Source organism: Streptomyces sp. C1-1 (assembly GCF_050214755.1).
In the GTDB taxonomy this organism is placed as follows: Bacteria; Actinomycetota; Actinomycetes; order Streptomycetales; family Streptomycetaceae; genus Streptomyces.
Genome location: NZ_CP189826.1, coordinates 5156991 through 5212867 on the forward strand (window position 1 = coordinate 5156991; position 55877 = coordinate 5212867).

Genomic DNA, 55877 nt, shown 5'->3' on the forward strand with positions numbered 1-55877 from the left:
GCGATCATCGCTGTCTGCGTGGCCCGTACGCAGGCCCGCCGGCCCTGGGACGGTCTGCTGGTCGCCCTGGCGCCCGCCTTCGCGCTGACAGCCACCATCAACTGGGACCTGCTGGCGGTCGCTCTGACGGCCGCGGCGATGCTGATGTGGTCCCGGGGCCGCTCCGTCGCCTTCGGCGTCCTCCTGGGCCTTGCCACGGCCGCCAAGCTGTATCCCGTGTTCCTGCTGGGCCCGCTGTTCCTGCTGTGCTGGCGGGCGGGCAAGTGGCGGGACTTCGGCGGAGCGTTCGCCGGCGCGGTCGTCTCCTGGCTCGTGGTGAACCTGCCGGTGATGCTCTTCGCCTGGGACGGCTGGGTGCAGTTCTACAAGTTCAGCCACGACCGGGGCGTTGACTTCGGGTCCTTCTGGCTGATCCTGGCCCAGCACTCCACCGACCCGCTGTCCACCGACACGGTCAACAACATCGCCACGTCGCTGGTGGTGCTCGGCAGCGTCGGTATCGCGGTGCTCACCATGACGGCTCCCCGCCGCCCGCGCTTCGCCCAACTCGCGTTCCTGATCGTCGCGGTGTTCATCGTCACCAACAAGGTCTACTCGCCCCAGTACGTCCTGTGGCTCGTACCGCTGGCAGTCCTGGCCCGCCCCAAGTGGCGGGACTTCCTGATCTGGCAGGCGTGCGAGGTCGTGTACTACCTCGGGATCTGGATGTACCTCGCGTACACGACCAGCGGGGACGCCCACAAGGGCCTGCCCGAGGTCGGCTACCAGTGGGCGATCGGCGTACACCTGCTGGGGACGCTCTACCTGTGCGCTGTCGTCGTACGCGACATCCTCATGCCGGAGCGGGACCCCGTGCGCAGGGCGGGTGACGACGATCCTTCAGGGGGCGTGCTGGACGGTGCGGAGGACGTCTTCGTGGTCGGTGCGGCGGCCCATCCCCCGCGGCACGCGGCCCACTTCGAGGGGCAGCAGGTCGAGTGGGGCGGCCAGGGGCCGGCGTCCCCGACGGACGGTTCGCTCTGAGCGAACAGGCAGTGGAAGGCCCACGCGAAAGGCCGTACACGAAGTGCTCGTGTACGGCCTTTCGGCTGATCAGGGACCGTTGCTCAGCGGTCGACGATCCGGTCGAACTGCGTGGTGGTGTGCCGCAGATGGGCCACCAGCTCTTCCCCGACCTTCGGCTCGGGCGCGTCCGACGGCACGAACAGGATGGAGACCTGCATGTGCGGCGGCTCGGCGAACCAGCGCTGCTTGCCCGCCCAGACGAACGGAGAAAGGTTCCGGTTCACCGTGGCCAGGCCGGCCCTGGCGACGCCCTTGGCGCGCGGCATGACGCCGTGCAGCGCCTTGGGGGCCTCCAGGCCCACCCCGTGCGACGTACCGCCCGCCACGACCACCAGGAAGCCGTCGGAGGCCGCCTTCTGCTGGCGGTAGCCGAAGCGGTCTCCCTTGGCGACCCGCGTGACGTCCAGGACCGCCCCGCGGTACTCGGTGGCCTCGTGGTCCCCCAGCCACAGCCGGGTGCCGATCCGGGCGCGGAAACGGGTCTGCGGGAACTGCTGCTGCAGCCGGTGCAGTTCGTCGGCCTTGAGGTGGCTGACGAACATCGTGTGCAACGGCAGCCGGGCCGCGCGCAGATGGTCCATCCAGCCGATGACCTCCTCGACGGCGTCCGAGCCGTCCGTGCGGTCCAGCGGCAGGTGGATGGCGAAGCCTTCGAGGCGCACGTTCTCTATGGCGGAGTGCAACTGCGGGAGGTCCTGGGCGCTGATGCCGTGGCGCTTCATCGAGGACATCACCTCGATGACCACACGGGCGCCCACGAGGCCGTACACGCCGTCGATGGACGACACCGAGCGGATGACCCGGTCCGGCAGCGGGACGGGCTCCTCGCCACGCCGGTAGGGCGTCAGCACCAGCAGGTCCCCGCCGAAGAAGTCCTTGATGCGCGCGGCCTCGTACGTCGTGCCGACGGCGAGGACGTCCGAGCCCAGCCGCGTGGCCTCCTCCGCCAGCCGCTCGTGCCCGAAGCCGTAGCCGTTGCCCTTGCAGACCGGGACGAGGCCCGGGAACTGCTCCTGCACCTGCTTGTGGTGCGCCCGCCAGCGCGCGGTGTCGACGTAGAGCGTGAGCGCCATGGCCGGACCTGGAACCTTTCTCGTGGCTGCGGTGTAGCAGAGGTATGAGAGCTATTGAAGCGAAGGACGCGGCCTCAGCGGCGCGACTCGGGGATTCAGCGGCGTGACATGTAGATGTCGAGCGCCTTGTGGAGCAGCTTGTTGAGCGGGAAGTCCCACTCGCCGAGGTACTCGGCGGCCTGGCCGCCCGTGCCCACCTTGAACTGGATCAGGCCGAAGAGGTGGTCGGTCTCGTCCAGCGAGTCGGAGATGCCGCGCAGGTCGTACACCGTCGCGCCGAGCGCGTAGGCGTCGCGCAGCATCCGCCACTGCATCGCGTTGGAGGGCCGGACCTCGCGGCCGATGTTGTCGGAGGCGCCGTAGGAGTACCAGACGTGCCCGCCGACGATCAGCATGGTCGCCGCCGAAAGGTTCACGCCGTTGTGCCGGGCGAAGTACAGCCGCATGCGGTTGGGGTCCTCGGTGTTGAGGGCCGTCCACATGCGCTGGAAGTACGACAGCGGGCGCGGCCGGAAATGGTCGCGCACGGCCGTGATCTCGTACAGCCGCTGCCATTCCTCGAGGTCCTGGTAGCCGCCCTGGACGACCTCGACACCGGCCTTCTCGGCCTTCTTGATGTTGCGGCGCCACAGCTGGTTGAAGTTCTTGTGGACCTCTTCCAGGGAGCGGTTGGCCAGCGGCACCTGGAAGACGTAACGGGGCTGGACGTCACCGAAGCCGGCGCCGCCGTCCTCGCCCTGCTGCCAGCCCATGCGGCGCAGCTTGTCGGCCACCTCGAAGGCCCGCGGCTCGATGAAGTCGGCCTCGATGTCCCGCAGCCGCTTCACGTCCGGACTCTGGATGCCCTGCTTGATGGAGTTGGCGTCCCAGCGCCGGATGATCACCGGCGGGCCCATCTTCACCGAGAAGGCGCCCTGGTGCTTGAGGTGGGCGAGCATCGGTTCCAGCCACTCGGTCAGATTCGGCGCGAACCAGTTGATGACCGGGCCCTCGGGCAGGTAGGCGAGGTAGCGCTTGATCTTCGGCAGCTGACGGTAGAGGACGAGACCCGCGCCGACCATCTCACCGGTCCGCTCGTCGAACCAGCCCAGGCTCTCGGACCGCCACTCGGCCTTGACGTCGGCCCAGGCCGGGACCTGCATGTGGCTCGCCGCCGGCAGGCTCTGGATGTACGCCAGATGCTGCTCGCGGCTGATCGTCCTCAGGGTCAGGCTCATGTCGGGGCGCTCCTCGGGCTGGTGTGTCCCCATGGGTACAGGGGCTCCGGCTCTGGGGCCGAAGCCTACTGCGCCTTGCGCGCGCCCCGGCTGGGCGTACGGAACCCACGCCCTGGCTCATGGGCCGCCGGGGCGTTGCGTGGTGCTTTGTGTCGAGTTAGGGAGAGGGTGTCCCTGGCGTCAGCCGCCGATGAGTCCGCCGAAGAGGCCACCGTGCGCCATGCCGAGGAAGAAGCCCACGCCGGAGGCGCCGAGACCCAGGATCAGTCCGAAGCGCTCGCGTGTCGTCTCCGAGATCCACTGGCCGTACGCACCGGTGAGGATGCCCACCAGGCCGGCCCAGGAGGCCAGCAGGTGCAGGTGGTCGAAGAAGCCCGTCACGAACGCCGTCACACCGAGCACCAGGGCGACCGCCGTCAGCGTGTCCTGGATGGGGTGGGGCTTTCCGTCCGTGGCGAAGAGGCCACCGGCGGTGTTGGGTCGCAATGCCTGTGCCATGGGGCACCTCCTGCGAAAGGCGGCGCATCGTAGCGCCATACACACCCGATGTGTACAGACTGACGGCCCCCCGGGCCGGATTTCAACCGGAAGCCGGTGTACGGGTAGTCTGTACCGTCTGCATTGGTGTCTGCCCAGCCCCGATCGGGTAAACCGCGAGGTCACCCCGATTGTCAGTGGCGGCCGATACCGTTGCGTACGCATCACGACCCTCCTGCCACGGAACGACCGTGGCCGCTGAGTCCAAAGGAGGTGGGTTCCACATGCGTCACTACGAGGTGATGGTCATCCTCGACCCCGATCTGGAGGAGCGCGCTGTCGCCCCCCTGATCGAGAACTTCCTCTCCGTCGTCCGTGAGGGCAACGGCAAGGTCGAGAAGGTCGACACCTGGGGCCGTCGTCGTCTCTCGTACGAGATCAAGAAGAAGCCTGAGGGCATCTACTCGGTCATCGACCTGCAGGCCGAGCCTGCGGTCGTCAAGGAGCTCGACCGCCAGATGAACCTGAACGAGTCGGTCCTCCGGACCAAGGTCCTCCGCCCCGAGACCCACTGAGCTTCCGCTCAGCCGATCTCGGGATTCGAGTAGCAGCACAAGCAGCCAGCAGCAAACCCGCCGAGAGGTTCCCCCATGGCAGGCGAGACCGTCATCACGGTCGTCGGCAATCTTGTCGATGACCCCGAGCTGCGCTTCACCCCTTCCGGTGCGGCGGTCGCGAAGTTCCGTGTCGCGTCCACCCCCCGCACCTTCGACCGTCAGACGAACGAGTGGAAGGACGGCGAGAGCCTCTTTCTGACCTGCTCGGTCTGGCGTCAGGCGGCGGAGAACGTCGCGGAATCGCTCCAGCGAGGCATGCGCGTCATCGTGCAGGGCCGGCTGAAGCAGCGGTCCTACGAGGACCGTGAGGGTGTCAAGCGCACGGTCTACGAGCTGGACGTCGAGGAAGTCGGCGCCAGCCTGCGCAACGCCACGGCCAAGGTCACCAAGACCGCCGGCCGCGGTGGGCAGGGCCAGGGCGGTTACAGCGGCGGTGGCGGCCAGGGTGGCGGCGGCTGGGGCGGCGGCTCCGGTGGCGGCCAGCAGGGCGGCGGCGCTCCCGCCGACGACCCGTGGGCGACCGGCGCTCCCGCCGGTGGCAACCAGGGCGGCGGCGGTGGCTGGGGTGGAAACTCCGGCGGCGGTGGCGGCGGCTACTCGGACGAGCCCCCCTTCTAGCCCTTCGGGTCCGGATCTCCGGGCCCGGCGGGTCGAGGGCGGGTCGTTACCCAAACTTCTTGATCACACAGGAGATACACCATGGCGAAGCCGCCTGTGCGCAAGCCGAAGAAGAAGGTCTGCGCTTTCTGCAAGGACAAGGTCACGTACGTGGACTACAAGGACACGAACATGCTGCGGAAGTTCATTTCCGACCGCGGCAAGATCCGTGCCCGCCGCGTGACCGGCAACTGCACGCAGCACCAGCGTGACGTCGCCACGGCCGTCAAGAACAGCCGTGAGATGGCGCTGCTGCCCTACACGTCCACCGCGCGCTAAGGAAAGGGTGACCTACACATGAAGATCATCCTGACCCACGAGGTCTCCGGCCTCGGTGCCGCGGGCGACGTCGTCGACGTCAAGGACGGTTACGCTCGCAACTACCTGATCCCGCGGAAGTTCGCTATCCGCTGGACCAAGGGTGGCGAGAAGGACGTCGAGCAGATCCGTCGTGCTCGCAAGATCCACGAGATCCAGACCATCGAGCAGGCCAACCAGGTCAAGGGCCAGCTCGAGGCCGTCAAGGTCCGTCTGGCCGTCCGCTCCGGCGACGCCGGTCGTCTCTTCGGTTCCGTCACCCCGGCCGACATCGCTTCCGCGATCAAGGCTTCCGGTGGCCCCGAGGTCGACAAGCGCCGCATCGAGCTGACCGCTCCCATCAAGACCCTGGGCGCCCACGAGACGTCCGTGCGTCTGCACCCCGAGGTTGCCGCCAAGGTCAACATCGAGGTCGTCGCGGCCTGACGCTGCGCTCGGCTTGAGCAGCTTCGGCTGTAGAGCTGGGAAGGGGCCGTACCCGTGGGGTACGGCCCCTTCTGTATGGGCGTGATGTTTCACGTGAAACGGTCAGTGGGGCAGACCCCGCGATGTTTCACGTGAAACCGTCAGCGAGTCGCCCCGGTCACCAGCCAGCGTCCGGAGCGGGCTCGCAGCCACAAGGTCAGCATCCGCACCGTCATCATCAGCGTCATGGCGGCCCACAGAGCGGTCAGTCCACCGCCCAATACGGGGACGAGCAGGGCAGCCGGAGCGAAGACCGCCAGCGTGACCAGCATGGCCTTCGCCAAATACGGTCCGTCTCCCGCGCCCATCAGAACGCCGTCGAGGACGAAAACGACCCCGCAGATGGGCTGCGAGAGCGCCACGATCACCAGAGCGGGCAGCGCCACATCCTTCACGGTGGAGTCGCTGGTGAACAGCGGCAGGAACACCGGCCTGGCCAGCACGACCAGCACTCCGAGGACGACGCCGACCGCAACGCCCCACTCCACCATGCGACGGCACGCCTGACGGGCGCCCACGGCATCGTCCGCGCCGAGATAGCGTCCGATGATCGCCTGGCCGGCGATGGCGATGGCGTCCAGAGCGAAGGCGAGCAGGTTCCACAGGGACAGCACGATCTGATGCGCCGCGATGTCGGCGTCCCCGAGACGAGCGGCGACGGCGGTGGCGATCATCAGGATCGCCCGGAGGGAAAGCGTGCGGACCAGGAGAGGTGCGCCGGCCTGAGCCGAAGCTCTGATGCCGGACGAGTCTGGTCGCAAGGAGGCTCCGTGCCTGCGGGCTCCGTGGACGACCACCACCAAATAGACGGCCGCCATGCCGCACTGTGCTATCACCGTGCCCCAGGCGGAGCCGGCGATACCGAGGCCGGCGCCGTAGACGAGGCCCGCGTTGAGGACGGCGTTGGCGACGAAGCCCGCGACGGCGACGTAGAGCGGGGTCTTCGTGTCCTGCAGTCCACGCAGGACACCGGTCGAGGCGAGGACGACGAGCATGGCCGGGATGCCGAGGGCCGAGATCCTCAGGTATGTCGTCGCGTAGGGAGCCGCCGTGTGGGAGGCGCCGAAGAGGTCCACGATGGCCGGTGCGGTGGGAAGGATGACGGCGATCACGAGGGCACCGAGAAGGATCGCCAGCCAGATTCCGTCCATGCCCTGGCGGATGGCCGCCGGGAGATCGCCGGCGCCGACGCGTCGGGCGACCGCGGCCGTGGTGGCGTAGGCGAGGAAGACGAAGACGCTGACCGCGGTGGTGAGGAGGGCCGAGGCGACGCCGAGACCGGCGAGCTGTGCCGTGCCGAGATGGCCGACGATCGCGCTGTCGGCCATGACGAAGAGAGGCTCGGCGACGAGTGCGCCGAAGGCCGGGACTGCCAAGGCGACGATCTCTCGGTCCTGCTGTCGCCGGGTGCCCCTGGAGGTCGCGGGAGCCTGTGTCATGTGCACCAATGTAATCGTCCACAGGTAAGAGATGCAAAGCCTCTGTGACCATTACCTCCCGTCTCTTCGTGCGCTCATTCGCGCGCCGTTCGACACGATCTTGGTCCGACTGGGGAAGTTTTTCTTCTGCACAGCCGGTGGACGGTAAATAGGCAGGTCAGAAGGGTTTCTCTGCGTGAGGGGCGAGCTTGTTCACAGGGCTGTCCACCGTGTCGTGCACAGGTTTCGCGGAGTTCTCCACAGCATCCGGGCCGTCGTCCACATGGGCTGTGGATAACCAGATTGGCTGACGGTGCCGACGGGCCTACCGTGGTCCGGCGCCCACTCCGTGCGTCGGCCGGGAAAGCAGCACAAAACCGACGCGCCACAACCGGAGTTGGGCCTCTCATTTGTCAGTGCCGTGCCGTAGAACTATGGGCACGGCTAGGTCCGCTCGGCGGACGGGAGGAGGTGGCTCGGTGAGCATTTCCGAGCCCTTGGACGACCCGTGGGCCGACAGCGGTCCCAGCGATCGTCTGCCCGCCTCCCGCCGACGCGGTGACGGCGGCCGGAGTCGCGGCGAACAGCACGACCACGGCAGGGACGAGAGCGGCTGGGACGGCGGGGGCACGGCCTTCGAGCGCGTGCCGCCGCAGGATCTCGACGCCGAACAGTCCGTGCTCGGCGGCATGCTCCTGTCCAAGGACGCCATCGCCGACGTCGTCGAGATCATCAAGGGCCACGACTTCTACAAGCCCGCCCACGAGACGATCTTCCAGGCGATCCTCGACGTCTACGCCAAGGGCGAGCCCGCCGACCCCATCACCATCGCCGCCGAGCTCACCAAGCGCGGCGAGATCAACAAGGTCGGCGGCGCATCGTATCTGCACACCCTCGTCCAGACGGTGCCGACGGCGGCCAACGCCGAGTACTACGCGGAGATCGTGCACGAGCGCGCGGTGCTGCGCCGGCTGGTGGAGGCCGGTACGCGCATCACGCAGATGGGGTACGCGGCCGACGACGACGTCGACGAGATCGTCAACCGCGCCCAGGCCGAGATCTACGCGGTCACCGAGCAGCGCACCAGCGAGGACTATCTGCCGCTCGGCGACATCATGGAGGGCGCACTCGACGAGATCGAGGCGATCGGTTCCCGCAGCGGCGAGATGACCGGCGTGCCCACCGGCTTCACCGACCTCGACTCGCTCACCAACGGTCTACACCCCGGCCAGATGATCGTCATCGCGGCCCGTCCCGCGATGGGAAAGTCCACGCTCGCGCTGGACTTCGCGCGCGCGGCCTCGATCAAGCACAACCTGGCCAGCGTCATCTTCTCCCTCGAAATGGGGCGCAACGAGATCGCGATGCGTCTGCTGTCGGCCGAGGCGCGCGTGGCCCTGCACCACATGCGCTCCGGCACCATGACGGACGAGGACTGGACGCGCCTGGCCCGCCGGATGCCGGAGGTGTCCTCCGCGCCGCTCTACATCGACGACTCCCCGAACCTGTCGATGATGGAGATCCGCGCCAAGTGCCGCCGGCTGAAGCAGCGCAACGACATCAAGCTCGTGATCATCGACTACCTGCAGCTGATGCAGTCCGGCGGTTCCAAGCGCTCGGAGAGCCGTCAGCAGGAGGTCTCGGACATGTCCCGTAACCTCAAGCTCCTCGCCAAGGAGCTTGAGGTCCCGGTGATCGCGCTCTCGCAGCTCAACCGTGGCCCCGAGCAGCGCACCGACAAGAAGCCGATGGTCTCCGACCTGCGTGAGTCCGGTTCCATCGAGCAGGACGCCGACATGGTGATCCTGCTGCACCGCGAGGACGCCTACGAGAAGGAGTCGCCGCGCGCGGGCGAGGCGGACATCATCGTGGGCAAGCACCGTAACGGTCCCACGGCGACGATCACCGTCGCCTTCCAGGGGCACTACTCGCGGTTCGTGGACATGGCGCAGACCTGACCGGCCCCGTCGGCCGCGCGCAAATGAACTCGACTACCAGGCGTCCCGCGGGATGGACTGGGGTCATGACGACACCCCAGGAAGAGCTGCTCCCCAGTACGCGCAGGGCGCTGCTGCACCGTATCTCCGTGGCCCAGGCCGAGGGACGCGCGCCGTCGCTCGTGGCGACGGTGGTGCGGAGCGGGCGGGCGGTGTGGCACGGTGCGCGGACGTCGGTGGACGGGCACGGGCCGGACGAGAACGTGCAGTACCGCATCGGCTCGATCACCAAGACCTTCACCGCCGTTCTGGTGCTGCGCCTGCGCGACGAGGGGCTTCTCGACCTCGGTGATCGGCTGGAGAAGCATCTGCCCGGTACCGGCGCGGGGGAGGCGACCGTCGCCGATCTCCTGGCCCACACGGGCGGGCTGGCGGCCGAGTCGCCCGGGCCCTGGTGGGAGCGCACACCGGGGTCCCTGCGGCCGGAACTCGCCGACGTCCTGGGCGAAGGCCCGCCGCCGCATCCGGTGGGCCGCCGCTTCCACTACTCCAACCCCGGCTACACCCTGCTCGGGGCACTGGTCGAGAAGCTGCGCGGGGCACCTTGGGACGACGTGCTCCGGCGCGAAGTGCTGGAACCCCTGGGTCTGGACCGCACGAGCGCCGACCCCCGGGCACCCCACGCGGGCGGCTGGGCGGTGCACCCCTGGGCCGACGTCATGTTGCCCGAGCCCAGCGAGGACCTGGGACGCATGGCGGCGGCCGGCCAACTGTGGTCCACCACGGGTGACTTGGCGAAGTTCGCGGTGTTCCTTACACAGGGGGACGACCGGGTGCTGAGCGCCGAGAGCGTGCGGGAGATGCGGACGCCCGCGGCTCCGGCGGAGGCCGCGGACGTCATGGACGGGACGTCGTACGGCCTCGGGATGCAGATCCAGCGGCGGCACGGCCGGCTGCTCGTGGGTCACTCCGGCTCGCTGCCGGGCTTCCTGGCGAATCTCACCATCGCCGTCGAGGACGACGTCGCGGCCGTCGTGCTGGCCAACTGCACGTCCGGTCCGCCGCTGTCCACCGTGGGGGCCGATCTCGTGCGCATCGTCGCCGAGGCGGAACCGCGCATCCCCGAGCCGTGGCGACCGTTGCGCGAAGTCGACCCGGGCGTACTGGAGTTGGCGGGCCAGTGGTACTGGGGCACGTACGGTTTCGCCCTGCGGGTGACCTCCGACGGACTGGTCTCACTGGAGCCGCTGTCCGGCGCGGGCCGCAGCTCTCGCTTCCGGCCGAACGGCGACGGCACCTGGACCGGACTGGAGGGCTACTACGCCGGAGAGCCCCTGAAGGCCGTACGACGGCCGGACGGGACCGTGAGCCATCTGGACCTCGGCTCCTTCGTGTTCACCCGTCAGCCGTACGACGAGGAGGCTTCCGTGCCGGGTGGAGTGGACCCGGACGGATGGCGGGGGATCGGTTAGCGCGCCGACGCGGTGCAGGTGCCCTGTTCCACGTGGAACAGGGTGGTGCGGGTGCCCTGTTTCACGTGGAACAGGGCCTTCTCCAGGGCCTCCTCCCGGCGCGTGCCGTCTCTTCGCCGCTCGGCCTCACAGGGGGAGCTTGAAGCCCACGTGTGAGGCCGTGAAGCCGAGCCGCTCGTAGAACCGGTGGGCGTCGGCCCGGGTGTTGTCGGAGGTCAGCTGCACCAACTGGCAGCCCTCCCGACGGGATGCGTCGATCGCCCACTCGATGAGCTGCGTGCCCAGACCGCTGCCCCGCTCGTCCGCGTGGATGCGGACGGCTTCGATGATCGACCGGGTCGCGCCGCGCCGGGAGAGGCCGGGGACGATCGTCAGCTGAAGCGTGCCGACGACACGGCGCTCGCGGACGGCGACGACCAGATGCTGGTTCGGATCCGCCGTGAGCCGTTCCAGCGCCGCGAGGTAGGGAGCGAGATCGTCCGGTGACTCGCGCTGGGCACCGAGCGGGTCGTCGGCGAGCATCGCGACGATCTCGGGGACGTCGTCGGCCGTGGCGGGCCGTATCTCAAGATCTCCCATGGCAGGCACCCTATGCCGGCGCGGGAGACCTCAGCCCGCCGCGACCGTCAGCGGCGCGAAGCGCCTGGTCCAGTCACCGGGGAGTTCCGGGATCCGGTGGGTCATGACCGAGTTGAAGGCGACGGAGGCCAGCCCTCGTTCCTTCGCCCAGGCCAGCAGCTCTTCGTGCCGTACGTCGATGTCGGTCCGCAGGGGGCGGTCGGTGAGAGCCGCGAGAGAGGTGATGAGTGCCTTCGCCGTCGCCGTGTCGCGGGCGATCAGCGGACCGACGACATGGGTGTCCATGTTGGGCCACACGGCCGCGTATCCGATGAGCCGGCCGTTCTCCTCGGCGACCCGCAGATGGTCGGCGAAGGCGGGGAGTCGGGCGATGACGTGGGTGCGGTCGCTGCCGAAGACCTCCTCGTCCAGCCGGAGAACGGCCGTGAGGTCCTCCGCGGTCGCGGCGCGGGTGACGGTGTCGGGTTCGGTCCCGTCGGGAACGAACCGTCCACGCAGCATTTCGGCGCGGCCCGTCACCTTGAAGCCGAGCTCCTCGTACAGCGGACGGCCGTTCGGCGTCGCGTGCAGGGTGAGCGGGGTGGTGCCCGTCGTCGAGACGATGTGCCGCATCAGATGCCGTCCGACCCCCTGGCGGGCGTGCCGTTCGGCGACCAGCACCATGCCGATGGCCGCGAGGTCGGGGCGGTCCGGACGTCCGTAGTCGGTGACGACGCAGGCAGTGACGAGGCCGCCGTCGGGGTCGTCGATGCCGTACCCCTTCCCGGCCGTGAGGAGGAGGCCCCACTTGTGCTCCTCGCGTGGCCACCCCCGGTCCTCGGACAGGTCGGCGCAGGCGGTGAGATCGCGGAGCGTCAGACGGCGGATGGGCAGGGCGGTGAGGGAAGACGTCGGCACGCAGGTCAGGCTGTCCGACCGCCACCCTCGCCGTCCACCTCTTTCCGGTGGGACGAGCGAGCTTTTGGCCATGTCGTGGTCAACTGCACAGGACGCCGACAGCTGCTGTTCGTTTCACGTGAAACCCTGGATCGGCGGATCGGCGCTCGGGGCTCGGCGGCTCGGCGGAATCGGGGTTCGGTCATCGGCGATGCGCCACCCGGCGATTAGCCTCCTGCCTCATGGCGAGACTTCATCTCTTCGACCTGGACGGCACGTTGCTGCACGGCACGACGTCGCCTGTGGAGATCTCACGGCAGCTGGGACTGGAAGCCGAGGCCTTGGCGCTCGACGAGGCGATCTCGGCGGGGCTGATAGGGCCACCGGAGTACGCGGCCCAGGTCCACGCTCTCTGGTCCGGACTGACCGAGGCCCATGTGACGGCGGCTTTCGACGGGGCCCCGTGGCTGGAGCGGATCCGGGAGGTCTGGGCGGAGATCCGACAGCAGGGCGGGTACTGCGCCGTCGTGTCGCTTTCACCCTCGTTCTTCGTGGAGAAGCTCCTCGGCTGGGGTGCCCATGCCGCATACGGGTCGCGCTTTCCCGCTGTGCCGTTCACCGAACCGGTGGACCCGACCGGGGTACTCAGCGCGGCGGCCAAGGTCGAGATCGCCGACCGGCTGTGCGCGGAGTTCGGAGTGACGCGAGCCGACTGCGTCGCCTATGGGGATTCCCTGTCCGACAGGGACCTGTTCGGAGCGGTGCCGGTCTCCGTGGCCGTCAACGCGGACAGCCATCTGTCGGGTCTCGCGACCCACTCCTACCTGGGCGGCGATCTGTGGGAGGCGTATGAACTGGTGCGCCATGACCGGTAGCCGGCCGGTCGGCGCCCGCTCAGCCCAGGTCCGGTGCGTGCATGGCGCGCACGCCCTCGATGTTGCCGTCCAGATAGTGCCGCAGCGACAGCGGTACGAGATGGACGGAGGCGATGCCGACCCGGGTGAACGGCACGCGGACGATCTCGTACTCGCCGGCGGGCTCGTCGACCTCGGGGCCGTGCCGCAGGTTCGGGTCCATGGACTCCAGACGGCAGACGAAGAAGTGCTGCACCTTCACACCGGTCGCGCCGCCGTCCTCGCCGATGTGCTCGACGGTGTCGACGAAACAGGGCACCACGTCGGTGATCTTCGCGCCGAGCTCCTCGTACACCTCGCGGTGCAGGGCGTCGACGACGGTCGTGTCTGAGGGCTCGACGCCGCCACCGGGAGTGACCCAGTAGGGATCTACGCCGGGCTTCGTGCGCTTGATGAGGATCAGGGCGTCGCCGTCCAGCAGAACGGCACGGGCGGTGCGCTTGACCACGGGTCGGACGGTCATGGGGGGAATGTGGCCCGGATGGTTCCACGTGAAACATCGCATGTCGTCACCGGCCGAGCTCGCCGGGTGACCGTCGCCCCGACCGGTGAACATCGCAGGTCAGCACCAGTCATTCGCTGCCCCCAGCAGCCATTCGTGAGCGCGTGCGATGTGTGGCATCGCGAGCGTGCCGGTACGGACCACGAGGAAGTACGTCCGCAGTGGCGGCACGGCCGGATCGTGCAGGGCCACGACCTGTCCTCGCTCCAGAGCGTTCGCGCAGAGATAGCGGGGCAGTACCGCGAGACCGGCGCCCGCGACGGCACACGCGAGGACGGCCCGCAGGTCGGGGACGATGACGGTCCCCGGTGCGGCCGGGCGCGCGTCGAAGACGGAGGCCCAGTAGCGCGAGACGAAGGGCAGCGACTCGTGCACCTCGATCACGGGGACGTCTTCCAGGGTGGGTGCGCCTTTGTGGTGGGGCTTCCAGCGGCCGATCTTCTCGGCCCGCGCCGCGGACGCGACCAGGACGTGCTCCTCGTCGCAGAGCGGAGTCGCCGTGAGGAGGGCGCCGCGCGGACGGGCCGTACTGATGGCCAGATCGTGATGCCCGGCGGCTAGCCCTTCCAGGGTCTCCTCGGCGTTCCCGAAGGAGGCACGCAGTGCGAAACCCTGGCCGTCCTCGCCGGTCAGCTCGGTGAGGGCGGGCAGCGCGCGCTCGGCGGTGAACTCGGGGGGACCGGCGAGATGCAGGGTCCGTAAGGAGGACTCGTCGTCGAGGCCCGTCTCCGCGATCTCCACGAGGGCGTCGAGGTGCGGGGCGGCCTTGTGCGCGAGCTCGTCCCCGATGGTCGTCGGGGTCACTCCGCGGGCCTGTCGCAGGAACAAGGGGCGGCCCAACTGCCGTTCCAGTGTGCGTATCTGGGAGGTCACGGCCGGCTGTGACAGGCCGAGCAGGGCGGCGGCGCGGGTGAAGGAGCCGGCCCGGTGCACCGTGACGAACGTGCGCAGCAAGGCCAGATCCATGGTCCGCCCTCCCCTTTCCCTGCCCTTTGTCCGGCCCCCGGGCAGGGCCCAACTATAAATAAGTCGATAGGTCTCTGTCGCTACTGTGATTGGACACTGACAGAGAGTCAACTAGCCTTGTTCGCGCGGTTCTTCGCGCGCGGAACCGAGGGCGGTCCGAGCCACGAGGGGGGAGGCTCGGACCGCCCGTCATGCGTGGTGGGCGGGCGCCTGTGCGGCGCCCGTGAGGCGATCGTCCGGCCGGTCCGTAAGGCGGTCACCCGGCGGACTCCTCCAGGGCCCGCAGCACATCCGCCACCAGGTCCTCGGGGTCTTCGGCGCCGACCGAGAAGCGGATGAAGCCCTCCGGCACCGGGTCGCCGCCCCAGCGCCGGCGCCGTTCGGCCGTCGATCGCACGCCGCCGAAGCTCGTCGCGTCGTCCACGAGTCGCAGCGCCTCCAGGAAACGCTCGGCACGCGCGCGTGTGGGCAGAGTGAAGGAGATGACGCACCCATAGCGGCGCATCTGCTCGGCGGCGACCTTGTGCGAGGGGTCGTCGGGCAGCCCCGGATAGCGGAGCCCGCTGATCTCGGGCCGCTCCCGCAGCACCTCGGCGAGCGTCAGGGCTGTCGCGCACTGCCGGTCGACCCGCAGCTGGAGCGTGGCGATCGAACGATGGGCGAGCCACGCCTCCATCGGCCCCGGGATCGCGCCGACGATCTTGCGCCAGCGGCGTACGGCCGCCATGGCCTCGGCGTCGCGTCCGACGACGTACCCGAGCAGGACGTCCCCGTGCCCCGTGAGCTGCTTGGTGCCGCTGGCCACGGCGAAGTCGGCGCCCAGCTCCAGCGGACGCTGCCCCAGGGGCGTCGCGAGGGTGTTGTCGACGGCTACGAGCGCGCCACGCGCGTGTGCCGCCTCGGTGAGGCGCCGGATGTCGCACACGTCGAGTCCGGGGTTGGACGGCGTCTCGATCCACAGCAGCTTCGCGCCGTCGAGGACGTCGAGCTGGGCGTCGTTCGCCGTCGGGGCGGTACGCACCTCGACGCCGTACGCCTCCAGCTGGGCGCGGACCATGGGCAGCACCTGGTAGCCGTCGGTGGGCAGTACGACGGTGTCCCCGGCGCTCACCTGGGAGAACAGCACCGCCGAGATGGCGGCCATGCCCGAGGCGAAGGTGAGCGTCTCCACGTCCGCCCGGCCGGGTGCCTCCAGTTCGCCGATGGCGCGCTCCAGCAGCGTCCAGGTGGGGTTGTCGTCGCGGCCGTAGGTGTACGGGCCGCTGACGTCGCCCGGCAGGTGGAAGTGGGCGGCGAACACCGGCCCGGGCAGGGTCGGCTCGTTCTTGACGGTCTCGGGAAGTCCCGCCCGCACCGCGCGCGTGCCGTCACCGTCGCCCGAAGGCCTGCCCGTTGCGGAACCACTCATGCCGCTCGTCCCTCCACCTGCTCACGTACCGCGGCGAGGAGACCCTCGCTCGCCGCCTCCACCATCCCAAGGCACTCCTCGAAGCCTTCCATGCCCCCGTAGTACGGGTCGGGCACGTCCAGGTCGTCGCCTGCGGTGGGATCGTACGAACGCAGCAGCCGCACCTTCGCCGCGTCCTCCGGAGTCGGCGCGAGACGGCGCAGGGCCCTGAGATGGCCGGCGTCGAGGGCGATGACAAGGTCCAGGCGGGAGAACCACGAGGGCTGGAACTGCCGGGCGACGTGGGCGCCGTCGTAGCCGTTCTCCCGCAGGACGGAGACGGTGCGCGGGTCGGCTCCGTCGCCCTCGTGCCAGCCGCCGGTGCCCGCGCTGTCCACCTCGACCAGAGCGTCCAACCCGGCCTCCTGCACGCGGGCGCGGAAGACGGACTCGGCCATCGGGGAGCGGCAGATGTTGCCGGTGCAGACGAAGCAGACGTGGTAGGTCATCGTCCGCTCAGTCCTCGTCGGGCAGAACGACGTGCAGCGCCCAGGAGACGATCGAGATGATCAGGCCGCCGAGGACCGCGGTCCAGAAGCCCTCGACGTGGAAGCTCAGGTCGAGCTTGCCGGCCAGCCACGAGGTCAGCAGCAGCATCAGGGCGTTGACGACGAGCGTGAACAGGCCGAGCGTCAGGATGACGAACGGGAGGGACAGCAACTTCACGATCGGCTTGACCAGCCAGTTCACCAGACCGAAGACCAGGGCGACGAGGAGCAGCGTCCAGACCTTCTTGCCGGTGCTGTCACCGGTCAGGGTGATCTTGTCCAGCAGCCACACCGCGACCGCCAGGGCGCCCGCGTTGGCGATCGTCTTGACTACGAAATTCTTCATGTGTCTGATCGTTGCAGACCAGATCGGCTACGAGTATCGGGACGAGGACGGCAACGGAGATGAAGGCATTCCGGCTGGACGAACTGGAGGCGGAACGCGCCGCCAACGACGGCGCCTACCTGCAGTTTCTGCGGGAACAGAACATGTCCGTCGGCCTGTACGCGCTCGACGCCGGCGAGCATGATCCACAGAAGCCGCACAACCAGGACGAGGTCTACTTCGTTGTGAGTGGCCGCGCCGCCATCACCGTCGGTCTGGAGACGACCCAGGTGGCACGCGGCAGCGTGATCTACGTGCCGGCCGGCGTCGCCCACAAGTTCCACCACATCAGCGAGGACCTCAGGGTGCTCGTGGTGTTCTCTCCGCCGGAAAGCTGAGCCGCGGCCTCGGGGTTCCCTAGGGGTTCGATCAGGGGAGGACAAGGGATGCGAGGCCCCCGCCGGGCCCCCTCACGGCCCTAGCATCGATGGCAGGACAGAAGAAGGATCCGGCATAGAGCCCCGGGTCATCGACGGACCCGGCACAGGCGACGGGCGGAGAGACAAGGACGAGAGCAATGGGAGAGATCTTCTCGGGACTGCCCTGGTGGGTGAAGTGGATCGCGGTGCCGGTCATCGCACTGGTCGTGTTCGGCGGCCTGATCGCCACGGTCGTCGGCTTCGTCATCGGGCTGCTGTTCAAGGCGCTGGTCTTCGTGGCGCTCGTCGGTGGACTGATCTACGTCGTACGGAAGTTCATGTCGAGTTCCTCGTCGCGCAGCGACTGGTGAGGTGCCGTGGGAGACCGGTGACCGGTAACGGAAATCACCGGTTCCCTCGGGGGAGGGAAGTTTCCCGGGCAGACCGTCCGCAAGCGGTGGCGGGCGGTTAGAGTCCGGAACTCGTCGCGGGAACGACCCAGTGAGCGGCGCACCCCTCCCCGTGTTACCCCACAGCACGGGCCGCCCCCCTGTGCTTCGGGAGTGACCCTTGGCCACCGTAGACACCGCACTCACCTCCCCCCACACGCCACCGCCCCCGGCGTCCCTCGCCCGCCCGTGCCTCCGTCCTCCGGAACAGCCCGGCCCCGGCACGCAGGAACGCGCGACCGGGGCTCAGGCGCCGTCACGCGCCCCCACCGCGGCACCGAGCGCGTCGCACGCCATGCCCCCTGTCGCACAGCCGCAGGCCGCGACCCTCATCGGTTCCGTCCAGCGCGCGATGAGACTGCTGGAATGCGTCGCGGGACACGCGCACGGAGCCCCCGCCAAGCAGCTCGCCCGCGAGACCGGCCTGGCGCTGCCGACGGCGTACCACCTGCTGCGGACCCTGGTGCACGAGGGCTATCTGCGCAGAGACAAGGGCCTGTTCTTCCTTGGCGAGGCGGCCGAGCGGCTCGGCAGCAGCGGAGCCCGGCAGAAACGTCGCAGCACGATCGTGGACGCGCTAGCCGGCTTTCGCGACGCGATCGGCGTTCCCGTGTACTACGCCGTGTACCAGGACGGCGAGATCGAGATCAGGTGCGTCTCCGACACTCCGGGCAATCCGGCGGTCGAGGAATGGGCTGACTTCCGTGAGACCGGGCACGCCCACGCGATCGGTCAGTGCCTGCTGTCCCAGCTGGACGAGGAGGGCCGCCGCGATCACCTTCAGCGCCACCCCGTGCAGCCCGTCACCCCGTACACGGTGCCCGACGACCGCGCCCTGTTGCGGCGGCTCGAGCGGACCCAGCGGATGGAGGCGGTGACGGAGCGTCAGGAGTACGCGCTGGGGACGGTCTGTGCGGCCATCCCCATCACTTTGGGGACGACGGCCGCCACGATGGCCATCTCCCTGCCGTGCCATCAGGCCGACCGTCTGCTGTCGGTGGCGCGGCAGCTGCAGAGCGAGATCGGGCGACTGCTGGGGTCTCTCTCGATCTCTATCAGTATGTGAAAACTCACTCCTTGTGATCTGTTGTGTACTTTCAGCAATATTTCACCTGTGTCAGGTGATGATTCCCAGCCAGACGGCCATAAATGACGGGGTAGGCGATGCGTGAGTCGGTACAGGCAGAGGTCATGATGAGCTTCCTCGTCTCCGAGGAGCTCTCTTTCCGTATCCCGGTGGAGCTGCGTTACGAGTCCTGTGATCCCTACGCCGTGCGGCTGACCTTCCATCTCCCGGGAGACGACCCGGTCACCTGGGCTTTCGGCCGGGAGTTGCTGATCGACGGGGTCGGCAGGCCGTCCGGGGACGGGGACGTGCGCGTCTCGCCCGTCGAACCGGAGTCGCTGGGTGATGTCCTGATCCGGCTTCAGGTCGGCCGCGACCAGGCGCTGTTCCGTTCGTCCACCGCCCCGCTCATCGCCTTCCTCGACCGCACCGACAAGCTCGTGCCGCTGGGCCAGGAGGGTGCGCTCGCCGACTTCGACGCCCACCTCGAGGAGGCGCTGGACCGGATCCTGGCGGAGGAGCAGAGCGCGGGCTGAGAACGGCACGGCCGCGGAGACGGCGGAAACCATCGGCGCGGGGCACGGAAGACGCAGGAACGCTTCTCTCGCGGGAGGTGGGAGCTGTCCCGGGTTCAGTGCTTGCAGCGCTTCCGGGCTCAGTGTTGCAGCGCCGCCGGGCTCAGTGCTTGCGGCCCCTCCGGGCTCAGTGCTTGCAGCGCCTCCGGGCTCAGTGCTTGCGGCGCCGTCCCTTCCCCGAGCGCGCAGGAGCCGAAGACGGCGCTGTCGCCGTGGCGGCGGCCGTCGGCCGGTCGGCCGAGACCACCAGCGCGGCCAGCAACGTGGTGACCGGCACCGACGCGACCAGGCCGATCGAGCCCACCAGCGTGCGCACGATCTCCTCGGCCACCAGTTCGCTGTTGGCGACCGTCCCCACACCGCTCTGCGCGATGGAGAAGAGCAGCAGCAACGGCAGCGCGGCGCCCGCGTAGGCGAGGACGAGGGTGTTGACGACGGACGCGATGTGGTCGCGGCCGATGCGGATGCCGGCCCGGTACAGCCCGCGCCAGCCCGTGGCCGGGTTTGCCTCGTGCAGCTCCCAGACGGCCGAGGTCTGGGTGACGGTGACGTCGTCGAGCACCCCGAGCGAGCCGATGATGACGCCTGCGAGCAACAGACCGCTCATGTCGATCGACGGGTACAGACCGTGGATCAGACCGGTGTTGTCGTCGGTGTTGCCGGTCAGCGCCGCCCAGCCGATGAACAGCGAGCCGAGGACCCCGATCAGCACCAGGGAGATCAGGGTGCCGAGCACGGCCACGGAGGTACGGGCGGACAGGCCGTGGCACATGTAGAGGGCGATCAGCATGATGGCGCTCGACCCGACGACCGCCACGACCAGCGGGTTCGAGCCCTGCAGGATCGCGGGCAGGATGAAGAAGTTCAGGATCAGGAAGCTGATGGCGAGCGCGACCAGCGCCATGACGCCCCGCAGGCGCCCGACGACCACCACGGCGACGGCGAAGATGCCGGCCAACAGGGCCATCGGGAAGCGCCGGTTGACGTCGGCCACCGAGTACTGCAGGTTCTTCGGCGCCGAGGGCTCGTAGGCGACCACGACCTTCTCGCCCTGGTGCAGTTGCCGGGACTGGTCCGGCTGCACGATCTCGACGAACGTACGGCCCTTGTCGTGGCCGGTGTCGACGCGGACGGTGGCCTTCTTGCAGGTGGTGTCCTTGTTCTGCTGCTGGGCGGAGGAGCCACCGGCGGTTGAGGCGGCGCCGGTCGAGCCCCCGCCGGAGGCGTTGACCGACTTGCAGCTGACATCGACGACCTTGGTGACCGTCGCCTGTTGCGTCTGCCGGTCGAAGCCCACTCCGGTCCGCTCGTGCGCCGGGGCACCGCCGGGCCACAGCACCGCGAGCCCGACCACCACGGCTGCCGCGAAGGGGATGAGGATCGCCCCGATGACCTTCCGTAGATGCCGGGAGACGGGAGCCGCCGGGCCATGGCTGTGACTGTGCCCGTGACCGCCACCGGAGCCGTGCCCCTGGCCGACGGGCTCATGGCCACCGGACACGTCCCCGTGCCCATGCCCTTCGTGCTCGTACCCGTGCCCACGTCCCGGCCCGTGGCCGTCGTACTCGTGCCCGTGCCCGCGCTCATGGCCCCCGTGGGGACCGTGGCCGTCGCCGCTTACGGAGCCGGGCCGGCGGGGCTGCTCCGGCGGATACGAGGGCTGCTGTGTGGTGGTCACCGACCGATCATCGCAAGAACGACAGAGGCCCCCTGTTCACCGCGCCAGAAATGACGCTAGCGTGGAGGCACCTTTGCACACGCGGGAGCTCGGAGCACCGGGCTGAGAGGGCGCTGACCTCCGTCCCAGCGATGTTTCACGTGGAACATCACCGAACTCGAGTGATGTTCCCCACGAAACGTCGGCAGACGGAAACCGCTGCGTCGACCGCCGAACCTGTTACCGGGTAATGCCGGCGTAGGGAGTAGGTCTCATGACCAACAAGGACGTACGCACGCCTGCCTCCAGCAAGGACGAGCAGCCCGTTCCGGGCGAACAGTCCCAGGAGGCCGGGAAGTCCATCGGCTGGCACAAGGCATACGTCGAGGGTTCGCGCCCCGATCTGCGAGTGCCGGTCCGTCAGGTGCACCTCACCAACGGGCAGTCGGTCACCCTGTACGACACATCTGGCCCGTACACCGATCCACTCGTCGACACCGATGTCCGCAGGGGGCTGCCCCCGCTCCGGGAGAACTGGATCATCTCCCGCGGTGACACCGAGGAGTACGCGGGCCGTCCCGTCCGTCCCGAGGACGACGGGGTCAAGCACACCGCGCCGCGCGGCGGACTGCGCAACCTCGACGCGGTCTTCCCTGGACGGCCGCGCCTTCCCCGTCGCGGTCGCGGCGGTGAGGCGGTCACTCAACTCGCCTATGCGCGCCGGGGCGAGATCACCCCTGAGATGGAATACGTGGCCGTCCGGGAGAACGTCTCCCCGGAGGTCGTCCGCGAGGAGATCGCGGCCGGCAGGGCCGTACTGCCCGCCAACGTCAACCACCCGGAGATCGAGCCGATGATCATCGGCAAGCGTTTCCTGGTGAAGGTCAACGCCAACATCGGCAACTCGGCGGTGACGTCCTCCATCGAGGAGGAGGTCGAGAAGATGACGTGGGCGACCCGCTGGGGCGCCGACACGGTCATGGACCTCTCCACCGGCCGCAACATCCACACCACCCGTGAGTGGGTGCTGCGCAACTCCCCCGTCCCCATCGGCACGGTGCCGCTCTACCAGGCCCTGGAGAAGGTGGACGGCCGCGCCGAGGAGCTGACCTGGGAGATCTACAAGGACACGGTCATCGAACAGGCCGAGCAGGGCGTGGACTACATGACGGTCCACGCGGGCGTCCGCCTCCCGTACGTCCCGCTCACCGCCAACCGCAAGACCGGCATCGTCTCGCGCGGCGGTTCGATCATGGCCGCGTGGTGCCTCGCGCACCACAAGGAGTCGTTCCTCTACGAGAACTTCGAGGAGCTCTGCGAGATCCTCGCCGCCTACGACGTCACGTACTCGCTCGGCGACGGCCTCAGGCCCGGCTCGATCGCGGACGCCAACGACGAGGCCCAGTTCGCGGAGTTGCGCACGCTCGGGGAACTCAACAAGATCGCCAAGCGTTTCAACGTGCAGACCATGATCGAGGGCCCGGGGCACGTCCCGATGCACAAGATCAAGGAGAACATCGACCTTCAGCAGGAGATCTGCGATGAGGCTCCGTTCTATACGCTCGGCCCGCTGACCACGGACATCGCCCCGGCGTACGACCACATCACCTCCGGCATCGGTGCGGCGATGATCGCCTGGTGGGGCACGGCCATGCTCTGCTACGTCACCCCCAAGGAACACCTGGGCCTGCCCAACCGCGACGACGTCAAGACCGGCGTCATCACCTACAAGATCGCTGCCCACGCGGCCGACCTCGCCAAGGGCCATCCGGGCGCCCAGGAGTGGGACGACGCCCTGTCCGACGCCCGCTTCGAGTTCCGGTGGGAGGACCAGTTCAACCTCGCCCTGGACCCGGACACGGCACGGGAGTTCCACGACGAGACCCTCCCGGCGGAGCCGGCCAAGACCGCCCACTTCTGCTCGATGTGCGGGCCGAAGTTCTGCTCGATGAAGATCTCCCAGGACATCCGCCGCGAGCACGGCGGCACCCGGGAGGAGGTCGAGGAGGGCATGGCCCAGAAGTCGAAGGAGTTCGCCGCGGCCGGGAACCGGGTGTACCTGCCGATCGCCGAACAGCCGTAGCGCCGCGGGGCGGCCCGTGCCTCACGCCCGAGGCGTGGGCCGTCCTGCTCCGCGGCGAGGTGGAGCCTCGCCGGCCAAGGCAGCCGCCGACGCATCTCCGAGGTGTCGTCGGAGGCGAAGTATTCACCCGTGCCCGGGACTTCATGGCTCGGATCGGAGGAGCCTCCGTCCGCCCGTCGCCGGCCGTGTTGCGGTGCGGGGGTTCGGCTTGCGCTCCCCCGGAGGGGGCCTTTCCGTGGTGGAGGGCGCAAGCCGAGGGTCACTCCGGCTGGTGTTCCGGGCCTCCGAAGTCCGGGCTGGTGTAGTCCGGGCTCGTGAAGCTCGGCCGGTGGCCGCGGGCCGGTCCGTCGTCCGGGCTGCTGAAGCCCGGTCGGTCGTAGCCGAGGTGCGGGATGCGGCTCGTCGGCGCCGAGGGCGTCGTGCTGTTCAGGGCGGCCGCCGCGCCGGGGTCGGCGAGGGCCTCCCGCAGGAACGGCAGGATCCCGCGCTCCAGCAGCGCCTCGCGCCAGGCGTCCTTGGCGCGTGCGACCTCTCCGCTCAGTTCTCCGTACGGTCCGGCTTCGAGTGCCGGACGGTTGCGCAGCGCGGTCAGGAGCAGGCCCACCGCGGCCACGAGGATGGCGGCCGCGGTCATCGCGCCGAACACCCAACCAGCGGTGATCATGGTCTTGCCGAACATCTGTTTGGGTGCGACCGACCGGATGACGTATCCGACGAGCAAGAATATCACCGCGGCCGTTCCGGCGAGGACGGGTGTGAGGACGGCGGCGACGGCGACGGCGCCCGCGCCGGCGGGTTCAGCGGCCTCGCCGAGGGTGGCAGCGAGCCCGATCGCGTCCGGGCCCGGCTCCGTGGAGCCCGACGCGCGGGTGGACGACGGGGTGGACGACGCCGGCTGGCGCAGTTCCTCGCGAACCTTCACGTAGTGCTGGTACTCGGTCGCCGCGGCCACCGTGATGAGTGCGGTGGCGTTCAGCGCCATGGTGCGCAGCTGTTCGGTGTTCAGCCGCTGTCCCACAGCGGCCAGTTCCGGGCGGTGTGGGGCGGAGCGCAGCGCCTCATCGAGGACCCGCTCGTACTCCTGGCGGTCCTCGCTCAGCAGGTGCTGCGGAACGCTGTTCATGTGCATCCCCCGATGCTCCGTAGGGCTTGGGGCTCGCATGCCAACGAGCCGTCGGGCAGAAACGGAGGGGAGCCTGCTACGGATAAGCCGATGGTAGAGCCGGGACGGCACGCGTCGACAGGGGGTTTCCGGAAATTGGGCCCTGGCCTGCGCCGTTTGTCGCGGTTCCTCCGTGGGGGCGCCTGCCCGGTGAACGTTCAGTCATCCAGCGGAAGTTGCCGGACCAGCAGCTTTCCGGCCATGGTCACTCCGCCGTCCATCGCGATGGCCAGGCCTTCCGCGTAGACGTGCGGTCCCTCGACCACGGGTCCGGTGTCGTCCTCGCCCTCCTCGGAGCCGACCTCGCCCAGGAGATAGGGGATCGGGCTGTGACCGTGAACGACACGGGTGCCGCCGTACGTATCCAGCAGGGAGCGTGCGGCGTCCGCACCGCCTTCGTCGCGGAAGGAGAAGCGCTTGGTGAACTTGCGGAACAGGTCCCAGCACTCGTCGGCGTCGTTGCGGGTGAGGGTCTCGCGGATCGTGTCGTTGACCGCCTCGATCGAGTCGCCGTAGTCGAGGTAGGCGGTGGTGTCGGAGTGCAGGAGCAGATAGCCGTCGACCTCCTCGACGGCGTCGAGGCGGGCCATCCACTGCAGGTGGTGGTCCTGAAGGCGGTCCATGTCGGTCTTCTGGCCGCCGTTGAGCAGCCACGCCGCCTGGAAGGTGGCGGTGCCCGCGCCGGAGTTGACGGGGGTGTCGCCGAACCGCTTGGCACCGAGCAGCAGCAGCTCGTGGTTGCCCATGAGCGCCTTGCAGTAGCCGCCGGCCGCCGCGGCCTCGGCGGACAGCCGCATCACGAGCTCGATGACGCCGATCCCGTCGGGCCCGCGGTCGGTGAAGTCACCGAGGAACCACAGCCTGGCGGTGCCGGCGCACCAGTTGCCGCCCGCGTCGATCAGCCCCTGCTCCTGGAGCGCGGCCACCAGTTCGTCCAGGTAGCCGTGGACGTCGCCGACGACGTAGAGCGGACCCACGCCGTCCGTCGGCTGCGGTACGGCCTGGGACGCGGGGTCCACGGGCACCTGGAGTGTGTCACCGCGGTTGATGACGGGCAGGTCGCGCTCGGTCGGTGTGTAGCCCTCGGGATACGTCTCCTCGTGGGGCGGTACGACGTCGCCGGGGTGCGTGCTGTGGCCGTACGGACCGGTCTCGTGGACGTACGCAGGCACCCGGAAGTCGCGCAACGTCGCCGTCCGCTCCGTCTCGGGTCCCTGACCGGCCCCCTGAGTCATCAGACCCCTCCACCATCGCGCCGCATCTGCACCGCTTCGGACTGCCTGGTCGCAGCGGCCCGCGGTGTCGTGGGCCCATCATAGGAATGCGGATCGCGCCATGTGATGACCCAGGGGTGGTGAATCGGCGCAAGAGTCCAGTTCACCGCGGCTTTCGCCCCGATTGGGCAGGGCTTCGACCGCTGCTGACAGCGCTTGTTTCACTCCTCTTCGGGCGACCGCGGCGGGCTGACCGTCGTACGCGGGGCACGCCGCTGCGACGAGGTGCGCACGATCAGTTCCGTCGGTATCACCTGCTCGACCGGTTGGTCCGATTCGACCCCCTCGATCGCGTCGATGAGCAGCTGCACCACCGCCGTGCCGATCCGGCGCGGCTTCAGTGAGAGTGTGGTGATGGGCGGCTCGGTGTTGGCGTACACCCCGGACTCGCTGCAGCAGACCAGAAGCAGGTCGTCCGGTACGCGCAGGCCGTTACGACGGGCGGCGGCGAGCAGATCGGTGCCGTTGGGGTCGAACAGGCCGTAGACGGCGTCCGGGCGGTCCGGGCGGGCCAGCAGCCGGTCGGCGGCGACGGCTCCCGCGCACGGGTCGTGCGCCGGGTAGGCCTCGTACACCGGGTCCTGGCCGACGCGCTCGCACCAGCGCAGGTACGCCGTGGTCGACAGGTGGGTGTACGTGTCCGTCGACGTCCCCGTCAGCAGCCCGATGCGGCGGGCTCCGGCGTCGGCCAGGTGGTCGAGGATGCCCAGTACGGCGGCCTCGTGGTCGTTGTCGACCCACGCGGTGACCGGCAGGGCGCCGGCCGGGCGGCCGTCGGAGACCACCGGTAAACCCTGCCGGACCAGTTCGCTGACCACCGGGTCCTGGTCGGAGGGGTCGATGACGACCGTGCCGTCCAGGGCGACGTTCGACCACACGTCGTGGCGCGAGGTCGCCGGGAGGATCACCAGCGCGTAGCCGCGGGCGAGCGCGGCGGAGGTGGCGGCCCGAGCCATCTCGGCGAAGTACGCGAACTCGGTGAAGGTGAAAGGTTCATCCCCGTACGTCGTCACGGTCAGGCCGATGAGGCCCGACTTGCCGGTACGGAGCGTGCGGGCCGCGGCCGAGGGGCGATACCCCAGCCGGTCGGCGACCTCGCGGACGTGGCGTCGGGTGGCGTCCGGGAGCCTGCCCTTGCCGTTCAGGGCATCGGAGACGGTTGTGATGGAGACTCCGGCGGCGGCGGCGACGTCTCTGATGCCCGCCCGGCCCGGCCGGCTGCCTCGACGTGAGGTTTCCGCGCGGCTCACCTGGTGCTTCCCTGCTGCTGTCATGGCGAGCCGATAGTAGGGCTCATGCGGTGGGGTAGGGCGGACGCATATGCACGCGTTGACAGGCACGTTTCTGCAAGGTCAATTGACGCCAACTGCCTTTGAATGCAAGACAGTTGAACGATCCAATGGCATTACGTGACTTGTCGGCACGCATGTGCCTGCCAAGTTCCCGATGTTTCGAAGAGGTCTCAACTCACCTGCACGGGTGATGCGCGCCAGGGCGTGAGCCACCGGCGCGTAGATATATGTGGCCGCGCCCCCTGGATTCGTCTGCCTTCGTGCGCTGTTGCCCGTGATGCGTGTGGGACGGATGAGGTCGGTCCTGACCAGTACGCAGCGGCGGCGAATCCTCATAAGGTGAGGAGTATTGGAAGCCGGCGGCGCGGACGGGCCGCCGGTGGTCGCGAGGAGGACTGCGGTGAGCGAGACGAGCCCCAAGCTGCGAGCCGAGCTGGCGGGGATCCCCACCTACAAGCCGGGCAAGCCCGCCGCGGCCGGTGGTCCGGTGGCCTACAAGCTGTCCTCCAACGAGAACCCCTATCCGCCGCTGCCGGGAGTGCTGGAGACGGTGACGGCCGCCGTCTCGACGTTCAACCGCTACCCCGACATGGCCTGTACGGGCCTGATGAACGAGCTCTCCGACCGCTTCGGCGTCCCGCTCTCCCACCTGGCCACGGGCACCGGTTCCGTCGGCGTCGCCCAGCAGCTCATCCAGGCGACCTCGGGCCCGGGCGACGAGGTCATCTACGCCTGGCGGTCCTTCGAGGCGTACCCGATCATCACCCAGATCAGCGGCGCGAGGTCCGTGCAGGTTCCGCTGACGGCCGGTGACGTGCACGACCTGGACGCCATGGCGGACGCCATCACCGACCGCACCCGCCTCGTCTTCGTCTGCAACCCCAACAACCCGACCGGAACCGTCGTGCGCCGGTCGGAGCTGGAACGATTCCTCGACCGGGTGCCGGGCGATGTGCTGGTGGTCCTGGACGAGGCGTACCGCGAGTTCATCCGAGACCCCGAGGTGCCGGACGGCGTGGAGCTGTACCGGAACCGGCCGAACGTCTGCGTGCTGCGCACCTTCTCCAAGGCGTACGGCCTCGCGGGGCTGCGCGTCGGCTTCGCGATCGCCCACGAGCCGGTGGCGGCGGCGCTGCGCAAGACCGCGGTGCCCTTCGGGGTGAGCCAGCTCGCGCAGGAGGCGGCGATCGCGTCGCTGCGCGCCGAGGACGAACTGCTGGGCCGGGTCGGCTCGCTGGTCTGCGAGCGCACGCGCGTGGTCGACGGGCTGCGGGCCCAGGGCTGGACGGTGCCCGAGACCCAGGCCAACTTCGTGTGGCTGCGCCTGGGGGAGCACACCGTCGCGTTCGCGCAGGCCTGTGAGCAGCACGGTGTGGTGGTCCGGCCGTTCCCCGGCGAGGGGGTGCGGGTGACCGTCGGGGAGACCGAGGCGAACGACATCTTCCTGAAGGTGGCCGAAAACTTCCGCAAGGAGCTGTAGTGCCGGTCGGTCGGGCTTTGGCTCGACCACCGTTTCCTGACGTACGGTGCCGCCGTCTCGTACAGTTGCCGACAGGCGTGGGCCCCTGGGTCCACGGCCTGTCCGGCCTCGGTTCCACGTGAAACCGCGATGCCACGGCGCAGTGCGCCCCCTGTCACCGGCACGGTGAACCGGTCGCGGGCAGGGTGCCGCGTGGCCCTGATGCCATCCCCTGATGGCCCCTTCCGCGCACCCTCATGGCCCAGGTCGCCCGCCCTCATGGCCCAAGCGGGACCCCCTTTCGAGCTTCGATACTCAGTGCGTCATAATCTTCTTGTGAATGTGAACGCGTTCACAAGCGTGTCCCGGTTGCTCCGCTGATGTGTGTGACATAAGGGGCAAACTGCCGCTACCACGGCGATGTAAGGAGACTGCGACGTGGATTTGGCTTTGGCGCCGGAGACACTGGCGCGATGGCAGTTCGGCATCACCACCGTCTACCACTTCCTGTTCGTCCCGCTGACGATCTCGCTGGCCGCCCTGACGGCCGGCCTGCAGACCGCGTGGGTGCGCACAGACAAGGAGAAGTACCTCAGGGCGACGAAGTTCTGGGGCAAGCTCTTCCTGATCAACATCGCGATGGGTGTGGTCACCGGCATCGTGCAGGAGTTCCAGTTCGGCATGAACTGGTCCGACTACTCGCGGTTCGTCGGTGACATCTTCGGTGCCCCGCTCGCCTTCGAGGCGCTGATCGCCTTCTTCTTCGAGTCGACCTTCATCGGTCTGTGGATCTTCGGCTGGGACAAGCTGCCGAAGAGGCTCCATCTGGCCTGTATCTGGATGGTCTCGATCGGCACGATCCTGTCGGCGTACTTCATCCTCGCGGCCAACTCGTGGATGCAGCACCCCGTCGGCTACCGGATCAACAAGGCCAAGGGCCGGGCGGAGCTCACCGACTTCTGGGCCGTGCTGACCCAGAACACCGCGCTCAGCCAGGTCTTCCACACGCTGTCCGCGGCGTTCCTGACCGGCGGGGCGTTCATGGTCGGCATCGCCGCATGGCACCTCTTCCGCAAGCGGCACGTCTCCGTGATGAAGACCTCACTGCGGCTCGGCCTGGTCACGGTCGTCATCGCGGGCCTGCTCACCGCGATCAGCGGTGACACCCTCGGCAAGGTCATGTTCAAGCAGCAGCCGATGAAGATGGCCGCTGCGGAGGCGCTCTGGGACGGTCAGGACTCCGCGCCGTTCTCGATCTTCGCGGTCGGTGACGTCGACAAGGGTCACAACAAGGTGGCCATAGAGATTCCTGGCCTGCTGTCCTTCCTCGCCAACGACAACTTCAGCTCGCACGTCCCCGGCATCAACGACGTCAACAAGGCCGAGCAGCAGAAGTACGGGCCGGGCGACTACCGCCCCGTCATCCCTGTCACCTACTGGGGCTTCCGCTGGATGATCGGCTTCGGTATGGCGTCCTTCGCCATCGGCGTGGCCGGGCTGTGGCTGACCCGCAAGAAGTTCATGCTGCCGCAGCACCTCAGGGTCGGTGAGGACGAGGTGCCGCATCTGGTCCTGTTCAGGAACAAGGCGCTCAGCCCCAAGCTCGGCAAGCTGTACTGGCTGCTGGCCATCTGGACGCTCGGCTTCCCGCTGATCGCCAACTCCTGGGGCTGGATCTTCACCGAGATGGGCCGGCAGCCGTGGGTCGTCTTCGGTGTCCTGCAGACGCGCAGCGCGGTCTCGCCCGGCGTCGGCCAGGGAGAGGTCCTCACCTCCATGATCGTCCTCACCCTCCTGTACGCCGTCCTCGCCGTCATCGAGGTCAAGCTGCTCGCCAAGTACGTCAAGGCCGGGCCGCCCGAGCTCACGGAGGCCGACCTCAACCCGCCCACGAAGATCGGCGGCGACTCCCGTGACGCCGACAAGCCGATGGCCTTCTCGTACTAGGCCCAGGGAGATCGAGACATGCAACTTCATGACGTCTGGTTCGTCCTCATCGCCGTCCTGTGGACCGGCTACTTCTTCCTGGAGGGCTTCGACTTCGGGGTCGGCATCCTCACCAAGCTGCTCGCCCGGGACCGCTCCGAGAAGCGGGTGCTGATCAACACGATCGGCCCGGTCTGGGACGGCAACGAGGTGTGGCTGCTCACCGCGGGCGGTGCGACCTTCGCCGCCTTCCCAGAGTGGTACGCCACGCTCTTCTCGGGCTTCTACCTGCCGCTGCTGATCATCCTGGTCTGCCTGATCGTGCGGGGTGTCGCCTTCGAGTACCGCGCGAAGCGGCCCGAGGAGAACTGGCAGCGCAACTGGGAGAACGCGATCTTCTGGTCCTCGCTGATCCCCTCGTTCCTGTGGGGTGTGGCCTTCGGCAACATCGTGCGAGGCGTGAAGATCGACAAGAACTTCGAGTACGTCGGCACCTTCTGGGACCTGCTCAACCCGTACGCCCTTCTCGGCGGCGTCGTCACCCTGACGCTGTTCACCTTCCACGGAGCGGTGTTCACGGCGCTCAAGACGGTCGGCGACATCAGGGAGCGGGCGCGGAAGCTGGCCCTGCAGGTCGGTCTCGTCACCGCCGCGGCGGCGCTGGTCTTCCTGCTGTGGACGCAGGTCGACAGCGGTGACGGCAAGAGCCTGGTCGCGCTGATCGTGGCCGTGGCCGCCCTGGTCGGGGCGCTCGCGGCGAACCAGGCCGGGCGCGAGGGATGGTCGTTCGCGCTGTCCGGGGTCACGATCGTGGCGGCGGTGGCGATGCTCTTCCTGTCGCTCTTCCCGAACGTCATGCCGTCGTCGCTCAACGGGGACTGGAGCCTGACGGTCACCAACGCCTCGTCGAGCCCCTACACCCTGAAGATCATGACCTGGTGCGCGGCCGTCGCCACGCCGATCGTGCTGCTCTACCAGGGCTGGACCTACTGGGTGTTCCGCAAGCGGATCGGCACGCAGCACATCGCAGAGGCCGCGCACTGATTCCGGTTTGGGGCATGTTTCACGTGAAACGTGCCCCTTGAGAAGAGAGTGTGTTTCACGTGAAACCGATAGACCCGCGTCTGCTCCGGTACGCCCGTGCCACCCGGCTGTTCATGGTGGCAGTCGTCGGCCTGGGCGCCGTCGGAGCGGCGCTGGTCATCGCTCAGGCGATGCTCATCGCCGAGACGGTGGTCGGTGCGTTCCAGCACGGTCTGTCGGTCGGTGAACTGCGCACTCCCCTGCTGCTGTTGGTGGCCGTGGCGGGCGGCCGCGCACTGGTCTCCTGGCTCACCGAACTCGCCGCCCACCGGGCGAGCGCCGCCGTGAAGTCGGAACTGCGGGGACGGTTGCTGGAGCGGGCCGTCGCGCTGGGACCCGGTTGGCTGAGCGGGCAGCGGACCGGATCGCTGGTTGCCCTGGCCACGCGCGGGGTCGACGCCCTCGACGACTACTTCTCCCGCTACCTGCCGCAGTTGGGCCTCGCGATCGTCGTGCCCGTGGCCGTGCTGGCCCGGATCGTCACCGAGGACTGGGTCTCCGCGGCGATCATCGTGGGGACCCTGCCGCTCATCCCGGTCTTCATGATCTTGATCGGCTGGGCCACCCAGTCGCGCATGGACCGTCAATGGCGGCTGCTGTCGCGGCTGTCCGGACACTTCCTGGACGTGGTGGCCGGGCTGCCGACGCTGAAGGTGTTCGGACGGGCCAAGGCGCAGGCCGAGTCGATCAAGCGCATCACCGGCGAGTACCGGCAGGCGACCATGCGGACGCTGCGGATCGCCTTCATCTCGTCCTTCGCGCTGGAGCTGCTCTCCACCCTCTCGGTGGCGCTGGTCGCCGTGACGATCGGTATGCGGCTGGTCCACGGCGAGATGGACCTGTACATCGGGCTCGTCATCCTGGTGCTCGCGCCCGAGGCGTATCTGCCGTTGCGGCAGGTGGGCGCGCAGTACCACGCGGCGGCGGAGGGGCTGGCGGCGGCCGAGGAGATCTTCGCCGTCCTGGAGGCCCCCGTGCCGACCGCCGGTACGGCGGCCGTGCCGGCGGGGCGCATCGCCTTCGAAGGGCTGACGGTCCGGTACCCGGAGCGAGCCGAGAACGCCGTGTCGGACGTGTCCTTCGCCGTCGAGCCCGGGGAGACGGTGGCGCTCGTCGGCCCGAGCGGCGCGGGCAAGTCGACCCTGCTGCACGTGCTGCTGGGTTTCGTACCGGTGACCGAGGGCCGGGTGCGGATCGACGGCGTGGATCTCGCGGACGCCGACCTGGAGCAGTGGCGGTCGCAGGTCGCGTGGGTGCCGCAGCGGCCGCACCTGTTCGCGGGAACGATCGCCGAGAACGTACGGCTGGCCCGACCCGAGGCCGACGACGCCGCGGTGCGCCGGGCGCTGGGAGACGCCGGCGCGCTTCGGTTCGTGGACGCGCTGCCCGACGGGGCCGAGACCGTGCTCGGTGAGGACGGCGCAGGTCTCTCCGCGGGCCAGCGGCAGCGGCTCGCACTGGCCCGGGCGTTCCTGGCGGACCGGCCCGTGCTGCTTCTCGACGAGCCGACGGCCGCGCTGGACGGGGCGACCGAAGCCGAGGTCGTGGAGGCGGTACGGCGGCTGGCCGTGGGACGCACCGTGCTGCTCGTCGTGCACCGCCCCGCCCTGCTGGGAGTGGCGGACCGGGTGGTGCGCCTGGAGGAGCCGGCCGCGCCCGCCGCCGTCGAGGAGCGGGTGTCCGTGGCCCCGCGAGCCGAGCAGGCGGCCGCGGCGCCCGGGACGGCCCCGGACGAACCCGCCGACACCGAGTCCACTCGTACCCCCGGCAGCGTCCTCGCCCGGGTCCGCGCCATGTCCGGCCCCCGCCGCAGCCGTCTCGCCCTCGCTCTGCTGCTCGGCGCTCTGGCCCTCGGCAGCGCCGTCGGCCTGATGGCCACCTCCGGATGGCTGATCTCGCGGGCCTCGCAGCAGCCGCCGGTGCTGTACCTGATGGTGGCCGTGACGGCGACGCGGGCCTTCGGCATCGGGCGGGCCGTCTTCCGCTACGCCGAGCGGCTGGTGTCGCACGACGCGGTGCTGCGCATGCTGGCCGACACCAGGGTCGCCGTCTACCGGCGGCTGGAGCGGCTGGCTCCCGCGGGACTGCGCCGCACCCGCCGCGGCGACCTGCTCTCGCGGCTCGTCGCCGACGTGGACGCCTTGCAGGACTACTGGCTGCGCTGGCTGCTGCCCGCCGGTGCCGCCGCGCTCGTGTCGGCCGCCTCGGTCGGCTTCACGGCGTGGCTGCTGCCCGAGGCCGGTGCGGCGCTCGCCGCCGGCCTGGTGGCGGCCGGCGTCGGCGTCCCGTTGGTCACCGGCGCCGTGGCCCGCCGGGCCGAGCGTCGGCTGGCCCCCGCCCGGGGGGAGTTGGCGACGCGCGTGACCGACCTGCTCACCGGCACCGCGGAACTGACCGTCGCCGGCGCCCTGCCCGCCCGTACCGCCGAGGCGCGACGGGCCGACGGCGTCCTCACCGGGATCGCCTCGCGGGCCGCCACCGCCACCGCGCTCGGCGACGGACTTACCGCGCTGTTCTCGGGTCTGACGGTCGCCGCCGCCGCCCTCGCGGGCGCCCAGGGCGTCGCGGACGGCAGGCTGAACGGCGTGGCGATGGCGGTCGTGGTCCTCACCCCGCTGGCCGCCTTCGAGGCCGTCCTCGGGCTGCCGCTGGCCGTGCAGTACCGGCAGCGGGTTCGCCGCAGCGCGGAGCGCGTGTACGAGGTGCTGGACGCGCCCGAGCCGGTGCGGGAGCCGGAGCTGCCCCGGCAGGCGCCCGCCACCCCGTTCCCCCTGGCCGTCCGGGGTCTGACGGCCCGGCACGCGGGGCAGGATCGGGACGCGCTCGCCGGCCTCGACCTCAACCTCGACCAGGGCCGCAGGATCGCCGTGGTCGGTCCGTCCGGTTCCGGCAAGACGACGCTGGCACAGGTGCTGCTGAGGTTCCTGGACGCGGGTTCGGGTTCGTACACGCTGGCCGGCGTGGACGCGTACGCGCTCGACGGCGACGACGTACGACGGCTGGTGGGGCTGTGCGCCCAGGACGCGCACCTCTTCGACAGTTCGGTGCGCGAGAACCTGCTGCTGGCGAAGAAGGACGCCACCGAGAGCGAGTTGCGTGACGCGCTGCGGCGGGCGCGGCTGCTCGACTGGGCGGACAGCCTGCCCGACGGTCTCGACACGCTCGTCGGCGAGCACGGGGCGCGGCTGTCCGGCGGCCAGCGGCAGCGGCTGGCACTGGCGCGGGCGTTGCTCGCCGACTTCCCGGTGCTGGTGCTCGACGAGCCGGCCGAGCATCTCGACCTGGCGACCGCGGACGCGCTCACCGCCGATCTGCTGGCCGCCACCGAGGGCCGTACGACGCTGCTCATCACCCACCGCCTGGCCGGGCTGGAAGCGGTCGACGAGGTCGTCGTCCTGGACGCGGGCCGTGTGGTGCAGCGCGGGGCGTACGCGCAGCTGGCCGTGGTGGCGGGGCCGTTGCGGGACATGGTGCGCCGGGAGGCCGAGGCGGAGTCGCTGGTGGGGACGGCGTAGAGCGGCGGGTTTTGGCCCCAGCCGCAGCGAAACGTTCCGTCGGGCGGGTTCGGGTCAGGACCGCTGTGCCAGCATCCGCTCGATCACGACGGCCACGCCGTCGTCGTTGTTGGCGACCGTGCGGCCCGAGGCGGCGGCGATGACGTCCGGGTGGGCGTTGCCCATGGCGTACGACTGGCCCGCCCAGGTCAGCATCTCGACGTCGTTCGGCATGTCACCGAAGGCGACGACCTCCTCGGGGGAGATGCCGCGCTCGGCGCAGCACAGGGCGAGCGTGCTGGCCTTGGAGACGCCGGGACCGCTGATCTCCAGCAGGGCGCTGGGGCTGGACCGGGTGACGTTCGCGCGGTCGCCGATGGCGAGGCGGGCGGTGGTCAGGAAGCCGTCGGGGTCGAGCGTGGGGTGATAGGCGAGGATCTTCAGCACGGGCTCGGCGGCACCGGGGCCGTCCGGCGCGAGCAGGTCCTCGGCGGGCGCGAGCTCGTCCGGGATCTCCATGTGCAGCTTGGGATAGTCCGGTTCCTGGTGGAAGCCGTAGGTCTGCTCGATCGCGTACACCGTGCCGGGCGCCGCCTCGCGCAGCAGTCGTACGGCGTCCAGCGCGTTCTCCCGTGCCAAGTCCCGCACCTTCACGAAGCGGTGGGCGCCGGGGCCGCCGTGCAGGTCGACCACGGCGGCGCCGTTACCGCAGATCGCCAGGCCGTGGCCGTGGACGTGGTCGCTGACGACGTCCATCCAGCGGGCCGGGCGGCCGGTGACGAAGAAGACCTCGACGCCCGCCTCCTCGGCGGCGGCGAGGGCGGCGACCGTGCGTGGGGAGACCGACTTGTCGTCCCGCAGCAGAGTGCCGTCGAGATCGGTGGCTATGAGCCGGGGCGGGACTGCTGCGGCCGGGGTCTCGGGCTGTCGAGTCGCTGAGGTCACCCGCCCATTCTCCCGCATATGCCTGCACGGCCGTGCGGGAGTCCGCGCAGGTGAGTGGTTACCGTCCTCACCTGCACCGTCACACCCTGTCGGCTCAGCCGAGGCGGCTTGAGGCCTCCATGGCGATCTGCTCGAAGACCTTCTCGTCGGCGGCGAAGTCCGAGTCCGGGACGGGCCAGTGGATCACGATCTCCGTGAAGCCCAGTTCACGGTGGCGGCCGGCGAAGTCCACGAACGCTTCCAGCGACTGCAGCGGTCGGGCGCGGTCGGGGGTGAACCCGGTGAGCAGGACCCGGTCCATTCCGGCCACGTCCCGGCCGATCTCGGCGCAGGCGTCGGCCAGTTTCTCGGCCTGTCCGCGAATGGCCTGAACCGACTGTTCGGGAGTGCCGTTCTCGTACAGCCGGGGGTCCCCGGTGGTCACCCACGCCTGTCCGTGGCGGGCCGCGAGCCTCAGTCCGCGCGGCCCGGTCGCGGCCACCGCGAAGGGCAGCCGGGGGCGCTGCACGCACCCGGGGATGTTGCGTGCCTCGTGCGCCGAGTAGTAGTCCCCTTCGTACGACACCGCGTCCTCGGTCAGCAGACGGTCCAGCAGCGGCACGAACTCGGCGAGCCGGTCGGCCCGCTCGCGCGGCGTCCAGGGTTCCTGGCCGAGCGCGGTGGCGTCGAAGCCGGTGCCGCCGGCGCCGATGCCGAGCGTGACGCGGCCGCCCGAGATGTCGTCGAGGGAGATCAGCTCCTTCGCGAGGGTCACCGGATGCCGGAAGTTCGGTGAGGTCACCAGCGTGCCCAGGCGCATCCGGTCGGTCACGGAGGCGGCCGCGGTCAGTGTCGGCAGGGCGCCGAACCATGGGCCGTCCCGGAAGCTCCGCCAGGACAGGTGGTCGTAGGTGTAGGCGGTGTGGAAGCCGAGTTGCTCCGCCCGCTGCCATGCCGAACGGCCGCCCTCGTGCCAGCGGCGGTAGGGGAGGATCACGGTGCTCAGACGCAGACTCATGAACCGAGCGTATGCGGCGCGAGCCGTTTCACGTGAAACGGTCACGGCCTGTCATCGCACGCGGCCGCTGAGCCAGGGGGTGAGGGTGAGCATCGGCATGTACTCGCGGTGGGTGCGGTCCTGCGGCAGCGGCACGATCAGGAAGTAGCCGGGCGGAAACCGGCGGGCCTTGACGAAGGCACGGTCCTCGAAGAGGGAGCGGAGGAAGGCGGGTACGTCGTCGCGGGCGACGTCCGGGCACTCGACGCCCTCCACGGTGATCAGCGCGTCGTCGTCCGGGTAGAGCCGGACGCTGACCCGGGGAAGACCGCCGAACTCGCAGTAGGCCTCGTGCGGCAGGGAGCCGTCCGGGTCGGTGGTGACGCCGACGCCCGCGGCGCTGCGGCGGGAGGTCGCGTCGGCGCCGATGTCGTGGCTGACCTCGATCTCGCGGCCGTACTCCGTGGCGAGGGCGCGCAGGGCGGTGACGGCGGTCTCGGTGCTCGGGAAGTGGTCCATACCTCTGATCATGCAGGGGTCAGTGGGGTTCGGGGAAGCGCAGGTACCGCGCTGGTACGGCTCGCGTCAGCCACACTCCGTTCTCGCTGACGTGGAAGACATGGCCGTCGCGGTGCATGGCGCCCGCGTCCACGGACAGCACGACGGGCCGGCCGCGGCGGGCGCCCACGCGGGTCGCCGTCTCTCGGTCGGGCGAGAGGTGGACGTCGTGCCGGTTCATCGCGCGCAGCCCTTCGGCGCGGATCGCGTCCAGGTTGCGGGCCACGGTGCCGTGGTAGAGGTACGGCGGCGGGGTCGCGGGGGCCAGTCCGAGGTCGATGTCGACGCTGTGTCCCTGGCTGGCGCGGATCCGGGTGCCCTCGACGGCGAAACGCTTCTTGTCGTTGTGCGCGACGACGTGGTCCAGTTCCTCGCGGGTGAAGCGGAAGCCGTGGGCGGCGGCCGCGGCGATCAGTACGTCGATCTCGACCCAGCCCGCCTCGTCGAGGGTCAGCCCGATCCTCTCGGGCTGGTGGCGCAGGTGTTTCGAGAGGTACTTCGACACCTTCACGGTGCGTCTTTCGTCCATCCGCTCAGGATGACGGGAGAGACGCGGATCACGCAGACAATTTTTCGCACCGAGGTTTGATCCACAACCAACTGTAGTTATCCACAGGCTACTTGGCGATTCTGTGGACAACTCCCTGACACTTCAGCCCTGTTCGTCAAGATCACCAGGAGGCTTACCCCTTGACGTGAGCGCGTCCAACTCCCTTGCCCGCACCTCCCGTTCAGCCGCCAACGCCACGAACTCCGCGACCCGGCCAGCTCCAACCAGCCTTTCCACGGCCCGGATCGTCTCCTCCGGCAGGGCCACGGAGCGTGACACCGGCCGTGTCTCCGGCGTCTCCCCCGCGCCCAGCTGCAGGCGCAGCTGCCGCACCGCCGACAGCCGCATGGCACGGGCAAGTTCGGCGTCCACCGTCTGCTGCGCCAGGGGCCGCAGGCGCCGTACGAGCGAGGCCGCTTCAGCCGCGTCCGCGTCGGTCGGACGGTGCGGTCCCTGGAGGTAGCGTGCGAAGACGTGCTCGGTGGTGAACTCCAGGAAACGGGCGGCGATGTGCTCGACCTGCCCCCTCAACTCCCGCAGCTGCTCGGTGATCGCGGACAGTGGTACCCCGGCACCGTGCAACTCGACTGCCACGGCCAGCCCTTGGGGGCTCGGAACGAGGAAGCAGTCGACGTCGCCGGGCACCGGCTCCAGCACTCCGAGCTCCACGGCGTCGGCGACGGCCTCGTCGTCGGGTGAGCCGCCGAACCGCTCGTCGAGTTCGGCGCGCGAGATCCGTACCGCCTCCTCGTCGGTCCAGGGACCGTCCACCTCGGCGACCAGCCCGAGCACCCCGCCCAGGCCTCGGCCGGCGTCCCATGCCTCCAGCAGCTCCTTGATGGAGGCCAGGCCGTAGCCGCGGTCGAGAAGGTCGGCGATCTGGCGCAGGCGGGCCAGATGGGCGTCGGAGTAGAGGTTGGCGCGGCCGCGGCGCTCGGGGCGGGGGAGCAGGCCGCGGTCCTGGTAGGCGCGGATGGTGCGGACGCTGGCGCCGCTGACGTGCGCCAGGTCCTCGATCCGGTAGACGGCCGCGCCGCTCACGCGGCCGCCTTGGGGGGCCGCTGCGAGGAGAACCCGCGGGAGTGGCCGGCGCCGCTCACAGCGGGGGTTCCAGTCGTGCGATCGCCCGCAGCGCGCGCGGGGTGAACCGGGACATGAGGTGGGCGCCGCGGGCCTCGGGAGTGACCGGTACGACCGCCTGGTTGCGTACGACCGCGCGCAGGATCGCGTCGGCGACCTTCTCCGGCGGGTAGTTGCGCAGGCCGTACAGCCGTGCCGTCCGCTTCTGCCGCCGCTTCTCCTCCTCGGCGTCCACGCCCGCGAAGCGCGCGGTCGAGGTGATGTTGGTGTTGACGAAGCCGGGGCAGATCGCGCTCACACCGATCCCCTGGCCGGCGAGTTCGGCGCGCAGGCACTCGCTGAGCATGAGCACGGCCGCCTTGGAGGTGCTGTAGGCGGGCAGCGCCTTGGAGGGCAGGTAAGCCGCCGCGGAGGCGGTGTTGACGATGTGGCCGCCCTGTCCGCGCTCGGCCATCTGCCTGCCGAAGAGCCGGCAGCCGTGGATGACGCCCCACAGGTTGACGTCGAGGACCTTCTTCCAGTCCTCAGGGGTGGTGTCGAGGAAGGAACCGCCCAGGCCGATACCGGCGTTGTTGACCAGTACGTCGAGCACGCCGTACTGGGTGGCGACCTTGTCGGCGAGTTTCTCCATGGCCTGCTCGTCGGAGACGTCGGTGGTTTCCGCCCAGGCCTCGGGGGCACCGATCAGGCGGGACAGCTCGGCGGTGCGGACGGCGGCCTCGGCGTCGCGGTCGACGGCGATCACGCGCGCTCCGGCCTCGGCGAAGGCGAACGCGGTGGCCCGTCCGATGCCGCTGCCGGCGCCGGTGACCAGGACGAGCTGCCCGCCGAAGCGGTCGGCGTACTTGCCGGTGGGCTTCACCGGCTCGGGCCTCCCGCTCTCGGCCGACCGTACGAACTCGGTGATCCAGGCGGACAGTTGGTCGGGCCGGGTGCGGGGTATCCAGTGCTTGGCCGGGAGGGTGCGGCGGGTGAGCCGCGGGACCCAGCGGTCCAGGTCGTCGTAGAGCCGCTCGGAGAGGAAGGCGTCGTCGAGGGGCGTGATGAGCTGCACGGGCGCGTGTGCGTGTGCGTCGGGGCGCGGACGGCGCAGCCGGGCGCGGACGTTGTCGCGGTACAGCCACGCCCCGTGTGCCGCGTCGCTGGGGAGCGAGGAGGTCGGGTAGTCGCCGCCGGGGATCTTCTCGACGCGCTGCAGTATGCGCGGCCAGTGCTTGCCGAGGGGGCCGCGCCAGGCCAGCTCGGGCAGCACGGGAGTGTGCAGGGCGTACACGTACCAGGACTTGGCGCCCTGGCCGAGGAGCTGGCCGACGCGGCGCGGGGTGGGCTTTCTCACGCGCTGGTCGATCCAGTGGCCGAAGTGGTCCAGGCAGGGTCCGGACATGGAGGTGAAGGAGGCGATGCGGCCCTCGGTGCGTGGCACGGTGACGAACTCCCAGGACTGCACCGAACCCCAGTCGTGCCCGACGAGGTGCACGGGCCGGTCGGGGCTGACCGCGTCGATCACGGCCAGGAAGTCGTCCGTGAGCTTCTCCAGGGTGAAGCCGCCGCGCAAGGGCTTCGGGGCCGTCGACCGGCCGTGTCCACGGACGTCGTACAGGACGACGTGGAAGTGCTCCGCGAGCCGGCCGGCGACCTCGGACCACACCTCCTTGCTGTCCGGGTAGCCGTGCACCAGCACCACCGTGGGCTGTCCGGCGTCGCCCAGCTCGGCGACGCACAGCTCGATCCCGCCGGTCCGTACCCGGCGCTCGCGCGCATCCTTCAGCACTGTCACTTCTCCTCGGCCCAGCGCCGCACGTGCGGCAGATCGTCGTCCAGCCAGAAGGCGCTCTCCTCGGGGTCGCTGGAGTCGGTGACCACGAGGATCTCCTCGAACTTCGCGCCCGTGCCCCGGAATCCGAGGTGGGGTTCGACCGCCCACAGACCCGGCTGCGGCGGGTGGTCCGAGAAGCGGTACGGCGACCACAGCGGGGACCAGCCCTCGCGGTGGCCGTGCAGCGCGTCGCTCGCGAGTCCTTTCAGGGACTGTGCGCCGAACCCGAACAGGTGGGGTGCGAAGCGGCGTTGCCTCACCCGGTCCACCTTGTGGGCGATGACCCCGAAGGGATAGGCGCGGTGCCGGTTGGCGTATCCCTGCCGGACCATGAGGCGGTCCACGTCCTCGTAGATCGCCCGCAGCGGGCGTCGCTCGCGCACCTCTCGCAGGATCAGCTCGCGGTGCGCCTCCAGGTCGGCGATGAGCCTGTCCTGCACCGGGTTGGCGCCGAGTGAGCCGGAGTAGCCGATGTCCGCGGTGCAGCCCTCGTACACGGGGGCCATGTCGAGGATGAAGGGCATTCCCGGCTCCAGACGGCGGTCGGTCGGGAAGAACTGGAGCGGGACGCGGAAGTGCACGAAGGCGGTGCGGTCCCCGAACCAGGCGAAGGGGAGATGGAACCAGTCCCGCACGCCTCGCTCGCGCAGCCGTTCCCGCTGCATGCGGGCCGCCTCGCGTTCGGTCACCCCCGGTCGCAGCTGGGCGGCGACCGCCTCCGCGCACTCGTAGGCGAGGCGCTGCACCTGCCTGAACCCGCGCAGCCGTGCGGAGAGTTCACCTGCCAATGCCGTCGTCATGCCACCGCCCACCCTTGTCCGCCGTTGCGGTACGTGCCCGTAACTTGACACTGGCGAATGTGACAGTTGTTAGAGTCCGGGTCAATAGGCGGGCTCTGGCCTGTGGACAACTCCGCGTGGCTTGTCACTGTGGGTAGCTCTCAGGTAGGGGGTTCCCCTACGGTCCCGTACGTCTGGAGGCTGAGGCGAAGACAGCTCTGCGGTCTGACGTAGTCCGTGGCCCACGTCACTATCGTCGATGCCGTGACTGTGATCGCGACCGAAAGCCTGAGTAAGCGGTTCCCCCGGGTGACCGCGCTTGACCGGCTCTCCGTCGACGTCGGACCCGGTGTTACCGGGCTCGTCGGAGCCAACGGAGCCGGCAAGTCCACACTGATCAAGATCCTGCTGGGTCTGTCCCCCGCCTCCGAGGGCCGCGCCGAAGTGCTCGGGCTCGACGTCGCGACCAAGGGCGCGGCCATCCGTGAGCGGGTCGGCTACATGCCGGAGCACGACTGCCTGCCGCCGGACGTCTCGGCGACCGAGTTCGTCGTCCACATGGCCCGGATGTCCGGACTGCCGCCGACCGCCGCCCGTGAGCGCACGGCGGACACGCTGCGTCACGTCGGTCTGTACGAGGAGCGCTACCGCCCCATTGGCGGCTACTCGACCGGCATGAAGCAGCGCGTGAAGCTCGCGCAGGCCCTCGTCCACGACCCGCAGCTGGTCTTCCTGGACGAGCCGACCAACGGCCTGGACCCGGTCGGCCGCGACGAGATGCTCGGGCTGATCCGCCGCATCCACACGGACTTCGGCATCTCGGTCCTGGTCACCTCCCACCTGCTGGGCGAGCTGGAGCGCACCTGCGACCACGTCGTGATCATCGACGGCGGCAAGCTCCTGCGCTCCAGTTCCACCACGGACTTCACCCAGACCACGACCACCATCGCCGTCGAGGTCACCGACACCGACGAGCACCCGGACGGCACCCGCGCGATGCGCGAGGCGCTGCACGCGCGCGGGGTGAGTGTCGAGGCGGGCAGCGGCCTGCCGGGCGCCGGCCACATCCTGCTGCTGACCGCGCAGGGCGAGGAGACCTACGACCTCGTACGGGATGTCGTCGCCGACCTCGGCCTCGGCCTGGTCCGTATGGAGCAGCGCCGGCACCACATCTCGGAGGTCTTCACCAGCGAGGAAGAGCAGCGGAAGGAGGCGGCCGTCCATGGCGGTTGAGCAGCCCATGCCGACAGCGCCGGGTGACCAGACCCGCATCCACAACATCGGCTACCGCAACTACGACGGCCCCCGTCTGGGCCGTTCCTACGCCACCCGTTCCCTGTACTCGCAGTCCCTGCGCGGCGCCTACGGCCTCGGACGCTCCATCAAGTCCAAGGTGCTGCCGATGCTGCTGTTCGTGGTGATGTGCGTGCCCGCGGCCATCATGGTCGCCGTCGCGGTCGCCACCAAGGCCAAGGACCTGCCGGTCGACTACACGCGCTACGCGATCATCATGCAGGCCGTCATCAGCCTGTACGTCGCCTCGCAGGCACCCCAGTCGGTCTCCCGGGACCTGCGTTTCAAGACCGTGCCGCTGTACTTCTCCCGGCCGATCGAGACCGCCGACTACGTCCGCGCCAAGTACGCGGCGCTGGCCTCCGCGCTGTTCGTGCTGACCGCGGCCCCGCTGATCGTGCTCTACGTGGGCGCGCTGCTGGCCAAGCTCGACTTCGCCGACCAGAGCAAGGGATTCGGGCAGGGGCTGGTCTCCGTGGCGCTGCTCTCGCTGCTCTTCGCCGGCATCGGCCTGGTCATCGCCTCCGTCACCCCGCGCCGCGGCTTCGGTATCGCGGCCGTGATCGCCGTGCTGACCATCTCCTACGGCGCGGTCTCCACGCTGCAGGCGATCGCCGACGCCCAGGGCAGCTCGAGCGCCGTCCCCTGGATCGGCCTGTTCTCGCCCGTCACGCTCATCGACGGGGTCCAGTCGGCCTTCCTCGGCGCGAGCTCGGCGTTCCCGGGCGCCGTCGGCCCCACGCACGGCGAGGGCGCGGTGTACGTCCTGGTCCTCCTGGGCCTGATCGCCGCCGCCTACGGTCTCCTGCTGCGCCGCTACAAGAAGGTGGGACTGTGACCACGCTCAGCATCGACCACGTCTCCCGCTGGTTCGGCAACGTGGTCGCCGTCAACGACATCACCATGACCATCGGCCCCGGCGTCACCGGCCTGCTCGGCCCGAACGGCGCCGGGAAGTCCACCCTGATCAACATGATGGGTGGCTTCCTGGCCCCCTCCACCGGCACCGTCACCCTCGACGGACAGCAGGTGTGGCGCAACGAGGCGATCTACAAGCACATCGGCGTCGTCCCCGAGCGCGAGGCCATGTACGACTTCCTCACCGGCCGCGAGTTCGTCGTGGCCAACGCCGAGCTGCACGGCCTGGGCGCCAAGGCGGCCCAGAAGGCGCTGGCCACGGTCGAGATGGAGTACGCGCAGGACCGCAAGATCTCCACGTACTCCAAGGGCATGCGCCAGCGCGTGAAGATGGCCTCCGCCCTGGTCCACGACCCCTCGCTGCTCCTGCTGGACGAGCCCTTCAACGGCATGGACCCGCGCCAGCGCATGCAGCTCATGGACCTGCTGCGCCGCATGGGCGACGAGGGCCGCACGGTGTTGTTCTCGTCCCACATCCTCGAAGAGGTCGAGCAACTCGCCTGGCACATCGAGGTGGTCGTGGCCGGCCGGCACGCGGCCAGCGGCGACTTCCGCAAGATCCGCCGTCTGATGACCGACCGCCCGCACCGCTACCTGGTGCGTTCCAGCGACGACCGTGCCCTCGCGGCCGCGCTGATCGCGGATCCGTCGACGTCCGGCATCGAAGTCGATCTCGCCGAGGGCGCGTTGCGCATCCAGGCCGTCGACTTCGGCCGTTTCACAGCGCTGTTGCCCCGGGTCGCCCGCGACCACGGCATCCGGCTGCTGACGGTCTCGCCGTCCGACGAGTCCCTCGAGTCCGTGTTCTCGTACCTGGTCGCGGCGTAGGAGGCCGAAGATGTACGACCCCACAGTCGCCCGACTCACCTACCGGGCCCTGCTCGGCCGTCGCCGGGCCCTCATCCTGGGCGCGCTGCCGCTGCTGCTGATCGTGATCTCCGTGATCGTGCGGGCTCTCGTCGGAGCCGACGACCAGACGGCGAAGGACCTCCTGGGCAGCCTCGCGCTCGCCACCATGGTGCCGATCATCGGTGTCATCGCCGGGACCGGCGCGATCGGCCCGGAGATCGACGACGGCTCGGTGGTGTACCTGCTGTCCAAGCCGATCAAACGGCCGACGATCATCTTCACCAAGCTGATCGTGGCGATCGCCGTGACCATGGTCTTCTCGGCGCTGCCGACCCTGATCGCCGGCTTCATCCTCAACGGCAACGGCCAGCAGATCGCCGTCGCCTACACGGTGGCCGCCCTGGTGTCGTCCATCGCGTACGCGGCGCTGTTCCTGCTGCTGGGCACGGTGTCCCGGCACGCGGTCGTCTTCGGTCTCGTCTACGCGCTGGTCTGGGAGGCCCTGTTCGGCTCCCTGGTGGCCGGTGCGCGCACCCTCAGTGTCCAGCAGTGGTCACTGGCCGTCGCCCACAAGGTGGCCGGCGGTGACCTGGTGACCTCCGACGTCGGGCTGACCACGGCGACGGTGTTCCTGGTCACGGTGACGGTCCTGGCCACCTGGTACGCGGGGCAGAAGCTGCGCTCGCTGACGCTGGCGGGCGAGGAGTAGACGCCGCCTTTACTGACGGGGACTTCACCCCTGTCCGGGCACACTGGGCAAAAGGGAAGGCTGGGCTGAGAGGAATGGGGATGGCAGACGACTGGGACGACATGGTCCTGGACGAGGACTTCATCCGGTCCGCAGGGACGACCGAGCCCTCAGCCCGCGCCCGTATGCTCGCCGCCCGCTGGCGCGCGGAGGAGCCCGAGCCACAGCCGTGGCGCTCCGACGAGCCGCCGGCGGGGTGGTTCTTCAGCAGGGCGCGTCGCCGCAAGTGGCGGCGCCGGTAGGGGATCGACGGCCCCCTTTTAATCAGTGGCGCCCAACTCGTCGTACAGGCACGATGGTTGTGTCCACACCGCCGGAAACCGTACGCGCGTACGGCGACTTCGGCGCCACGTTCTGGGAGAGGAGCCGGGCGATGTCCATGCACGACAGTACGTCCAGCTCCCGTCAGGGCAGTTCGGTGAGGACTCCGGTGTAGTTACCCCACCGTCGAGTCACCCCCAGGAACTGTCCGGGGCGGCCGCTTCGAGCACGCGATGTCGCTCTCGCGTGGGCCGCCCACCCGGAGGATTGGCCGAGTGGTAAGGCACTGGCTTGCTAAGCCAAGGTCGGGCCTGGAAAGCCCGCGCACGTTCGATTCGTGCATCCTCCGCAGAAAGCGGCTGACAACGGCTGACGGCTCAGCCCAGCAACCGCTCCAGCACCACCGCGATGCCGTCCTCCTCGTTGGAGGCCGTCACCTCGTCCGCCACCGCCTTCAGCTCCTGGTGGGCGTTGGCCATCGCCACGCCCCGAGCCGCCCACGCGAACATCGGGATGTCGTTCGGCATGTCGCCGAAGGCGATGGTCTGCGCAGCCTTCACACCGAGCCTGCGCGCCGCCAGCGACAGCCCCGTCGCCTTCGACAGGCCCAGCGGCAGCAGTTCCACGATGCCCGCGCCCGCCATGGCGACCGTGACGAAGCCGCCCGCGGCCCGGCGGGCCGCCTCGGCCAGCTCGTCGTCGCCGAGCGTCGGATGCTGTATGTAGATCTTGTTCAGCGGGGCGGCCCACAGGTCCGCCGCGTCCGTGAAGGGGACCGCGGGCAGCGAGCCGGTGACCGCGTACCCCGGCCCCACCAGCACGTCGCCGTCCAGCCCGTCCCGGCTCGCCGCCAGGTGCAGGGGGCCGACCTCCGCCTCGATCTTGGCCAGGGCGACGCCCGCCAGCTGCCGGTCCAGGGTCACGGACGTCAGCAGGCGGTGTTCCTTGGCGTCGTAGACCTGTGCGCCCTGACCGCAGACGGCGAGGCCGTCGTAGCCGAGGTCGTCGAGGATGTGGCGGGTCCACGGCGCGCCGCGGCCGGTGACGACGATGTGCGCGGCGCCCGCCGCGGTGGCCGCGGCGAGCGCGTCACGGGTGCGGTGCGAGACCGACTCGTCGGAGCGCAGCAGCGTTCCGTCGAGGTCGGTCGCGACGAGCCGGTAGGGGAAGCCGGTCACTTGGCGACCGGCTCCAGGACCTCCCGGCCGCCCAGGTACGGGCGCAGCACCGGCGGCACGTACACGGAGCCGTCGGCCTGCTGGTGGTTCTCCAGGATCGCCACGATCGTGCGCGGTACGGCGCACAGCGTGCCGTTGAGCGTCGCCAGCGGCTTGACCTGCTTGCCGTCACGGAAGCGGATCGACAGGCGGCGGGACTGGAACTCGGTGCAGTCCGAGGTCGACGTCAGCTCGCGGTACTTGCCCTGCGTCGGGATCCACGCCTCGCAGTCGAACTTGCGGGCGGCCGAGGAGCCGAGGTCGCCGGTGGCCACGTCGATGACGCGGAACGGCAGCTCCAGCGAGGTCAGCCACTCCTTCTCCCACTGCAGCAGGCGCTGGTGCTCGGCCTGCGAGTCCTCCGGAGCGACGTAGGAGAACATCTCCACCTTGTCGAACTGGTGGACGCGGAAGATGCCCCGGGTGTCCTTGCCGTGCGAGCCGGCCTCGCGGCGGAAGCACGGCGAGAAGCCGGCGTAGCGCAGCGGCAGGCGGTCGGCGTCGAGGATCTCGTCCATGTGGTACGCGGCGAGGGGGACCTCGGAGGTGCCGACGAGGTAGAGGTCGTCGGCCTCGAGGCGGTAGACGTCCTGGGCGGCCTGGCCGAGGAAGCCGGTGCCCGCCATCGACTGGGGGCGGACCAGGGCGGGCGTCAGCATCGGCGTGAAGCCGGCCGCGGTGGCCTGGGCGATCGCGGCGTTGACCAGCGCGAGCTCCAGCAGGGCGCCGACGCCGGTGAGGAAGTAGAAGCGGGAGCCGGAGACCTTGGCGCCGCGCTCGACGTCGATCGCGCCGAGGATCGTGCCGAGCTCCAGGTGGTCCTTGGGCTCGAAGCCCTCGGCGCCGAAGTCGCGGATCGTGCCGTGCGTCTCGAGGGTGACGAAGTCCTCCTCGCCGCCGACGGGCACGTCGGGGTGGACGAGGTTGCCGAGCTGGAGCAGCAGCTCCTGGGTCTCGGTGTCGGCCGCGTCGCGCTCGGCGTCGGCGGCCTTGACGTCGGCGGCGAGCTGGCTCGCCTTCTTCAGCAGCTCGGCCTTCTCGTCACCCGCGGCCTTGGGGATCAGCTTGCCGAGCTGCTTCTGCTCGGCACGCAGTTCGTCGAAGCGGACGCCGGATGACCTGCGCCGCTCGTCGGCGGACAGGAGGGAGTCGACGAGCGCGACGTCCTCTCCACGGGCGCGCTGGGACGCGCGCACACGGTCGGGGTCCTCACGGAGCAGGCGAAGGTCAATCACGCGGTCAAGGCTACCGGTGCGGGGATACGCCTCACGACTCCATTCCCCCTGGTTCCGAAATGCGTCTTACCTTCCGTTACGCGGCAATTGCGAGGTGTGTCAATAAAAGGCGTCCCACTCCCTGGGACGGGTCAGGTGACAGGCGTCCGGTTGACCCGATTTCCTTGTGCGGTACGGGACTTGGGCTGTGGTTGTCCACAGCGGTCCACATCCCCCGAAGAGTTATCCACAGGCTGTGTGGATGATCTGTGGATTTCGGAATTGATCACTCCGAAACGTGGCTGTGAGCCGGAGGATTCCCAGGACGAACCTCGCCTACCCGCACTTTTGAGTGGAAACAGGTCGCCCCAAAGGATTGCGCAAAGGAAAAGAGTGGACGAAGGGTGATGTGCACGGCGGTGAACCCGGGAGCGGTCCAGAGGCCGATTTGTCGACCGACTGGCACGTTCTTGTCGACTTGTCCCCAGGTCGAGAAGCCAACCTGTGGATAACTCCTGTGGATAACGAAAATCTGCAGGTAAGACCGCGGTGAAGACCGGGTAAGACCGCTCAGAACCGGCCGTCCTGGCAGCGTGCCACCCAGTCCGACGCGGCCGCGAACGCCTCGTCCGACGTCCCGAGCCGCGGTGCGCCCACGTCCTCCACGCCCGCGTCGGCACGCGGGTACGAGCCGAGGAAGCGCACCTCCAGGCAGATCCGCTTGAGCCCCATCAGGGCCTCGGCCACCCGGCGGTCGGAGATGTGACCCTCGGCGTCGATGCAGAAGCAGTAGTTGCCGATGCCCGCTCCGGTCGGGCGGGACTGCAGGAGCATGAGGTTGATGCCGCGGGTGGCGAACTCGCCCAGCAGATCGCGCAGGCCACCGGGGTGGTCGTCGCGCTGCCACAGCACCACGGACGTCTTGTCCGCGCCGGTCGGAGCCGCGGGCCGGGCGGGCCGGCCGACGAGCACGAAACGGGTCTGCGCGTTCTCGGCGTCGTGGATGCCGGTCTCCAGGGCCCGCAGACCGTAGCGGGCGGCGGCGAACTCGCCCGCGAAGGCGGCGTCGTACTGCCCCTCCTGGACCAGACGGGCGGCGTCCGCGTTCGAGGCGGCCGACTCCCAGTGGGCGTCCGGGAGGTTGTTCCTGAGCCAGTTGCGCACCTGCGGTTGGGCGGCCGGGTGGGCGGAGACCGTCTTGATGTCGGACAGCTCGGTACCCGGCCTGACCAGCAGCGCGAAGGTGATCGACAGCAGCACCTCGCGGTAGATCATCAGCGGCGCGCCCGCGACCAGCTCGTCGAGGGTGGTGGTGATCCCGCCCTCGACGGAGTTCTCGATCGGCACGAACGCGGCCTCGGCCTCGCCGGCGCGGACCGCGTCGAGCGCGGACTGCACGGACACGTACGGGATCAGCTCCCGCGTGGCCGCCTCGGGAAGCGTGCGCAGGGCGACTTCGGTGAAGGTGCCCTCGGGGCCGAGATAGGCGTAGCTCGCTGGCATGCCCTCACCCTAATGGCCCCAAAGCGACCCGGCTCACCCTTCCAGCAGCCGCTGTCCCACGTACTCGCCCTTCGCCGCCCCGCCCGGCACCGCGAACAGACCGCTCGCCTCGTGCCGGATGTACTTCGACAGGGCGTCACCGCGGTCGAGCTTGCGCTGCAGGGGGACGAAGCCGCGCAGCGGGTCCGCCTGCCAGCAGACGAACAGCAGACCCGCGTCCGGGGCCCCGTCGGCGTCGATGCCGTCGTGATAGGAGAAAGGGCGCCGCAGGATGGCCGCCCCGCCGTTCTGGTCGGGCCGGGAAATGCGGGCGTGGGCGTTGATCGGGACGACGAGATCGCCCTTGGCGTCGGTCTTCTCCAGGTCCATGGCGGTCGTCTCGGAGCCGCCCGAAAGAGGCGCCCCGTTCGCCTTCCGGCGCCCGATGACGTCCTCCTGCGCGGTGAGTGAGAGCTTCTCCCAGTCGTCGAGCAGCATGCGGATACGGCGTACGACGGCGTAGGAGCCCCCCGCCATCCAGGCCGGGTCGCCGGAGCCGGAGGCGGGCACGAAGATCCGCTTGTCGAAGTCGGCCTCCGCCGGCTTGGGATTGCGGGTGCCGTCGAGCTGGCCCATGAGGTTGCGTGCCGTCATGGGGTGGGCCGTGGCGCCCGGCGTGCGGTTGAAGCCGTTCATCTGCCAGCGGACCTTCGCCGCGCTGCCCGCGTCCTTCTGGACCGCGCGCAGGGCGTGGAAGGCGACCAGGGCGTCGTCGGCGCCGATCTGCACCCACAGGTCGCCGTCGCTGCGGGCCCTGTCGAGGTGGTCGGAGGAGAAGTCGGGCAGCGGGTCGAGGGAGACCGGGCGCTGCTTCTCCAGGCCGGTGCGGGAGAAGAAGCTGTGCCCGAAGCCGAAGGTGACGGTCAACGAGGACGGCCCGGCGTCCCGCGCCACGTCCGTGTCGTCACTCGACGCCGATTCACCGGCCATCAGCCGCTCGGCCGTCGCGGACCAGCGGCGCAGCAGTGCGGCGGCCTCCCGGCGCCCGGCGCCAGGCGCCAGGTCGAAGGCGACGAGATGGCCCTTGGCCTGCAGACCGTCGGTGATGCCGGGCTGATGTTTCCCGTGAAACATTGCCATGTTCGCGCCAACAGAGGTCAGCGGAGTGGCCTGGGAGGGCGCGGCGGCGTATCCCACGGCACCGCCCGCCGCGCCGAGCACGAGGCCGGTGGCGCCGGCGGTGCCCAGCAGGGCCCGGCGTGAGACGCCGGGCGAGGAAGAGGTCTCCGGCGAGGCGGCCGTGCGGGCGGGGGTGGGTGCCTGTGGAAGGGACTGTTCGGGCATGGTGCGGTTCAGCCGATCTGCGCGTTCTTGGAGACGGTCACCTGGTCGATGTCGGAGGTGCGCACGGTCACCGCGACCTTCCAGTCGCCCGCCATGGGGATCTGCACGTCGTCGGCCGCCCAGTGGCCGGTGGCGACGTGGTCCGGGGTGACGGGCAGCGGTCCGATCTTCTTCGCCTCGAGGGTGAGGGCGACCTTCACCTCGGGGATGTCGAAGCCGCGCCCGTTGGTCCGGGTGACGTAGACGTGCATCTCGTTGCCGCCCACGCGCGCGGGGTCGAGGTCGACCGACACGACACCCTTGCCGTCGGTGCCGCCCGTGTCGAAGGGCATGGTCAGCGTCACCGCCCCGGACGAGGAGTCGGCCGACGACGAGGAGGAAGAGGAGGAGGACGACGTGGCCGCCTTGGCCTCCTGCTCGGTGCGGCCGGGTTCGGTCTGCGTCAGCACGGTGGTGACGGCGAGCAGGACGACGGCCACGCCCGCCTCCGCGAGCACGGAGCGCCGCAGGCCGAAGCGGTCGGGGTCGGCATCGCGCTCGCGCTTCTGCCGAGCGCTGTCCACGGCGGCCCGCTGCCGGGCGAGCTGGGCGGCACGCCGGGAGTCGGCGGGGGACCCGGACGAGCCGCCGTCGGCCTCCACGTCGCCGGCGGCGCGGAGGCCGCCGGACCCCTCGGAGTCGTCGAGGGCCGCGGAGTCGCCGGACCCCGCGGAGTCGCCGGAGGCCGCGGAGCCGTGCGCACCCTCCGCTCCGGACGCTGAGCCCGCCGCCCCCGACGCCGTCTTCGCCGAGCCGGCCCCCGCGCGAGCGGCCGCCGGCTCCTTCCGCCGCGGCGCGCCCTCAGCCGCCTCCTCGGGCTCGGAGGCCTCCTCCTGCGCGGAGGCCACCTCTCGCCCGGCCGGATCGTCGGCCGTCTCCCCCGATTCCTCCGTCTCCCCCGGCCTCACCGCAGCCCCACCTGCCAGCCGTGCCGTCCAGCGGCGGGAGATCGACGCGATGCCCACGAGCAGCGCCACGAGCCCGATCTTGGCGAGGAGCAACTGCCCGTACGTCGTGTCGGTGAAGGCCGACCAGGAGCCGAGCTGCCGCCAGGACTGGTAGACGCCGGTCGCGACCAGGGCGAGGACGCTGCCGAACGCGACGGTCGAGAAGCGCCGTACCGCGGAGGCCTCGACCGGTGCCGGCGAGCGGTACAGCGCCACCAGCAGGGCGGTGAGCCCGCCCAGCCAGGCCGCGACCGCCAGCAGGTGCACCACGTCGACCGGCATCGCGATGCCCGGCTGGAGGCCGGTCGAGGCGTGCTCGGCCATCGCCCAGCTGGCCGCGAGACCGGCGGACACCACGGTCCCGCCGATCGCGAGCCCGAACGTCAGGTCCTTCTTCTCGTCGTCCTCGCGCTTGTCGTAGGCGCCGAACAGGACGGCGATGAACAGCGCGGCCGCGGCGAGCAGCAGCAGCCGGGAGACCAGCGCCGCGCCCGTCTTGGTCTGCAGCACCTGTCCGAGCAGGCTCAGGTCGAAGACGTCGCCGACCTTGCCGGAGCCGGTGTAGGAGCCGCGCAGAAGCAGCAGCAGGAGGGTGGCCGAGGTGAGCGCCACCCACCCGGAGACCACCAGCCGCTGCACGGCCCGTACGCCGGAGCCGCGCCGCCAGCAGGCCAGTACGAAGGCCCCGCCGCCGACCATGACGATGAAACCGGCGTACGACATGTACCGCCCGAAGCCGTACAGCCAGCCCACGCCCCCGCTGCCGGCCGTGTCACCGGAGACCGAGACGGTGGTCAGGGACGGGGCGCCGATGGAGAAGGTGAAGGCGCCGGCGACGGGATGGCTGTCCGCCGAGACGACCTGCCAGGAGACCGTGTAGGTGCCGTCGGGCAGACCGCTCTTCAACTGCACGGCGTACGAGGTGCCGCTGATGTTCGCCGGTTTGCCGGTGTCGACGCGCTTGCCCTTGGGGTCGAGCACGCGCAGCGAGTCGTCGGAGGTGGCGACCTTCTCGGAGAAGCTGAGGGTGACCTGGGTCGGCGCCTTGTCGACCACCACCCCCTGCGCGGGGTCGCTGCCGGTGAGCGCGGCGTGTGCGGAGGCCGGGCCGGCGCCGGCGAGCAGTACGCCGATCACGGCCAGGAACAGCAGCACCAGCGCCCGTGTGCGGCGGGGGGTGATGGTCGGTGTCACGGTGGTGCCTCTCCCTCAGTGGCCGGTCGCAGGGTTGTACGTGGCCGACTTCACCGGTATCTCGACGGTGAGGGGGTCGGACTTGGCGAAGTGCAGTTCGACGGCGACCTGCTCGCCCTGCTTCGGCTTCCCCTTCAGCTTCTCGAACATCAGGTGGTTGCCGCCGCTCTTGAACACGAGTTGACCGTGTGCGGGCACATCCAGGGACGTGACCTGCCGCATCGACTGCCCGACGGTCTCGTGCATGGTGACGCTGCCCGCCGCGTCACTGGTGACGGAGGTCAGTTCGTCCTTCGTGCCGCCCTTGTTGGTGAGGACGAAGAAGCCGGCGGCCATCTCGCCCGTGATGGGCTGGGGCATGTAGGAGGCGCTGACGGACAGTTCGGGCCTGGTGTCACCGGAGCCGCCCGAGCCGCCGCATCCCGCGAGGGCGAGGGCGCCGGTTATCACCAGGGCCGTGGGAGCGAGCCGCCTCACGGGTTCTGCCCCTTGATGATCTTGGGGAGGTCCTTGGTGTAGTCGTCGACGGTGGCGTCCTCGCCGTAGAGGACGTAACCGCCGTCGGTCTTCGGCGAGAAGGCGATGACCTGGGTGCCGTGCACCGAGACGGTCTTGCCGGTCTTCTTGTCCTTGTGCGTCGGCTCGATGGAGATGCCGAGGGTGCGGGCGCCGGCCTGGATGGTGGAGAAGTCGCCGGTCAGGCCGACGAACGCGGGGTCGATGCCCTTGAGCCACTTGCCGAGTTCGGCCGGGGTGTCGCGGGCCGGGTCCGTGGTCACGAACACCACCTGCAGCTTGGCCTGTTCGGCCTTGGGCAGCTGCTTCTTGGCGACGGCGATGTTGCTCATCGTCGTCGGGCAGATGTCGGGGCAGTGGGTGTAGCCGAAGTAGATCAGCGTCGGCCTGCCGGCCGTCTCCTTGCGGAAGTCGTACTTCCGGCCGTGCGTGTCGGTGAGCACCAGGTCCGGCTTCTCGAACGGCTGGTCGAGGACGGTGGCGGCCTTCTGCGCGGTGTCCTCGGAGACCACGGCGACCGGCGAGTCACCGCTGTCGCCGCTGCCGCAGGCGGAGAGGGTCAGGGAGGCGGCGGCGAGCAGCACGGCCGCGGCGAACGTCTTCTTGCGCATAGAAAAATGTCCCAGATGTGAGAGCTCCGGTGTGCACCGGGGGTCGTACGCCCCCGGTGCACAGGGCGGTTGAAAGACCTCAGGCGTCGGTGCGCCGACGGCCGGCCAGCACGCCGTAGGCCACGCCGAGCGCGCCGACGGCGATGCCGACGACGGCGAGCACACGCGCGGTGGTGTCGGTGCCGTCGGAGGTCACGGCGGAGTCGGAGGCGGCCGTGGCCGTCTTGTCGGAGGCGTCCTTGGCCACCGTCGAGCCGTGGTGCCCGTCCTCGGAGGCGGCCGACAGGGTCAGCACGGGCGCCGGGTTCTCGGGCTCCTCCTGGCCGTCCTGCTGGACCTCGATCCAGCGCACGACCTCCTTGTTGTCGTACGTCTGGACCGCCTTGAAGACCAGTTCGTCGGCGTCCTCGGGCAGGGCGCCCACGGAGACCGGGAACTTCTCGAAGTAGCCGGGTTCGATCCCCTTGCCGTCCGCGGTCCAGGTGATCTTGGAGACGGCCTCGGTGATCTTCTCGCCGTGCATGTCGAGGGGCTTGGCCAGCTTGGACTTGGTGACCTGGATCTTCCAGCCGTCCATCGGCTCCGGCATGGCGGACGCCAGCGGGTGGTCGGCCGGGAAGGTGACCTCCAGCTTGGTGGTCGAGGCGTTGTCCCGCTCGTTGGGGACCTTGAAGTCGACGACGGCGTAACCGCCCTTGGCGGCCGTGCCCTCGGGCTGCACGCCGACGTGTGCGAACGCGGGGCCGGACAGGGCGAGCACGGCGGCACCGGCCAGGGCGCCGGAGGCGGCGAGACGAGAGACCTTCATGGCAGAGAGCACTCCACTTCGAGTGTGGTCGCGGTGATGGGGTGCGCGCGCACGCGCGCGTGCCGCACGACGGCGGCCCCCACCCCGAAGGAGTGCGGTGCTCGCGTCGCGTCAGGCGGCGAGGAGGAGGTGCGCGGCGGCGGGCGGGCCGCGCCTGATCACCGTGTGCTGGAGTGCGGCGGTACGGGGCCCGGGTCGCGCGAGCAGAGCGGTGCGCGGCACGCGCGGACCCGTCCCGGGTGCGGCCGGAAGCCCGGCACGCAGGGCGCGCACCAGGGCGAACGCGGAGCGCAGGGACCGTACGAGAGCCCCTTCGGCCATGGACTGCGCGGACAGTTCGACGAGCCTGAGCAGCGCCAGGTCACCGCGGCGCAGCAGCCAGCCGGCGGCGACCGCCGCGAGGACGTGGCCCAGCAGCATCGGCAGGGACGGCAGCAGGGAGACCAGGGACGGGGAACCGGCCGGGCGCATGGAGCTCATGTCCATGGCCGTGGTCGGCGAGATCCGGGCGTCGCCGAGGATCCGGCGGGCCTGGGCGGGACTGATCGCCGCCGCGGTGGCCCCGCACGTGATGCGGGCCGCCTGCCGGACCAGCGAGGCGTCGGACGCCGACGTCATGGACGCCATCGACATGCCGCCGGCCGCCGTGTGCTGACCCAGTCCGAAGAGCGTGTGCAGCACGGTCTGTCCCGCCGCGAGCAGCGCGGCGATCCCGGGCAGTGACCGCTCGCGTCCGGTGAGCGGCACCGTGAGCAGCAGGACACCCAGGAAACCGGCGCCCAGCGTCCACGGCGGAACCGGGGCGCAGGAGGCCAGGGCGTGTCCGCCCGCGGCCAGCACGACGCAGACCGCGGCGAACACCGCGGCCCGCAGAATCCGGACGTCTCGTCCGGAGCGCGCCCTGCGCTGGTGGGGGGCAGTCATGGCGGGCTCATCATCCCACCGGCCCCGCCCGCGCCGTACGGCAGGTCCACAAGGTG

53 protein-coding genes and 1 tRNA gene (1 of these 54 only partly in view) are annotated in these 55877 nt (G+C 69.9%); 23 read left to right on the forward strand and 31 right to left on the reverse strand.

What is annotated here, in order from left to right:
* Nucleotides 1-1023 carry the 3' portion of a glycosyltransferase family 87 protein gene (locus tag ACQF4J_RS23525; protein WP_351563308.1) on the forward strand. Its footprint begins 486 nt before the window's first position, so only the last 1023 of its 1509 coding nucleotides appear in the window; its start codon lies off the left edge, out of view; it ends in the stop codon at nt 1021-1023.
* Nucleotides 1024-1106: 83 nt separating this feature from the next.
* Here ACQF4J_RS23525 and ACQF4J_RS23530 read toward each other — a convergent pair whose 3' ends face one another.
* The 3 genes from ACQF4J_RS23530 to ACQF4J_RS23540 all read right to left on the reverse strand — a co-directional run bounded on the left by ACQF4J_RS23530 (nt 1107) and on the right by ACQF4J_RS23540 (nt 3853).
* Complete coding sequence (locus tag ACQF4J_RS23530; protein ID WP_351563310.1) at nt 1107-2138, reverse strand: alanine racemase; 1032 nt, start codon at nt 2136-2138, stop codon at nt 1107-1109.
* A gap of 95 nt (nt 2139-2233) precedes the next feature.
* The gene (gene femX / locus ACQF4J_RS23535) at nt 2234-3355 is read right to left on the reverse strand and encodes a peptidoglycan bridge formation glycyltransferase FemX (RefSeq protein ID WP_200703078.1); all 1122 of its coding nucleotides are present in this window, start codon (nt 3353-3355) and stop codon (nt 2234-2236) included.
* 180 nt (nt 3356-3535) lie between these two features.
* Nucleotides 3536-3853, reverse strand: a complete 318-nt coding sequence (locus tag ACQF4J_RS23540) for a hypothetical protein (protein WP_351563312.1) — start codon at nt 3851-3853, stop codon at nt 3536-3538.
* A 263-nt stretch (nt 3854-4116) separates the two neighbouring features.
* Here ACQF4J_RS23540 and rpsF point away from each other — a divergent pair, with 263 nt between their 5' ends.
* From rpsF to rplI, 4 genes are all read left to right on the forward strand, one after another.
* Nucleotides 4117-4407 carry a 30S ribosomal protein S6 gene (gene rpsF / locus ACQF4J_RS23545; RefSeq protein ID WP_005482942.1) on the forward strand — a complete coding sequence of 97 codons (291 nt, stop codon included), beginning with the start codon at nt 4117-4119 and terminating at the stop codon, nt 4405-4407.
* Between the two features lie 75 nt (nt 4408-4482).
* Nucleotides 4483-5067, forward strand: coding sequence for a single-stranded DNA-binding protein (locus ACQF4J_RS23550; RefSeq protein ID WP_142153549.1), 585 nt, complete (start codon nt 4483-4485; stop codon nt 5065-5067).
* Between the two features lie 81 nt (nt 5068-5148).
* Entirely contained in the window at nt 5149-5385 is a 237-nt protein-coding gene (gene rpsR, locus ACQF4J_RS23555) for a 30S ribosomal protein S18 (RefSeq protein WP_003949403.1), read from the forward strand.
* A gap of 18 nt (nt 5386-5403) precedes the next feature.
* A complete protein-coding gene (gene rplI / locus ACQF4J_RS23560; RefSeq protein ID WP_142153548.1) occupies nt 5404-5850 on the forward strand; it encodes a 50S ribosomal protein L9 in 447 nt (148 codons plus the stop codon).
* Nucleotides 5851-5990: 140 nt separating this feature from the next.
* Here rplI and ACQF4J_RS23565 read toward each other — a convergent pair whose 3' ends face one another.
* Nucleotides 5991-7328 (reverse strand): MATE family efflux transporter, encoded by a 1338-nt coding sequence (locus tag ACQF4J_RS23565; RefSeq protein ID WP_427166767.1) that lies wholly within the window; start codon nt 7326-7328, stop codon nt 5991-5993.
* Nucleotides 7329-7786: 458 nt separating this feature from the next.
* On the opposite strand from ACQF4J_RS23565, the gene dnaB reads away from it, so the two are divergent.
* Nucleotides 7787-9265, forward strand: coding sequence for a replicative DNA helicase (gene dnaB / locus ACQF4J_RS23570; protein ID WP_142153544.1), 1479 nt, complete (start codon nt 7787-7789; stop codon nt 9263-9265).
* Nucleotides 9266-9330: 65 nt separating this feature from the next.
* The gene (locus ACQF4J_RS23575) at nt 9331-10716 is read left to right on the forward strand and encodes a serine hydrolase domain-containing protein (protein WP_351563317.1); all 1386 of its coding nucleotides are present in this window, start codon (nt 9331-9333) and stop codon (nt 10714-10716) included.
* 126 nt (nt 10717-10842) lie between these two features.
* On the opposite strand, the gene ACQF4J_RS23580 is transcribed toward ACQF4J_RS23575, so the two are convergent.
* The gene (locus ACQF4J_RS23580; protein WP_351563319.1) at nt 10843-11295 is read right to left on the reverse strand and encodes a GNAT family N-acetyltransferase; all 453 of its coding nucleotides are present in this window, start codon (nt 11293-11295) and stop codon (nt 10843-10845) included.
* 30 nt (nt 11296-11325) lie between these two features.
* Complete coding sequence (locus ACQF4J_RS23585; protein ID WP_351563321.1) at nt 11326-12192, reverse strand: GNAT family N-acetyltransferase; 867 nt, start codon at nt 12190-12192, stop codon at nt 11326-11328.
* Nucleotides 12193-12413: 221 nt separating this feature from the next.
* On the opposite strand from ACQF4J_RS23585, the gene ACQF4J_RS23590 reads away from it, so the two are divergent.
* A complete protein-coding gene (locus ACQF4J_RS23590) occupies nt 12414-13046 on the forward strand; it encodes an HAD family hydrolase (protein ID WP_351563323.1) in 633 nt (210 codons plus the stop codon).
* Between the two features lie 19 nt (nt 13047-13065).
* On the opposite strand, the gene ACQF4J_RS23595 is transcribed toward ACQF4J_RS23590, so the two are convergent.
* The 5 genes from ACQF4J_RS23595 to ACQF4J_RS23615 form a co-directional block, all read right to left on the reverse strand.
* On the reverse strand, nt 13066-13548 hold the full coding sequence (locus ACQF4J_RS23595; protein ID WP_351563325.1) for an NUDIX hydrolase: 483 nt from the start codon (nt 13546-13548) through the stop codon (nt 13066-13068).
* 99 nt (nt 13549-13647) lie between these two features.
* A complete protein-coding gene (locus tag ACQF4J_RS23600) occupies nt 13648-14553 on the reverse strand; it encodes a LysR family transcriptional regulator (protein ID WP_351802268.1) in 906 nt (301 codons plus the stop codon).
* A gap of 256 nt (nt 14554-14809) precedes the next feature.
* Complete coding sequence (locus ACQF4J_RS23605; RefSeq protein ID WP_351563329.1) at nt 14810-15961, reverse strand: cystathionine gamma-lyase; 1152 nt, start codon at nt 15959-15961, stop codon at nt 14810-14812.
* Nucleotides 15958-16449 carry a low molecular weight protein-tyrosine-phosphatase gene (locus tag ACQF4J_RS23610; protein ID WP_351563331.1) on the reverse strand — a complete coding sequence of 164 codons (492 nt, stop codon included), beginning with the start codon at nt 16447-16449 and terminating at the stop codon, nt 15958-15960. The genes ACQF4J_RS23605 and ACQF4J_RS23610 overlap by 4 nt, the downstream gene beginning before the upstream one ends.
* Before the next feature lie 7 nt (nt 16450-16456).
* Complete coding sequence (locus ACQF4J_RS23615; RefSeq protein WP_351563333.1) at nt 16457-16834, reverse strand: phage holin family protein; 378 nt, start codon at nt 16832-16834, stop codon at nt 16457-16459.
* 59 nt (nt 16835-16893) lie between these two features.
* Between ACQF4J_RS23615 and ACQF4J_RS23620 the strand changes: the two genes are divergently transcribed.
* The 4 genes from ACQF4J_RS23620 (at nt 16894) to ACQF4J_RS23635 (ending at nt 19283) form a co-directional block, all read left to right on the forward strand.
* Nucleotides 16894-17211: a cupin domain-containing protein gene (locus ACQF4J_RS23620; protein WP_351563335.1), complete on the forward strand. Its 318-nt coding sequence runs from the start codon at nt 16894-16896 to the stop codon at nt 17209-17211.
* Nucleotides 17212-17390: 179 nt separating this feature from the next.
* The gene (locus ACQF4J_RS23625) at nt 17391-17603 is read left to right on the forward strand and encodes a DUF5326 family protein (protein WP_351563337.1); all 213 of its coding nucleotides are present in this window, start codon (nt 17391-17393) and stop codon (nt 17601-17603) included.
* Nucleotides 17604-17976: 373 nt separating this feature from the next.
* Nucleotides 17977-18747 carry an IclR family transcriptional regulator gene (locus tag ACQF4J_RS23630; RefSeq protein WP_351563339.1) on the forward strand — a complete coding sequence of 257 codons (771 nt, stop codon included), beginning with the start codon at nt 17977-17979 and terminating at the stop codon, nt 18745-18747.
* 98 nt (nt 18748-18845) lie between these two features.
* Nucleotides 18846-19283: an SsgA family sporulation/cell division regulator gene (locus ACQF4J_RS23635; protein ID WP_351563341.1), complete on the forward strand. Its 438-nt coding sequence runs from the start codon at nt 18846-18848 to the stop codon at nt 19281-19283.
* Nucleotides 19284-19473: 190 nt separating this feature from the next.
* Here ACQF4J_RS23635 and ACQF4J_RS23640 read toward each other — a convergent pair whose 3' ends face one another.
* A complete protein-coding gene (locus ACQF4J_RS23640) occupies nt 19474-21000 on the reverse strand; it encodes a YibE/F family protein (protein WP_351802264.1) in 1527 nt (508 codons plus the stop codon).
* 253 nt (nt 21001-21253) lie between these two features.
* On the opposite strand from ACQF4J_RS23640, the gene thiC reads away from it, so the two are divergent.
* On the forward strand, nt 21254-23062 hold the full coding sequence (gene thiC / locus ACQF4J_RS23645) for a phosphomethylpyrimidine synthase ThiC (RefSeq protein WP_351802262.1): 1809 nt from the start codon (nt 21254-21256) through the stop codon (nt 23060-23062).
* 259 nt (nt 23063-23321) lie between these two features.
* Here thiC and ACQF4J_RS23650 read toward each other — a convergent pair whose 3' ends face one another.
* From ACQF4J_RS23650 to ACQF4J_RS23660, 3 genes are all read right to left on the reverse strand, one after another.
* Nucleotides 23322-24191, reverse strand: coding sequence for a hypothetical protein (locus tag ACQF4J_RS23650; protein ID WP_351563351.1), 870 nt, complete (start codon nt 24189-24191; stop codon nt 23322-23324).
* A gap of 191 nt (nt 24192-24382) precedes the next feature.
* Complete coding sequence (locus tag ACQF4J_RS23655; RefSeq protein ID WP_351563353.1) at nt 24383-25459, reverse strand: metallophosphoesterase; 1077 nt, start codon at nt 25457-25459, stop codon at nt 24383-24385.
* A 200-nt stretch (nt 25460-25659) separates the two neighbouring features.
* Nucleotides 25660-26772 carry a LacI family DNA-binding transcriptional regulator gene (locus tag ACQF4J_RS23660; protein WP_351563355.1) on the reverse strand — a complete coding sequence of 371 codons (1113 nt, stop codon included), beginning with the start codon at nt 26770-26772 and terminating at the stop codon, nt 25660-25662.
* A gap of 418 nt (nt 26773-27190) precedes the next feature.
* Here ACQF4J_RS23660 and hisC point away from each other — a divergent pair, with 418 nt between their 5' ends.
* From hisC to cydD, 4 genes are all read left to right on the forward strand, one after another.
* The gene (gene hisC, locus ACQF4J_RS23665; protein ID WP_427166768.1) at nt 27191-28270 is read left to right on the forward strand and encodes a histidinol-phosphate transaminase; all 1080 of its coding nucleotides are present in this window, start codon (nt 27191-27193) and stop codon (nt 28268-28270) included.
* 417 nt (nt 28271-28687) lie between these two features.
* Nucleotides 28688-30196 (forward strand): cytochrome ubiquinol oxidase subunit I, encoded by a 1509-nt coding sequence (locus ACQF4J_RS23670; protein WP_351563366.1) that lies wholly within the window; start codon nt 28688-28690, stop codon nt 30194-30196.
* Between the two features lie 18 nt (nt 30197-30214).
* A complete protein-coding gene (gene cydB / locus ACQF4J_RS23675; RefSeq protein ID WP_351802256.1) occupies nt 30215-31219 on the forward strand; it encodes a cytochrome d ubiquinol oxidase subunit II in 1005 nt (334 codons plus the stop codon).
* Between the two features lie 59 nt (nt 31220-31278).
* Nucleotides 31279-34773 carry a thiol reductant ABC exporter subunit CydD gene (cydD, locus tag ACQF4J_RS23680; RefSeq protein ID WP_427166769.1) on the forward strand — a complete coding sequence of 1165 codons (3495 nt, stop codon included), beginning with the start codon at nt 31279-31281 and terminating at the stop codon, nt 34771-34773.
* Nucleotides 34774-34827: 54 nt separating this feature from the next.
* Here cydD and ACQF4J_RS23685 read toward each other — a convergent pair whose 3' ends face one another.
* From ACQF4J_RS23685 to ACQF4J_RS23715, 7 genes are all read right to left on the reverse strand, one after another.
* Nucleotides 34828-35715 (reverse strand): HAD hydrolase family protein, encoded by an 888-nt coding sequence (locus ACQF4J_RS23685; protein ID WP_351563372.1) that lies wholly within the window; start codon nt 35713-35715, stop codon nt 34828-34830.
* Nucleotides 35716-35791: 76 nt separating this feature from the next.
* Entirely contained in the window at nt 35792-36694 is a 903-nt protein-coding gene (locus tag ACQF4J_RS23690; protein ID WP_351563374.1) for an LLM class flavin-dependent oxidoreductase, read from the reverse strand.
* A gap of 51 nt (nt 36695-36745) precedes the next feature.
* Entirely contained in the window at nt 36746-37192 is a 447-nt protein-coding gene (locus ACQF4J_RS23695) for a hypothetical protein (protein WP_351563376.1), read from the reverse strand.
* A gap of 19 nt (nt 37193-37211) precedes the next feature.
* Nucleotides 37212-37760 carry an RNA 2'-phosphotransferase gene (locus ACQF4J_RS23700; RefSeq protein WP_351563378.1) on the reverse strand — a complete coding sequence of 183 codons (549 nt, stop codon included), beginning with the start codon at nt 37758-37760 and terminating at the stop codon, nt 37212-37214.
* A gap of 123 nt (nt 37761-37883) precedes the next feature.
* Complete coding sequence (locus ACQF4J_RS23705) at nt 37884-38822, reverse strand: MerR family transcriptional regulator (RefSeq protein WP_427166770.1); 939 nt, start codon at nt 38820-38822, stop codon at nt 37884-37886.
* A 55-nt stretch (nt 38823-38877) separates the two neighbouring features.
* Nucleotides 38878-40638, reverse strand: coding sequence for an SDR family oxidoreductase (locus ACQF4J_RS23710; protein WP_351802252.1), 1761 nt, complete (start codon nt 40636-40638; stop codon nt 38878-38880).
* Nucleotides 40635-41477, reverse strand: a complete 843-nt coding sequence (locus tag ACQF4J_RS23715; protein ID WP_351802250.1) for a M24 family metallopeptidase — start codon at nt 41475-41477, stop codon at nt 40635-40637. The genes ACQF4J_RS23710 and ACQF4J_RS23715 overlap by 4 nt, the downstream gene beginning before the upstream one ends.
* A gap of 249 nt (nt 41478-41726) precedes the next feature.
* Here ACQF4J_RS23715 and ACQF4J_RS23720 point away from each other — a divergent pair, with 249 nt between their 5' ends.
* From ACQF4J_RS23720 to ACQF4J_RS23745, 6 genes are all read left to right on the forward strand, one after another.
* Nucleotides 41727-42689, forward strand: a complete 963-nt coding sequence (locus tag ACQF4J_RS23720; RefSeq protein WP_351563642.1) for an ABC transporter ATP-binding protein — start codon at nt 41727-41729, stop codon at nt 42687-42689.
* Nucleotides 42679-43587, forward strand: a complete 909-nt coding sequence (locus tag ACQF4J_RS23725) for an ABC transporter permease (protein ID WP_351563386.1) — start codon at nt 42679-42681, stop codon at nt 43585-43587. The genes ACQF4J_RS23720 and ACQF4J_RS23725 overlap by 11 nt, the downstream gene beginning before the upstream one ends.
* Nucleotides 43584-44495 carry an ABC transporter ATP-binding protein gene (locus tag ACQF4J_RS23730; protein ID WP_142153486.1) on the forward strand — a complete coding sequence of 304 codons (912 nt, stop codon included), beginning with the start codon at nt 43584-43586 and terminating at the stop codon, nt 44493-44495. The genes ACQF4J_RS23725 and ACQF4J_RS23730 overlap by 4 nt, the downstream gene beginning before the upstream one ends.
* 10 nt (nt 44496-44505) lie before the next feature.
* On the forward strand, nt 44506-45225 hold the full coding sequence (locus tag ACQF4J_RS23735; RefSeq protein WP_351563388.1) for an ABC transporter permease: 720 nt from the start codon (nt 44506-44508) through the stop codon (nt 45223-45225).
* 80 nt (nt 45226-45305) lie between these two features.
* Nucleotides 45306-45506, forward strand: a complete 201-nt coding sequence (locus tag ACQF4J_RS23740; protein WP_351563390.1) for a hypothetical protein — start codon at nt 45306-45308, stop codon at nt 45504-45506.
* Between the two features lie 280 nt (nt 45507-45786).
* A tRNA-Ser gene (locus tag ACQF4J_RS23745) sits at nt 45787-45874 on the forward strand.
* A 28-nt stretch (nt 45875-45902) separates the two neighbouring features.
* Here the strand turns inward: ACQF4J_RS23745 and ACQF4J_RS23750 are convergent.
* From ACQF4J_RS23750 to ACQF4J_RS23790, 9 genes are all read right to left on the reverse strand, one after another.
* A complete protein-coding gene (locus ACQF4J_RS23750) occupies nt 45903-46703 on the reverse strand; it encodes an HAD family hydrolase (RefSeq protein WP_351563392.1) in 801 nt (266 codons plus the stop codon).
* A complete protein-coding gene (serS, locus tag ACQF4J_RS23755; RefSeq protein WP_351563394.1) occupies nt 46700-47977 on the reverse strand; it encodes a serine--tRNA ligase in 1278 nt (425 codons plus the stop codon). Before serS ends, ACQF4J_RS23750 begins: the two co-directional genes overlap by 4 nt.
* A gap of 549 nt (nt 47978-48526) precedes the next feature.
* On the reverse strand, nt 48527-49459 hold the full coding sequence (gene pheA / locus ACQF4J_RS23760; protein WP_351563396.1) for a prephenate dehydratase: 933 nt from the start codon (nt 49457-49459) through the stop codon (nt 48527-48529).
* Nucleotides 49460-49492: 33 nt separating this feature from the next.
* Nucleotides 49493-50782 (reverse strand): iron uptake transporter deferrochelatase/peroxidase subunit, encoded by a 1290-nt coding sequence (gene efeB, locus ACQF4J_RS23765; RefSeq protein WP_351563398.1) that lies wholly within the window; start codon nt 50780-50782, stop codon nt 49493-49495.
* An 8-nt stretch (nt 50783-50790) separates the two neighbouring features.
* Entirely contained in the window at nt 50791-52962 is a 2172-nt protein-coding gene (locus ACQF4J_RS23770) for a copper resistance CopC/CopD family protein (protein ID WP_427166771.1), read from the reverse strand.
* Nucleotides 52963-52977: 15 nt separating this feature from the next.
* Nucleotides 52978-53439, reverse strand: coding sequence for a copper chaperone PCu(A)C (locus tag ACQF4J_RS23775; RefSeq protein ID WP_351563402.1), 462 nt, complete (start codon nt 53437-53439; stop codon nt 52978-52980).
* The gene (locus tag ACQF4J_RS23780) at nt 53436-54089 is read right to left on the reverse strand and encodes an SCO family protein (RefSeq protein ID WP_351563404.1); all 654 of its coding nucleotides are present in this window, start codon (nt 54087-54089) and stop codon (nt 53436-53438) included. The genes ACQF4J_RS23775 and ACQF4J_RS23780 overlap by 4 nt, the downstream gene beginning before the upstream one ends.
* Before the next feature lie 79 nt (nt 54090-54168).
* Nucleotides 54169-54897: a YcnI family protein gene (locus ACQF4J_RS23785; RefSeq protein WP_351563406.1), complete on the reverse strand. Its 729-nt coding sequence runs from the start codon at nt 54895-54897 to the stop codon at nt 54169-54171.
* Nucleotides 54898-55008: 111 nt separating this feature from the next.
* Nucleotides 55009-55821, reverse strand: a complete 813-nt coding sequence (locus tag ACQF4J_RS23790) for a hypothetical protein (RefSeq protein WP_351563408.1) — start codon at nt 55819-55821, stop codon at nt 55009-55011.
* Nucleotides 55822-55877 lie beyond the last annotated feature (56 nt).

Bases quoted from the DNA above. Each gene is read 5' to 3' on its own strand.
- ACQF4J_RS23530 (WP_351563310.1), bottom strand. From the start codon at position 2,138: ATGGCGCTCACGCTCTACGTCGACACCGCGCGCTGGCGGGCGCACCAC.
- femX (WP_200703078.1), bottom strand. From the start codon at position 3,355: ATGAGCCTGACCCTGAGGACGATCAGCCGCGAGCAGCATCTGGCGTAC.
- ACQF4J_RS23540 (WP_351563312.1), bottom strand. From the start codon at position 3,853: ATGGCACAGGCATTGCGACCCAACACCGCCGGTGGCCTCTTCGCCACG.
- rpsF (WP_005482942.1), top strand. From the start codon at position 4,117: ATGCGTCACTACGAGGTGATGGTCATCCTCGACCCCGATCTGGAGGAG.
- ACQF4J_RS23550 (WP_142153549.1), top strand. From the start codon at position 4,483: ATGGCAGGCGAGACCGTCATCACGGTCGTCGGCAATCTTGTCGATGAC.
- rpsR (WP_003949403.1), top strand. From the start codon at position 5,149: ATGGCGAAGCCGCCTGTGCGCAAGCCGAAGAAGAAGGTCTGCGCTTTC.
- rplI (WP_142153548.1), top strand. From the start codon at position 5,404: ATGAAGATCATCCTGACCCACGAGGTCTCCGGCCTCGGTGCCGCGGGC.
- ACQF4J_RS23565 (WP_427166767.1), bottom strand. From the start codon at position 7,328: ATGACACAGGCTCCCGCGACCTCCAGGGGCACCCGGCGACAGCAGGAC.
- ACQF4J_RS23575 (WP_351563317.1), top strand. From the start codon at position 9,331: ATGACGACACCCCAGGAAGAGCTGCTCCCCAGTACGCGCAGGGCGCTG.
- ACQF4J_RS23580 (WP_351563319.1), bottom strand. From the start codon at position 11,295: ATGGGAGATCTTGAGATACGGCCCGCCACGGCCGACGACGTCCCCGAG.
- ACQF4J_RS23590 (WP_351563323.1), top strand. From the start codon at position 12,414: ATGGCGAGACTTCATCTCTTCGACCTGGACGGCACGTTGCTGCACGGC.
- ACQF4J_RS23595 (WP_351563325.1), bottom strand. From the start codon at position 13,548: ATGACCGTCCGACCCGTGGTCAAGCGCACCGCCCGTGCCGTTCTGCTG.
- ACQF4J_RS23600 (WP_351802268.1), bottom strand. From the start codon at position 14,553: ATGGATCTGGCCTTGCTGCGCACGTTCGTCACGGTGCACCGGGCCGGC.
- ACQF4J_RS23605 (WP_351563329.1), bottom strand. From the start codon at position 15,961: ATGAGTGGTTCCGCAACGGGCAGGCCTTCGGGCGACGGTGACGGCACG.
- ACQF4J_RS23610 (WP_351563331.1), bottom strand. From the start codon at position 16,449: ATGACCTACCACGTCTGCTTCGTCTGCACCGGCAACATCTGCCGCTCC.
- ACQF4J_RS23615 (WP_351563333.1), bottom strand. From the start codon at position 16,834: ATGAAGAATTTCGTAGTCAAGACGATCGCCAACGCGGGCGCCCTGGCG.
- ACQF4J_RS23620 (WP_351563335.1), top strand. From the start codon at position 16,894: ATGAAGGCATTCCGGCTGGACGAACTGGAGGCGGAACGCGCCGCCAAC.
- ACQF4J_RS23625 (WP_351563337.1), top strand. From the start codon at position 17,391: ATGGGAGAGATCTTCTCGGGACTGCCCTGGTGGGTGAAGTGGATCGCG.
- ACQF4J_RS23630 (WP_351563339.1), top strand. From the start codon at position 17,977: ATGCCCCCTGTCGCACAGCCGCAGGCCGCGACCCTCATCGGTTCCGTC.
- ACQF4J_RS23635 (WP_351563341.1), top strand. From the start codon at position 18,846: ATGCGTGAGTCGGTACAGGCAGAGGTCATGATGAGCTTCCTCGTCTCC.
- thiC (WP_351802262.1), top strand. From the start codon at position 21,254: ATGACCAACAAGGACGTACGCACGCCTGCCTCCAGCAAGGACGAGCAG.
- ACQF4J_RS23650 (WP_351563351.1), bottom strand. From the start codon at position 24,191: ATGCACATGAACAGCGTTCCGCAGCACCTGCTGAGCGAGGACCGCCAG.
- ACQF4J_RS23655 (WP_351563353.1), bottom strand. From the start codon at position 25,459: ATGACTCAGGGGGCCGGTCAGGGACCCGAGACGGAGCGGACGGCGACG.
- ACQF4J_RS23660 (WP_351563355.1), bottom strand. From the start codon at position 26,772: ATGACAGCAGCAGGGAAGCACCAGGTGAGCCGCGCGGAAACCTCACGT.
- cydB (WP_351802256.1), top strand. From the start codon at position 30,215: ATGCAACTTCATGACGTCTGGTTCGTCCTCATCGCCGTCCTGTGGACC.
- ACQF4J_RS23685 (WP_351563372.1), bottom strand. From the start codon at position 35,715: ATGCGGGAGAATGGGCGGGTGACCTCAGCGACTCGACAGCCCGAGACC.
- ACQF4J_RS23690 (WP_351563374.1), bottom strand. From the start codon at position 36,694: ATGAGTCTGCGTCTGAGCACCGTGATCCTCCCCTACCGCCGCTGGCAC.
- ACQF4J_RS23695 (WP_351563376.1), bottom strand. From the start codon at position 37,192: ATGGACCACTTCCCGAGCACCGAGACCGCCGTCACCGCCCTGCGCGCC.
- ACQF4J_RS23700 (WP_351563378.1), bottom strand. From the start codon at position 37,760: ATGGACGAAAGACGCACCGTGAAGGTGTCGAAGTACCTCTCGAAACAC.
- ACQF4J_RS23715 (WP_351802250.1), bottom strand. From the start codon at position 41,477: ATGACGACGGCATTGGCAGGTGAACTCTCCGCACGGCTGCGCGGGTTC.
- ACQF4J_RS23725 (WP_351563386.1), top strand. From the start codon at position 42,679: ATGGCGGTTGAGCAGCCCATGCCGACAGCGCCGGGTGACCAGACCCGC.
- ACQF4J_RS23735 (WP_351563388.1), top strand. From the start codon at position 44,506: ATGTACGACCCCACAGTCGCCCGACTCACCTACCGGGCCCTGCTCGGC.
- ACQF4J_RS23740 (WP_351563390.1), top strand. From the start codon at position 45,306: ATGGCAGACGACTGGGACGACATGGTCCTGGACGAGGACTTCATCCGG.
- pheA (WP_351563396.1), bottom strand. From the start codon at position 49,459: ATGCCAGCGAGCTACGCCTATCTCGGCCCCGAGGGCACCTTCACCGAA.
- efeB (WP_351563398.1), bottom strand. From the start codon at position 50,782: ATGCCCGAACAGTCCCTTCCACAGGCACCCACCCCCGCCCGCACGGCC.
- ACQF4J_RS23780 (WP_351563404.1), bottom strand. From the start codon at position 54,089: ATGCGCAAGAAGACGTTCGCCGCGGCCGTGCTGCTCGCCGCCGCCTCC.
- ACQF4J_RS23785 (WP_351563406.1), bottom strand. From the start codon at position 54,897: ATGAAGGTCTCTCGTCTCGCCGCCTCCGGCGCCCTGGCCGGTGCCGCC.
- ACQF4J_RS23790 (WP_351563408.1), bottom strand. From the start codon at position 55,821: ATGACTGCCCCCCACCAGCGCAGGGCGCGCTCCGGACGAGACGTCCGG.